Source organism: Acidovorax sp. 100, assembly GCF_003688355.1.
Lineage (GTDB): Bacteria > Pseudomonadota > Gammaproteobacteria > Burkholderiales > Burkholderiaceae_C > Acidovorax > Acidovorax delafieldii.
Genome location: NZ_REFD01000001.1, coordinates 56,091 through 112,500, shown reverse-complemented (window position 1 = coordinate 112,500; position 56,410 = coordinate 56,091). Strand labels below are relative to the sequence as shown.

Below are 56,410 nucleotides of genomic sequence, written 5' to 3'. Positions count from 1 at the left end.
TGACGACCGTACCGCAAACCGACACTGGTGCGCGAGATGAGTATTCTAAGGCGCTTGAGAGAACTCAGGAGAAGGAACTCGGCAAATTGATACCGTAACTTCGGGAGAAGGTATGCCCCAAGTAGGTGAACTCGTACAGAGGGAGCCCAACGGGGTTGCAAAAAATCGGTGGCTGCGACTGTTTAATAAAAACACAGCACTCTGCAAACACGAAAGTGGACGTATAGGGTGTGACGCCTGCCCGGTGCTGGAAGATTAAATGATGGGGTGCAAGCTCTTGATTGAAGTCCCAGTAAACGGCGGCCGTAACTATAACGGTCCTAAGGTAGCGAAATTCCTTGTCGGGTAAGTTCCGACCTGCACGAATGGCGTAACGATGGCCACACTGTCTCCTCCTGAGACTCAGCGAAGTTGAAATGTTTGTGATGATGCAATCTCCCCGCGGAAAGACGGAAAGACCCCATGAACCTTTACTGTAGCTTTGTATTGGACTTTGAACAGATCTGTGTAGGATAGGTGGGAGGCTTTGAAGTGAGGACGCTAGTTCTCATGGAGCCAACGTTGAAATACCACCCTGGTGTGTTTGAGGTTCTAACCTAGGTCCATTATCTGGATCGGGGACAGTGCATGGTAGGCAGTTTGACTGGGGCGGTCTCCTCCCAAAGCGTAACGGAGGAGTTCGAAGGTACGCTAGTTACGGTCGGACATCGTGACGATAGTGCAATGGCATAAGCGTGCTTAACTGCGAGACTGACAAGTCGAGCAGATGCGAAAGCAGGACATAGTGATCCGGTGGTTCTGTATGGAAGGGCCATCGCTCAACGGATAAAAGGTACTCTGGGGATAACAGGCTGATACCGCCCAAGAGTTCATATCGACGGCGGTGTTTGGCACCTCGATGTCGGCTCATCTCATCCTGGGGCTGTAGCCGGTCCCAAGGGTATGGCTGTTCGCCATTTAAAGAGGTACGTGAGCTGGGTTTAAAACGTCGTGAGACAGTTTGGTCCCTATCTTCCGTGGGCGCTGCAGATTTGAGGAAGCCTGCTCCTAGTACGAGAGGACCGGAGTGGACACACCTCTGGTGTATCGGTTGTCACGCCAGTGGCATTGCCGAGTAGCTAAGTGTGGAAGAGATAACCGCTGAAAGCATCTAAGCGGGAAACTCGTTTCAAGATGAGATCTGCCGGGGCCTTGAGCCCCCTAAAGAGTCGTTCAAGACCAGGACGTTGATAGGTCAGGTGTGGAAGCGCAGTAATGCGTTAAGCTAACTGATACTAATTGCTCGTGCGGCTTGACCCTATAACTTTGATAGCCAACACGCAACCAGCGTGAAGCTCAAAGTCTGTTATGCCAAGTTAGACGCAGTCAAAACACAAACATCTGATTCCAGACTCTATGAATTCGCCAGGCAGTTCACAAAAACTGCCCAGCACCAAGTTATGCCTGATGACCATAGCAAGTTGGTCCCACTCCTTCCCATCCCGAACAGGACAGTGAAACGACTTTGCGCCGATGATAGTGCGGGTTCCCGTGTGAAAGTAGGTCATCGTCAGGCTCTTACAGCCCAGAAAACCCCAGTCAGATATGACTGGGGTTTTTTGCTTTCCAGGCACACAAAAGTATCTGTACCACCCTGGCTCCTGCATCGACTCACACGCCTTACCGGCATTGACTACCATCTTTCAGCGCGGCTGAGTGTGCTATCTGATTGCTGCTCAATAAGCGCTGCTCGGCCACGCATTTAGTGCGTTTATCCACCGTTCGGTGCGCGAAATCTCTGAATCCCGACTTGGTCGAGAAAGCGCTCCAGCTTGCCATCCATCCACAGATGATGAAGATGTGCCAGCGCCTCACCCATAGCAAAAGTCATCTGGTGGGTGTCCAACTGGCGTTGAAACAGAATTGGCAAAGTATCCGCGGCGCTTAGTGCACGGGTGTGCGCGGCTTGGAGAATCTCAGTGAGCCGCTCGCGGTGATGGTTTTGTAGTTGCGCAACGCGCGTGCCCAGGCCTGTAAACGGCTTGCCATGCGATGGAAGCACCAAGGTGTCTTTTGGTAGATCCAGATACCGCAAGAGCGAAGTCAAGAACAGCTGTAGCGGGTTGGCCTCTGGCTCGCTGGCGTGGACACTGACATTGGTGGAGATGCGCGGCAACACCATGTCTCCGCTGATCAAGGTGGTCAGCTCAGCGCAAAACAATGCCATGTGCTCGGGCGCGTGGCCGTAGCCGCTGATGCAACGCCAGGCGCGGCCCCCGATGTTCAGCGTGTCTCCATCCATGATTCGTCGAAAACGGGGTGGGAGAGCAGGGACCAGGGTCGGAAAATACGAAGCGCGTCCTCGCACATGGTCCAAAAAAGACGGTTCTTGTGCACCGTGAAGCGCGTAAAAATCGGCCCCTGCTTCCCCGCCAAACCCCTGCGGGTCATAGACGGCGACACGCGCTACGTTGTAGTCCGTGGCGCTGATCCACAAGCGCACATTCCAGCGCTCGCACAGCCAATGTGCCAGCCCGATATGGTCTGGGTGCATGTGGGTCACGATGACGCGAAGAATGGGCAAGCCCTCCAGGCAGTTCGCAAATATCTGCTCCCACTGTGCGCGGCTTGCAGCGCTGTCGATGCAGCAATCCACCACGGTCCACCCGTCCACCAGCACACCGCCAGCATCCGGCTGGCGATCGCGCAGCAGCCACAGATTGATGTGATCCAGGGCAAAGGGCAGGCCCATACGGATCCAGTGCACTCCGGGCGCGACCTCCAAGGTGGTGCCCTCGACGGGCAGCGCGTCGCCGAGCGGGTAGTGGATCTGGTGTTCAAGTGGATTCATGGAGGCGGTGTGATGGGTTAGCATTGACGTTAACGTAAACGTCATGCATTCGATGCATTGTAGGGAGCTGCCGCCACCCGGCTGTCTCCTGTGCGAAACCGATACTGCTGTGTGCAGCACCCACCATGGCCAATACCTACACCATCAGCGACCTTGCCAAAGAGTTCGATCTCACCACCCGGGCGATCCGTTTTTATGAAGACATGGGCTTGTTGCAGCCCGCACGCACCGGCGCCGCTGGCCGCAACCGGGTGTACAGCGCACGCGACCGCACGCGACTTCGGCTGACGTTGCGGGCCAAGCGCCTGGGACTGTCTCTCACGGAAGCCAAGGAGATCATCGACCTCTATGACAGCCCCCGCGATACCGGCGTACAGCTCCGCAAGTTTCTGGACGTGCTGGTGGTCCATCGCAAACAACTCGAAGAGCAAATGGCCGATCTGCAGGCCAACCTGGAAGAGGTGCGCGAGCACGAAGAAGAGGCGCGTACGCTACTGGCCAAGGTAGAAAAGCAAAATTGATCCATAATTGACGTTTACGTAAACGTAAATTAGGAGACTGTAGTGAGCACGCCCCCCTTTGAGCCGCGTTGCATTGACTTTGCCGACCGCGTGCGTGACAGCTTTGCGCGGCAAGGGGCCATGAAGACGCTTGGCGCGTCGCTGGGATTGGTGGCGCCAGGTGCTGTAGACATTGAACTCCCCTGGGCAGCCGCCCTGACCCAGCAGCATGGATTTCTCCATGCGGGCATGGTGTCCACCGCGCTGGATTCAGCGTGCGGATATGCCGGTTTCACCCTCATGACGGCAGATGCCGCCGTGCTCACCATCGAATTCAAGATCAACTTGCTGGCCCCTGCCAAAGGCGAGCGATTCCGCATGGAAGGGCGGGTGCTGAAGCCCGGCCGCACCATCACCGTCTGCGAAGGCCGAGCCTTCGCTATCGACGGCAACCAAGAAAAGCTGGTCGCCACCATGGGGTGCACTCTCATGGCGGTCACCGGACGCGACAGCATCCAGGGCTGAGCCCTGCCCATTTCCCTACCTTCTACGAGGAGACAAACCCCATGAGCATTCCCGCCAACCTTCCCGGCCTCAACTTCCAGCTGGGCGAAGATATCGATGCCCTGCGCGATGCCGTGCGCGACTTCGCGCAGGCAGAGATCGCTCCCCGCGCGGCCGAGATCGACCGCAACGACCAATTCCCCATGGACCTGTGGCGGAAGATGGGTGATCTGGGCGTACTCGGCATCACAGTGCCAGAGCAATATGGCGGTGCCGCCATGGGCTACCTCGCCCACATGGTGGCGATGGAAGAAATCTCCCGCGCCAGTGCGTCGGTGGGCTTGTCCTATGGCGCTCACAGCAACCTGTGTGTGAACCAGATCAACCGCAACGGCAACGAGGCACAAAAGGCCAAGTACCTGCCCAAGCTCATCAGCGGCGAGCACGTGGGCGCGCTGGCCATGAGTGAGCCCGGCGCGGGCTCCGACGTGATCAGCATGAAGCTCAAGGCCGAGGACAAGGGCGGCTACTACCTGCTCAACGGCAGCAAGATGTGGATCACCAACGGCCCCGATGCGGACACCCTGGTGGTGTATGCCAAGACCGAGCCTGAAATGGGCGCACGCGGTGTCACGGCTTTCCTGATCGAGAAGGGCATGAAGGGCTTCTCGATTGCGCAAAAGCTCGACAAGCTGGGCATGCGCGGCAGCCACACGGGCGAGCTGGTGTTCCAGGACGTCGAGGTGCCTGCACAAAACGTGCTCGGCGGCGTGAACAACGGTGCCAAGGTACTGATGAGTGGCCTGGACTACGAACGCGCGGTGCTGACCGGCGGCCCGCTGGGCATCATGCAGTCCGTGATGGACAACGTGATCCCTTACATTCACGACCGCAAGCAGTTCGGCCAGAGCATTGGCGAGTTTCAGCTCATCCAGGGCAAGGTGGCCGACATGTACACCGTGCTGCAGGCGGGCCGCTCGTTTGCCTACACTGTGGCCAAGAACCTCGACATGCTGGGCACCGACCACGTGCGCCAGGTCCGCAAGGACTGCGCCAGCGTGATCCTGTGGTGCGCCGAAAAGGCTACCTGGATGGCCGGCGAAGGCGTGCAGATCTATGGTGGCAATGGCTACATCAACGAGTACCCGCTGGGCCGCCTGTGGCGCGATGCCAAGCTGTACGAGATTGGCGCGGGCACCAGCGAGATCCGCCGCATGCTGATTGGCCGCGAGCTGTTTGCCGAGACCTGCTGACCTGCGACAACTGATCGACCAACCCTCACACACCAAGGACCCCATGCCTTCCTCCATCGACGACCTGTTTGTTCACAACCGCGCCTGGGCGGCCCAGATGGAGCGCGAGCGGCCCGGCTTTTTCACCAGCCTGCTGGCGCAGCAGAAGCCCAAGTACATGTGGATCGGCTGCTCCGACAGCCGGGTGCCCGCCAACCAGATCACCGGGCTGGAGCCTGGTGAGGTCTTCGTTCACCGCAATGTGGCGAACGTGGTGGTGCCGACCGATCTCAACTGCCTGTCTACCATCCAATACGCGGTGGACCAGCTGCGCATCGAGCACCTGATGGTGGTGGGCCACTACGGTTGCGGCGGTGTGCTGGCCGCGCTGGAGGGTACGCGCGTGGGCTTGGCCGACAACTGGATTCGCCATGTGCAGGACGTGCGTGACCGCCACCGCGACCTGATCGCCGCCACCGCGCCTGAGTGGCGCCACGACGTGCTGTGCGAGCTCAATGCCATCGAGCAGGTGGTGAACATTGCACAGACCACCGTGATGCTGGACGCCTGGGGCCGGGGCCAGAAGGTCACGCTGCATGGCTGGTGCTACGGCCTCAAGGACGGGCTCATCAACAACTTGCACATGTCGGTGGACAGCACCGAAGGTCTGGAATCGCTGTACAAAGCAGCGATTGCTGGCGTGGCTGCTACCCGTCGGCAGTAAGCCGGGCGCCCGGCCTACGCATGCGACGGTTGCGCTGACAAGGATGCCCGCCACCATGTTCCCGCAACGCCTTGATGCGCCCCAGGCCTACGGCATTGCCAAGGCCATGATGGACGGCTTCAACCGGCATTACCGGTTGTTCCGCACCGAGTCCGCGCGCGCCAAACACCGTTTTGAAACCGCTGATTGGCACGGCCAGCAGCGGGCGCAGCGCGAGCGCATCGAGTTCTACGACCTGCGGGTGAAAGAATGCGTGCGCCGACTGGAGAAAGAGTTCGAGGCCGGCGCGCAGCCGATGGATGTGTGGCACCAGGTCAAGCTGCACTACATCGGGCTGCTGGTGAACCACCACCAGCCCGAGCTGGCCGAAACCTTCTTCAACTCGGTCACCACCAAGATCCTGCACCGCACGCATTTCCACAACGACTTCATCTTTGTGCGGCCTGCGGTCAGCACCGAATACATCGAGAACGACGAGCCTGCCGCGCGGCCCACCTACCGCGCCTACTACCCCACGCGCGACACGCTGGGCGACACCTTCCAGGCCATCGTCGAGAACTTCCAGCTGCAGCGCGAATTTGCCGACCTCCCACGTGACACCGCTTGTGTGGTGGGCGCCATGCGCAGCCGGCTCGATAAGGTGAGGCTGCGCACCAACTTCCAGATCCAGGTGCTCACCAGCCTGTTCTTTCGCAACAAGGGCGCGTATGTGGTGGGCAAGATCATCAACGGCTTCAACGAGGTGCCGGTTGCGCTGCCCATCCTGCACGACGACAGCGGCAAGCTGACCATCGACGCCGCGCTGTTCGGTGAAGACGACATGCAGATGCTGTTCAGCTTTGCCCGCGCCTACTTCATGGTGGACATGGAGATCCCCAGCGCCTACGTGCAGTTTTTGCGCAGCCTCATGCCGCGCAAGCCGCGGGCCGAGATCTACAACGCCCTGGGCCTGGCCAAGCAGGGCAAGACGCTGTTCTACCGCGACTTCCTGTACCACCTCAAGCATTCCAGCGACCAGTTCCGCATCGCGCCGGGCATCAAGGGCATGGTGATGCTGGTGTTCGACCTGCCGAGCTTCCCGTTTGTGTTCAAGCTCATCAAGGACTACTTTCCGCACCAGAAGGAAACCACGCGCGAACAGATCAAGGCCAAGTACCTGCTGGTCAAGCAGCACGACCGCGTGGGCCGCATGGCCGACACGCTGGAGTACAGCGAAGTCGCCTTCCCCCGCGACCGCTTTGACGATGCGCTGATTGCCGAGATCGAGAAGTTCGCCCCCAGCCAGCTCGAAATCAGCGACCGCGACGGCGACGGCCAGACCGAGGTGATCATCAAGCACCTCTATATCGAGCGGCGCATGATCCCGCTCAACATCTACCTGCAGGAGGCCTTCGACACCGGCCTGTCCGACCCGCGCGCGCGCCAGCAGATGGAGCACAGCGTCATCGAATACGGCAACGCCATCAAGGACCTCGTGGCCGCCAACATCTTCCCCGGCGACATGCTCTGGAAGAACTTTGGCGTCACGCGCAACGGCAAGGTCGTGTTCTACGACTACGACGAGATCGAATACCTCACCGACTGCAACTTCCGCCGCGTGCCCACGCCGCGCAACGAGGAAGAAGAGATGAGCGGCGAGGTCTGGTACAGCGTGGGCCCGCGCGATGTGTTCCCCGAAACCTTTGGCCCCTTCCTGCTGGGCAACGACGCGGTGCGCGAGGTGTTCATGCAGCACCACGCCGACCTGCTCGACGCCGCGTTCTGGCAGTCGCACAAGGAGCGCATCCAGGCGGGTCATATGTTTGATGTTTTCCCCTACGACACGGAGCGGCGCTTTGCGCAAGGCGCTGCGGCCCGCTGAGCGCCCGCCAAAACCCCGTTTTTCGCCCCCACTTTTCCTCAGCCCTTACCCAGGAGACCTTCACCATGTCCATCCAAGACCCCATCGTCATCGTTGGCGCTGCACGCACCCCCATGGGCTCGCTGCAGGGCGACTTCTCCAGCCTGGCCGCGCACGACCTGGGTGGCGCCGCCATCAAGGCCGCCATCGAGCGTGCCGGTGTCTCGCCCGACGCCGTGGGCGAAGTGCTGTTTGGCAACTGCCTGATGGCCGGCCAGGGCCAGGCACCCGCGCGCCAGGCCGCGTTCAAAGGCGGCCTGCCCAAGGGCGCGGGCGCCGTCACGCTCAGCAAGATGTGCGGCTCCGGCATGAAGGCCGCGATGATGGCGCACGACATGCTGCTGGCCGGCACGCACGACGTCATGGTGGCGGGTGGCATGGAAAGCATGACCAATGCCCCCTACCTGCTGCAAAAGGGCCGCGGCGGCTACCGCCTGGGCCATGACCGCATCTTCGACCACATGATGCTCGACGGCCTGGAAGACGCTTACGAAGCGGGCCGCAGCATGGGCACCTTTGGCGAAGACTGCGCGGCCAAGTACAGCTTTACGCGCGAGCAGCAGGACGCGTTTGCCACCGCCAGCGTGCAGCGCGCCAAGGCGGCCACCGAGTCCGGTGCGTTCGCGGCCGAGATCGTGCCCGTCACCGTCAAGACCCGTGCGGGCGAGACCGTGGTGTCGGTGGACGAAGGCCCGGGCAAGGTCAAGCTCGAGAAGATCGCCACCTTGAAGCCCGCGTTCAAGAAGGACGGCACCATCACCGCTGCGTCCAGCTCCAGCATCAACGACGGCGCGGCCGCGCTGGTGATGATGCGCGAGTCCACCGCGAAGAAGCTGGGTTGCAAGCCCGTCGCCCGCATCGTGAGCCACGCCACCCATGCGCAGGAGCCCGAGTGGTTTGCCACCGCACCCCTGGGCGCCACACAAAAGGCACTCGCCAAGGCCGGCTGGCAAGTGGGCGACGTGCAGCTGTGGGAGATCAACGAAGCCTTCGCCGTGGTGCCCATGGCGTTGATGAAGGAATTGGACCTGCCCCATGACAAGGTCAACGTGAACGGCGGCGCCTGCGCACTGGGCCACCCCATTGGCGCCAGCGGCGCGCGCATCATGGTCACGCTGATCCATGCCCTCAAGGCGCGCGGCCTGACCAAGGGTCTGGCCACGCTGTGCATCGGCGGTGGCGAGGCCACGGCCGTGGCGCTGGAACTCGTCTGAGGCCGCTGGCTGGAGATGGGATGATCCCCGACTTTGCACAAGGACCGCGATGACCACTCCCTCTCCCGCCATCGGCGCCTTCTGGCGCGCGTTTTCCGATGCCCAGGCATCGCTCCAGGCCCAGCCGCTGCGCGAGCGCGTGGGGGCGGCCAATGCGTTGATCGATCAGCACCTGGAAGGCCTGGCGCTGGAGATGTCCGGCGACGATGCCGATGCCGTGGTGGACCTCATCGTCACGGCCCACGGCAGCATCGAGCGGTTTCCGTTGCTGGCGCAGGTGGTGGCGGCCGCACCCGCGTTGCCGCACTATCGCGTGCGTGCGTTTCGCGAGCGCACCACGCAGCCGGACTTTCCCATCGGCATGGAAGGCTTTGAGCTGGCCACGTCCGAAGTGCTGGTGGCGCTGGAGCAGGACGGCGGGCAGGCGGCGCTGGAGATCCGCTTTGGCCGCGAGATCCCCAGCGACTACCAGGACCATGCGCGCAACATGGCATTCATCATGCTCGACCATGTGCTGGGCGAGTACGACTTTGCCGTGAAGGTGGGCGCGGTGGACTTTGTGGGCGAGCCCGGCGACACCCATACACCTTGGGTGCCGCTGAGCCAGCTGCCCCCGGTGTTCGACCGCTACTGGACCGACACCTTGGGCCACACCGGCCACTTCCCCACGGGCGATGCCGAATGGGACGGGCTGGAACTGCAGTTTGATTGCCCCATCGACGAGGACGGCAACGAACTGCCCCCTGACGACATCGACAGCGAAGACGCGCCCGAGACCGGCGTGGTCATGGTCAACACCAGTGCCAACGCTGTGGCCATGCGGGCCGACCTGGCCTATGCCCTCACCGTGGACTTGGCGGTGCCCGACAGCGACACACTGACCGCCGTGCAAGACCTGCACGAGCAAGCCGCCACGCTGCTCCAGGTGCCGCAGCTGGGCATTCTGGTGTTGACGCTGATGCGCGCGGGCCGCCGGCAGGCGCTGTACTACGTGAGCGACGAACAGCTGGCCAAGCAGACGCTGGCGCCCCTGCTGCTGCGCGACGAGGCGGCATCGCTGGAGCTGAAGGTGGCGTACGACCCCGCGTGGTCGGGCTATTTCGAGTACGCCGGCTACCTGTCTGCCTGAGTGGGTGTCGCTGTTTTGTTTACTCCTGAATTGATAGCTGTTGGCGAATGATTTACTAGCGCTTGCGGCATATTGGGCTTGAAAATGAACTCCATACTCGTGATGGGCGCGTCCCGGGGCATCGGCCTGGAGCTGGTGCGCCAGTACACCGACGCCGGGCGCCGCGTGATCGCCACCGTGCGCGACGACGCCGGCCGCGAGCGCGTGCTGGCGCTTGGCGCCGAGGCGCTCACCGTGGATGTGGCCAACCCCGCCAGCGTGAGCGGCCTGGCCTGGCAGCTCGACGGCGAAAAGCTGGACCTGGCGCTGTATGTGGCCGGTGTCATCCGCCGCCCCAACGCGCTCACCCCACCCACGCAGCAAGACTTTGATGCCGTCATGCACACCAACGTGCTGGGCGCCATGCAGGCCATTCCGCAGGTGGCGCCCCTGGTGGTGGAGGCGGGCGGCGTGTTTGCGTTTCTGTCCTCGTCCATGTCGCAGATCGGCAGCGTGCCGAACAGCGGCTCGTGGCTGTACCGCACCAGCAAGGCCGCGCTGAACATGGCCGTGGCCGCCGCGCAGCACGACTACCCCGGCGCCACGCTGGTCACCATCGACCCCGGCTGGGTGCAGACCGACATGGGCGGCGGCGGTGCGCCGCTGACGGTCGAAGACAGTGTGCGCGGCCTGCGCAGCACGCTGGCCAGCGTGACCGCTGCCGACAAGGGCCGCCTGCTGCACTACGACGGCCGCCGCGCTGCCCACTGGTAGTGCGCAAGCCACTAAGCCCCCGAATTTTTGAACAACGACTCTGGAGACACTCCCATGCTGCTGACCCAAGACCAGGAAATGATCCGCGACGCGGTGCGCGACTTTGCGCAAACCGAGCTGTGGCCGAATGCCGCACGCTGGGACAAGGAACATCACTTCCCCAAGGAGGCCCACCAGGGCCTGGCCGCGCTGGGCGCGTATGGCATCTGCGTGCCCGAAGAGTTTGGCGGCGCCCACCTCGACTACCTCACGCTCGCGCTGGTGCTCGAAGAGATCGCCGCCGGTGATGGCGGCACCAGCACCGCCATCAGCGTGACCAATTGCCCGGTCAACGCCATCCTCATGCGCTACGGCAACGCGCAGCAAAAGCGCGACTGGCTCACGCCGCTGGCGCGTGGCGAAATGCTGGGCGCGTTTTGCCTGACCGAGCCACATGTGGGCTCCGACGCCTCCGCCCTGCGCACCACGGCGGTGAAGCAGGGCGATGAATACGTGATCAACGGGGTCAAGCAGTTCATCACCAGCGGCAAGAACGGTCATGTGGCCATCGTCATCGCCGTCACCGACAAGGGCGCGGGCAAGAAGGGCATGAGCGCGTTCCTCGTGCCCACGAGCAGCCCCGGCTACGTCGTCGCGCGGCTCGAAGACAAGCTGGGACAGCATTCCAGCGACACCGCGCAGATCAACTTCGACAACTGCCGCATCCCTGCCGAGAACCTCATCGGTGCCGAGGGCGAGGGCTACAAGATCGCCCTTGGCGCGCTCGAAGGCGGCCGCATTGGCATCGCAGCCCAAAGCGTGGGCATGGCGCGCAGCGCGTTCGACGCGGCGCTGGCGTATTCCAAAGAGCGCGAAAGCTTCGGCACCGCCATCTTCAACCACCAGGCCGTGGGTTTCCGCCTGGCCGACTGCGCCACGCAGATCGAGGCCGCGCGCCAGCTCATCTGGCACGCCGCCGCGCTGCGCGATGCCGGAAAGCCCTGCCTGAAGGAAGCCGCCATGGCCAAGCTGTTTGCCAGCGAGATGGCCGAACGCGTGTGCAGCGCCGCCATCCAGACGCTGGGCGGCTACGGCGTGGTGAACGACTTCCCGGTGGAGCGCATCTACCGCGACGTGCGCGTGTGCCAGATCTACGAAGGCACGAGCGACGTGCAGAAGATCATCATCCAGCGCGCGCTGGCCTGAGCCTGCGAGCCACGGTGCCGGGCCCTAGGTGCGTGGGCCTTTCGGGCGCAGCTCAAAAAACGCTCAGCCCCTGAGGCGTAACTCGCGCTCCAGCAGCGCTAGACGCTCGGGCTCGGCGTGGTGCCGGGCCACCGGCTGCACGCTGGCAAACACGGTGCGCCCCATTTCGGCGCGCCCGCTCCAGGCCAAGGCCAGCGCGTAGTCGCAGGTGCACACGGCCAGTGAGGGCCAGGCGCCCGGGGCCTTGCGCACCAGCCCCAGAAATTGCTCACACGCCTTGCCCAGGTGGCTGGCGGCCTCGCCCGCCCGGGCCGGGTCGCGCAGCGCAATCATGCCCCGCACCCAGTCGATGAACGCTTGCCCGTGGGGTGGCAGCATGGCGGGCTGCAGCGTGTCCACGAGGCGCTGCGCTTCGTCGGTGTGGCCCGCGCGGGCCTCACCCAGGGCCAGGTCCAACTGCAGAGTGGGCTCTCCCGGCCGCTGCGCCATCAGCTCGCGCAGGCGGGCGGTAAAGCCCGCATGGTCGCCCGTGGCCAGGGGCAAGGTATAGATGCGGGCCAAGAATTCGCCTTCGTCCGCCGGGCGCATGGGGTGGATGCGCAAGCGCAGGATGGCGGCGTCCACCCCTTCGGCGCGCGCCTCGAACCAGGCCATGCGCACGGCGGCGTCCCAGGCGGGCTGCCGCAAGAACGCATGCCGTTCGGCCGCGCGGGCCAGCCGCTGGGCCAGCACCTCGAGGCGGGGCAGGTCGCCCGTGGCGTGCGCGTGCAGCATCTGCTGGTACGTGCGCTGAAACTGGTGCATGTAGGCAAAGACCCCCAGCGGCGCCAGCATGGCCAGTACCAGAATCCCTTGCACCCATGGGCTCCACTGGCGCCACACGGCCAGCGCCACCAGGGCCGCGCACACCAGCAGCCAGGTACGGTTGTTGCGCAGCAGCTGGCGCAGCGTGGTCCACAGGCCGGGGTTCTGCAGCGCTTCGATCTGGTCGCGCGCCAGCTGGCGCAGTGCCTTCACGTCCAGGGTGCCCAGTGCGTCGTCCGCCATCTCGGTCATCGCACGGGCATACAGCCCCGAGGTGTGCAGCTGCACCTGGGTGAGCGGGGGCTGCTGCAGCGCCGCAATGGCCTGCATGGCTTCTTCGGCCGTCTGGGCATGCACGAAGCCCTCGGTGGGGCGGCCTTGCGCATCCTGCGCCTGGTACAGCCAGCGGGGCTGGCCGGGCGGTGGGGTGGTCCCGGTGGTGGTCATGGTGTGGCTCCCTCCTCATATGACTTGCCAGCGTGTCGGTGTCGCCGGTCGTTGGCTGCGGATGGTAGGGGGCTGCGTGATCGCCGCGTGCAGCGGGCAGACGGGCGGTGCACCGCTGGCAGACGACCGGTGCCGTGATACCTGCCTTTGCCTGAGCAGGCCGCAGGCAACAACCGCACGTTCTGCGGCGGCTGGGGCTTCGAAAGACACCGGTAGGTGTACTGCCGCGCTATTGGAAAGGTAGCTGCCTGTGCTTATGGGAAAGGCACCGCGCTCTGGTCCTGCCGCCTGTTGCTGGGGGCCAGCCACTGCGCCAGCACAGCGTGCAGCTCTGCAGGGTTCACGGGCTTGCGCAGCACCAGGTAGCCCTCGTCTTCGGCGTCCCGCAAGGCGGGGGCGTCAAACTCGCCGCTGACCATCGCACCCCGGGCGGCTGGGCAGCGGGCCAGCAGCGTGCGCAGGATGTCGAAGCCGCTCTCGCCCGAGCGCAGTCGCTGGTCGCAGAAGATGGCATCTGGCACCAGGCCTTCGTCGAGCCGGCCATGGGCTTCGGCCCCGGTGGTGGCATAGGCTGCCGTCACGCCCCAGGCTTCGAGCATGGCGCGCCAGGCCTTGAGCACCTGGGGGTCATCGTCCAGCACCAGGCACTGGCCCTGCAGCGGGCGGTCCAGGATGGACTGGCGGTGTGCCGCCGTAGGGGCGGTGGTCGCGCCTGCATCGGGTGCCACATGGGCTGGCAGCCGCAGCCAGAAGCGCGACCCCTGTCCCGCGAGCGAACGTACGCCGTACGCCGCCCCCAACTGCTCGGCGCAGCGCGCCACCACAGCCAAGCCTAGGCCGTGCCCCGCTTCGTCCATCTGGTCGGCCCGCGCTCCCCGATAGTAGGGGCTGAACACCCGGGCCTGATCGGCGGGGGCAATGCCAATGCCCGTGTCCCGCACCTCCACCAGCCAGTCACCGCCGCGTGCGCGTGCGCTCACCAGCACCTTGCCCTGCGGTGTGTAGCGGATGGCGTTCTGCACTAGGTTCGCCAGCGCCTGGCGCAGCAGCACCGGCTCGGCCCACACGGTGGCGCCACGGCGCGGCAGCCGCAGCCGCAGCGTCAGGCCGCCGAGGCTGGCCTGCTCGCGGAAGAGGCGCACAACGTCCGCCAGCAGCGCGCCAAGGTCCACGGCGGCTTTGTGGCCCAGCGGCTGCCCCGACTCCAGGCGCGACAGGTCCAGCAGCGCATTGAACAGCTGGCTCATGGCCTGCATGCTGGTGCGTAGGTCGGCCACCAGCGGGCGCAAGACCGGGTCGGTATTGCGCAGGTTGATCGCCTCCACCATCAAGGACATGGCGTGCACGGGTTGGCGCAGGTCGTGGCTGGCGGTGGCGAGGAACAGGTTTTTTTCGATCAGGGCGCCTTCCGCCTGGCGCCGGGCTTCGGCCAGGGCCTCATTGGCAGTGCGCGTGCGGCGGTACAGCCAGAAGCTGGCGCCCGCTGCAAGCAGTGCCAGTGCCACCGCAGCCGCCAGTCCGATCTGCTGCATGCGGCGCACGCGCAGCTCGGCATCCTGCACCCGGTTGGCCTGCGCCAGCTGCTCGATCTGGCGCTGCCGTTCAGCGCTGTCAAAGCGCTCCTGCAAGGCCGCCACGGCCTGGTCGCGCTCGGTATGGAACAGCTCCTTGGCCAGCGCCTGCTGCTTGCGGGTGGTGGCCATGGCCTCGCGGTACAGGCCGGCTTGCTCGTACATGCGCGACAGCTCGCCCAGCAACTGCTCTTCCATGGGCAGAGAGCCCGCTTCGTGCACAAACCGGATGCCTGCCTCCACCTCATGCACGCCGGCCGCAATGCGGCCCTGGCCCATGAGTGCAAAGCCCAGATTGGCCTGCGCCATTGCGGCCCCGTTCAGCTCGTGTGCATTGCGGTACGCGGCCAGGGCCTCGCGCATCACGGGCTCGGCCGCGGCATACGCCTTGCGCTGCAGCAGGACGTCGCCCAGGTTGTTCAGCGCCGTGGCCTGGAGCCCGGTGAGCCCTCCAGCGCGGGCGATCTGCAAGGACTGCCGGTAGGCGGCCACGGCGGTGTCGAGGTTGCCCTGCACGTTTTCCACATTCCCACGGTGCAGGTGCAGCCAGCCCTGCGCCTGCCGGGCGTCCAGCTTTTCGGCCAGGGGCAACGCCTCGCGGATGGTTTGCAGCGCCCGCTCCGGGTTCTTCATGTCGAAGTGCAGCAGCTCCAGGTGGGTGCGCGACCGCAGCTCAGACGTGGCCGCCTGGCGTGGCAGCGTGCGCGAGAGTTCCAGGCTGCGCAGCAGGTGGGTCATCGCCGTTTCGAACTGGCCGTTGCCGCTGTGCAGGGCGCCCAGCGTCAGGTGATAGAGCCAGCGCACCCAGGGGTCGGGTGCGCGCTCGGCGGCGGCCGCTTCGCGCGCCAGTGCGTCCAGTCCGGCGCGTGTTTTTCCCGCCACGGCCAGTTGCCGGGCCTCGAAGCAGACAGCCAGCACCTGCGACGACGGATCTTTCTGCCCAGCGGCGAGCGCCTTCAGCTGCGCAATGCCCTCGGTCACCACCGTCGCCTGCCCCGTCTCAAAGGCCGCGTCTGTCAGCGCCGCCAAGTAAGTGCGCCGGGTCGCGACATCGGCCGCGTTGGCAAAGCGCGCAGCGGCGGCTTGCAGCGCATGCACGGCCTCGGCGCTGTTGCGTTGCGACAGGTTTTGCAGCCGGTCCAGCTCGGCCAGGTCCGGGTTCAGTGCCTGCGCCCTTGCGGGCAATGCCGTCTGCAGGCACAAGGCCGCGACCAGCACCACAGCCCGGACGAGGCGCATCAGGGCAGCTCCAGCCGCCGCCCGCGCAGCAGGGTGATGGCCTCGACCCGTGTGCGCACCCGCAGCCGCTCCAGGATGCCCGTCACGTGCTCCTTCACGGTGCTCTCTGCAATATCCAGCTGCGATGCAATGCGTTTGTTGGGCAGTCCCTGCAGCACCAGCGCAAGGATCTGGCCCTGCCGGACAGACAGCCCCAGCTCGGCCGGTGTCACCGGCAGGTCGCGGCTGCGCAGCGGCTGGCTGCCCGGATGGCCCGGTTCAAACCAGACCAGCCCGCTCAGCAAGGCTTCCACCGCCAGCCCGAAGGTTTCAGGCGCTGCTTGTTTGTGGATGAAGCCCTGCGCGCCTGCCTGCCGGGCCTGGTCCATCACGGCGGGGTCATCGTCGCCACTGATCACCGCGATGGGCATTCCGGGGCAGTGGTTGCGCACCTGGGCGATCAGGCCCACGGCGGCGCCTTCTGCCAGCCAGAAGTCGATGAGCGCGATGGCCGGCGTGCCCCGCGTGTCCACCCAGCGCAGAAGGTCGTTTGCCCCAGCGGCCACCACCACGTCCATCTGCGGCAGTCGGGCGCGCAGGAATTCGGCCATGCCGTGTGCCACCAGCGGATGGTCGTCGAGGATGAGCGCGTAAGGAGAGGAAGGGGACATGCGGGGAGGGCGGGGAGGCAGCCCGGCGGGCGGCCCATACCGAAAGGTATGCCTGCGGGCAAATTCTGCCAAGTGTTCAGCAGGATGGACGGCGCGCAAACCCTACCAGCGTAGGGTTTCGCATGGGAGGGGGGGGCGCACAGAATCCGCGCTCCATTCACCATCACGAGGTTTCTGTTCATGACACGACAAGCCAGCGCAACGGGTGCCGGGCGCACCTGGCACCCCGCACGACCTATCTTCCGCTGGGCCGCCCTGGGCCTGGCTGCCGCCTTGCTGGTGGGCTGTGGTGGCGGTGATGACGACAACGGCACGCCTCCGCCCAGCGCTGGCGCATTCAGTATCGGCGGCGCGGTCAGCGGCCTGGGGGCTGGCAAAACGGTGACGCTGCAGAACGCCGGCAAGGACGACCTGACCGTGAATGCCAATGGCAACTTCGTGTTCGTCACGCGTCTGGACAGCGGCATTGCCTATGCCGTCACCGTGAAGACCCAGCCCAGCGGGCAGCGCTGCACGGTGACGGAAGGCACCGGCACAGCCACTGCCAATGTGAGCAACGTGCAGGTGCGCTGCGAAAACCTGGCGGCTGCCACCTACACGGTGGGCGGCTCGGTCAGCGGCCTGACGGGTGGCGCCGTGGTGCTGCAGAACAACGGGCGCGACGATCTGTCGGTCTCCAGCAACGGCGGCTTCACGTTCGGCACGGCACTGGCGGGTGGCACGGCCTACGCCATCACGGTGCGCACGCAGCCTTCGGGCCAGAGCTGCATGGTGCGCAACGGAACGGGCACGGTAGGGTCGGCCAATGTGAGTTCGGTGGACGTGAGCTGCGCGACGGCAGCGCTGGGGCTGCCGGAGGGCGACTGGAAGCAGGAGCTGTGCGTGGTGGTGCGGCCAGGAACCTGGGGACGCTCGCTGTGGCGCATCACCCGCCAGAGCGACACCCGCGTGACGGGGCAGATTGGCGTGGTGACCTATGCCGACGCCAACTGTTCCGGCACGGGCACCGTTGCAGGTCCGCTGACCGATGTGGGCAATGTGGCGTTCGACCGCAACGGCAGCACGGCCACGCTGACCGCTTTCTGGGGGCTGTGGACCCAGCCGTCGGGCCTGACATCACGCGCTGTCTGGGCACGCAAGGGGCCCCGCCTGTGCATCTTTGGCGATCAGATACCCACCGCGTTCCCGACAGCGGCCAGCGTGGAGAGCTACGTGGACACCGTCTTGCCCGCCAAGACCTGCTACACGCAAAACTGAGTGCTGGGGGCTGTACGGCCCCTCAACCAACCCAAAGCCCCCGCAGCGAAGTTGCTGCGGGGGCTTTTCTTTGATCGGATGTGATCCGCTTTGTGTTGGAGCGCGCCCATTGCTGCAGGGCCACCCGCCCCGGTGTCCCCGGGGCATCCCTCAGGCTTTAGCGGGCGAGTTCCGCCGCCGTGGCCGCATCCAGCCGCCCGGATGTGGGCAGCCCTTTGTCCTTCTGAAAGGCGCGCAGCGCCGCCGTAGTCTTGCCGCCCATGGCGCCATCGGGCGTGCCCGCGTTGTAGCCCAGCTCATTCAGGCGGGCCTGCGCATCGCGCAGCGAAAGTCCTGTGGTGGCTCCATTGTTTTGCGCGGCAGCACGCGCGGCCGATGTCTGAGAGGGCGGTGCGGCGCCGTCCACACTCAGTCGCCCGCCACCCCCCAGGCCCTGGCCCTTCACCGTCTGGGCGCGGTAGTTGCGCAGCGACTGCACCATCTGGTTGAACGCATCCATGAAAGCGGCCGCAATCACCTTGCCTTCGGCCGTGTTGGAGTAGCCGCCCATGCGCGCGCCGCCCGATCCGCCCAGCAGTTGCCCCATGGCGCCAAAGTCGGTCTTGGCGGCACTGCCTTCTGACGCCGCCACCTGCACACCGGATCGGTTGTCGATGAGCGTGAGCAGCGCGCTGGCCTCCTTGGTGTTCATATTGCCGCCGATGGCTGCCAGCAGGCCCCCGGCACGGCCACCGACCAAGCCGCCCAGCGATGCGGAGGCACCGCCAGCGTTGTTGTTCTGGAACACGATTTCGGGCGACAGGCCATAGTCCGAAGCCACCATCTGCCCCTGGCCAAACTGGCTGCCCTGCCGCATTTCGCCCGACTGCATCAGCGCGCGCTCGCGCGTCATTGCGTTCATGCCGGCGGCGCCGCGCTCCACCACCACAAAGCAGTTGGACTGCTGCACCAGCAGACGCAGCAGGTTGGCCGTGGGCGGCAGGCGGTATTGGTCACGCAGGATGGTGTACCAGCCAGCCTGCTGGTTCTCGATCAGCGAGACGGTGCCCAGCGGGCTTTCGCAACGCTCCAGCGAGTCGCTGGCGCCGGTAGAGGCTCCGCCCGCAGCGCTGCCGGTGGCCACGGTCTTGGCATCGGCGCTGCCCATGCGCATGCTGGTGGTCTCGCAGCCGCTCAGCAGCACGGCAGCGGCCACGGCCGCGCTGACTGCGCACAGTCGCAGCGGGGTGGAAGATGTGGGCGGGGATGCAGCGGCACGCGCGCGCCGTTGCTGGGCAGGAAGGGTGATGGTCATGGTGACGGATGTGGCCGCATGTGCAGCGAAAGGGAGGAACACAAAGTCCTGATCTTTCGCCGTGCAGCCAATCACCGGCAACCCGACAGAGGTAGGGGGCAAGGGGCGGAACACCCGGCCCGGGCTGCGCCCCGCGCTTGTCAGAACGGTCAGCTGCTGGACAGCGCCGCGCTCTGCAACTGCGCCAGCGTCACAAACTCCAGCGCGCGGGCATGGGTGCATTCCAGGATCACCGGCGGTGCCACACCCGCCTCGTAGGCTTCCTTCCAGCGCAGGGCGCACAGGCACCAGCGGTTGTTGGCCTTGAGTCCTGCAAACCGGTATTCGGGCCGGGGGGTGATGAGGTCATTGCCCCGCGACAGCGAGAAGTCCAGAAACGCCTGTGTCATGCGTGCGCAGATCACGTGGGTGCCGTGGTCGTGCTCGTCGGTGTTGCAGCAGCCATCGCGGTAGTAGCCGGTCAGTGGGTCGTAGGAGCAGGGCATCAGCATGGTGCCCAGAACGTTCAGTGCAGTCATATCGGGTCGCGTGTGTTGTGAGGGCCTATGGGGGCGCAGATTGTTGGAGTGGGCGCGGGGCGGCTTAGCCCTCTTCGCCACGGCGGCGCAGCACCACGGTGATCTGCCCGTTGGTCTCGATGGTGGCGCGTTCCACTTCGTGCGCGTGCAGGCAGCCACCGGCGCGCAGTGCGGCCTCCACGTCGTCGCGGGTCAGCAGCTCCTTGCGCATCAGCGCCTGGTTCAGCTCGCCCTGGTGGATCAGCACCTGGGCTTTGCCGTCCACCCAGCGCCCGATGCGCGGGAAGTGGAACGCCAGCCGCGCCAGCGCCACATGCAGCAGCATCAGCGTGCTGGCAGAGATCAGCCCGCCCACGAGCGAGTTGTCGCCCGCGTTCATCGAGTTCTGCACCGCGTTCGACAGGATCAGCAGCAGGATCAGGTCAAACGGCTCGTACTGCCCTGTCTGCCGCTTGCCCGACAGGCGCATGAACACCAGCAAGAACAGATACACCACCACGCCGCGCAGCACAAACTCCCACCACGGCACACTCATTTGCCACATTGCAAGGTTCCTTGTTGGATGCTTGGGTGGGGCCAGTCTACGGCCTGCGGCTTGCCCCTCATTCGCTGAGCGAAAATCCCGGGCAATCCCCCGCACGGCTCCGGCACAGTGCGCCCTCATTGCAGTGGCGGCCGAGTGGGCCTCCTCTGCTGCCCCCATCGAAAGTACCGCCCCATGCAACGCCGCCAATTCCACCAAACCAGCCTCATGGGGGCGCTGCTGTGCGCCACTGCGCAGCACGCCTGGGCGCTGTCGCTGGGCGACCTCACCAATGCCGACGCCTCCAGCGGCCTCAAGGCCGCGCTGACCCAGGGGGCGCAGGCGGCGGTGTCGCTGCTCGGCCGCAACGACGGGTTTCTGGGCAACCCCAAGGTGCGCATCGGCCTGCCGGGCTACCTGGACGATGCGGCCAAGGTGATGAAGTCGCTGGGCCAGGGCAAGCGCATCGATGAGCTGGTGGTGTCCATCAACCGCGCTGCCGAAGCGGCCGTGCCCATGGGCAAGGACCTGCTGGTGGGCGCGGTGCAGAACATGACGGTGACCGATGCCAAGAACATCCTCACCGGCGGCGACAACTCGGTGACCGCCTTTTTTGCCGACAAGACGCGCACGCCACTGGGCCAGCGCTTTCTGCCGGTGGTGAACCAGGCCACCGAGAAAGTCGGCCTCACGCAGAAATACAACGCCTTCGCTGGCAAGGCCGCGAGTTTTGGCCTGCTGAAGGCCGAAGACGCCAACCTGGCGCAATACGTCACCGGCAAGACGCTGGACGGCCTGTACCTCATGATTGGCGAAGAAGAGCGCAAGATCCGTCAGGACCCGGCCGCCGCCGGCAGCGCCATTGCCCGCAAGGTGTTCGGCGCCTTGCGCTGAGGGGCGTCACGATGTCTTTGCCACGGCCTACCGACCCTTGCCCCTGCGGGCGCCTGGCGCCTGCGGGCCCGGGTAGCAGCAAGGTCAAAAGCGCAGCCCCCTTGCCATTCGCCAGCTGTTGCGGCCGTTACCTGGCCGCCCCCGGGCTGGATGCCATGGCCGCCCCCGATGCCGAAAGCCTCATGCGGTCGCGCTATACCGCCTTTGCGTGCGAGCGGGCCGACTACCTGCAGGCCACCTGGCACGCCAGCACGCGCCCGGCCACGCTCGACTTTGATGCGGGGGCCAAATGGCTCGGGCTGGACGTGCGCCGATACGTCGCCACCGACGCCGACCACGCCGTGGTCGAGTTTGTGGCCCGCTACCGTGTCGCTGGGCGCGCCGTGCGCCTGCACGAGACCAGCCGTTTTGTGCGCGAGGAGGGGCGCTGGTTCTATGTCGATGGAGACCTCCATGGCTGAAATTCAAGCCAAAACCACCTCGAGCGCTAGTGCAATATGTCTTGATAGCTATGAAATTTGAAGCAATCCTGTTTGACTGTGACGGCGTGCTGGTGGACAGCGAGCCCATCACCAACGGCGTGCTGCGCGACATGCTGGCCGAGGCCGGGTGGGTGATGACGCCGGAAGAGTGCATGCGCCTCTTCATCGGCAAGATGGTGCGCAGCGAGGCCGCGCGCATTGAGCACCACACGGGCCGTCCGCTGACCGACGAATGGATGTCGGCCTTCTACGCGCGCCGCAATGCTGCGCTGGAGGCGCAGCTCACCGCCATCGAGCACATCCACGGCGCTGTCGAGCGTGTGCACGCCCACCACGGCGGGCGCATTGCCTGTGCCTCGGGGGCCGACCGTTTCAAGGTCGAGATGCAGCTGGCCAAGGTGGGCCTGGCGCCTTACTTTGAAGGCCGCATCTTCAGCGGCCACGAGATGCCCGCCACCAAGCCAGCGCCCGATGTGTACCTTGCCGCCGCTGCAGCGCTGCAGGCAGCGCCCACGCGCTGTGCGGTGGTCGAAGACACGGTGACCGGCGTCACCGCCGGTGCGGCTGCCGGGGCCACCGTGTTTGCCTACGCCCCGCTGGACGATGGGGCCGCGCTGCGGGCTGCAGGGGCGCAGCACGTGTTTCGCAGCATGGCCGAGCTGCCCGGCTTGCTCGGCTGCTGACACGGGTGCACAGAAAAAAGGGACATGGCGATGAACACCTTTGCGCGGACCATGAAGCACACGGTACTGGCCGCCGCCCTGGCGCTGCTGGCGGGCTGTTCGTCGGTCAAACCCTGGATCAACGAACCGCTGCCTGCGGGCGATCAGAACATCCCAGTGCGCAAGTCCGAGCGCGACCCGACCATTCTCGTGGCCGTCACGCTGTCAGGCGGCGGGGCGCGGGCCGCCGCGTTTGGCTATGGCGTGCTGACCGAGCTGCAGCAGACGCGGTTTGTGTGGAACGGCCACCCCACCACCTTGCTGGACGCCACTGACGTTGTCAGCGGTGTGTCGGGCGGCAGCATTGTGGCGGCCTACTTTGCGGCGCATGGCATCGAGGGGCTGCCACGCTTTGAACAGGACTTTCTGCGCCAGAACTTCCAGAACAGCCTCATCACCCAGGCGCTGCGCCCGGGCAATCTGATCGACCTGACCTCCCCCTGGCTGGGCCGCACGCACCTGCTGGCACGGCGGCTGGACGAGCTGTATGGCGGCCTGACCTTTGGCGACGTGGAGCGGCGCCCGCGCCACCCGCAGTTGTTCATCACCGCCACCGACATGTCGCTGGGCACCGGCTTTGAGTTCACCTGGGAGCAGTTTTCGCTGATCTGCTCCGACCTGCGCAAGGTGCCGCTGTCGTTCGCCGTGGCGGCCTCGTCAGCGGTGCCGCTGCTGCTGAGCCCGATGACGCTCAAGAACTACGCCGACCAGTGCCCCGATCGTCCCTCCCCATCGGTCGCCGCGGCGGCGGCGGGCGACTACCGCGTGCGGCTCAACCGTGCCCATGAACTGAGCTATGTGGATGCGCAGCGCAAGCCCTACATCCATCTGGTCGATGGCGGCCTGGCCGACAACCTGGGGGTGCAGCGCCTGCTGGACCGCGCCCTGGCCAATGGCGGCCTGCGCCAGACCTTCAGCGAGGTCGGCATACCGCCTGCCACCATCCGCAAGCTGGTGCTGATCACGGTAAACGCCGAGCGCGATCCCTCGGTCAACATCGACATGAGCGACAAGGTGCCCAACATGGCGCAGGTGGTGGACGCCCTGCTGTTCGGCACCGGCGCCCGCGCCACGCGCGAGACGCAAGAGTTCTTGCGCGACATCACACGCCAATGGCAGCGCTCGCTGGCGTCAGGCCCCACCGGCGCCAACGACGTGTTCGCGCCCGACGCAGAGATCCACGTCATCCCCGTCAACCTGCGCGACGCCCCCGACGACATCGCACGCCGCCGCTTGCTGCAGGTGCCCACGGCGTTCTCGATCACGTCGGAAGAAGTCACCGACCTCATCGAGGCGGGCGGTAGCGTGCTGCGCCACTCGCCCGAGTTCCGGGCGCTGGTGCAATCGCTGCTCAGCCCCGATCCCCATGCGCCACATGCACCGCCAGCGGGGCTGCAGGCCAAGGACTGAGGGCGCGCGCTCAGGGGCTCTGGAGAGCGCTCAGGGCCGCGTATCCGGCGCTGGGGTTGTGGGCACGCCCTGCTCCTCGGCAGCCCGCACCTGCGCCGCCATGGCACGCTGGTAGCCGGGCCGCTGCTGCAGCCGCTGCCAATAGGCCTGCGTGGCCGGGCCGAACTGCACATCCAGCCCCAGGTGCTGCGCCAGCAGCAGCGCGTACCCCACCGCCACATCCGCCGCCGTGAAGCGGCCCGCGCACAGATGGTCGCTGCGGCTGTGGGTCAGGGCCGTCTCTACGGCGCGCAGCCGGGCCAGGAACCAGCGGCTGTAGTCCTCCACCACTTGCGGCTGCTGCCGCTCCGCAGGCTCAAAGCGGCCATAGCGCAGCACCAGCGTCTGCGGAAAGGTCAGCGTGGCATCGCTCATGTGCAGCCAGTTCAGGTAGGCGCCATACGCCGGGTGCGTGGGCGCCACGTCCAGCCCCGCATCCGGGTGTGTGGCCGCGAGGTACTGGCACATCGCGGCGGATTCGGTCATGCGGACATCGCCCTGCACCAGCAGCGGCACCGTGCCCAGCGGGTTCTCGTCCAGAAACCACCGCGCCTTGGCGCGCGGCGGGAAGGGCAGCATGTGGAGCTGGTAGGGCAGTTGCAGCTCTTCGAGCATCCACAGGGGGCGGAAGGAGCGGGCGCTGACGCAGTGGTGGAGATGGAGCATGGGGGCACCGGAGGGACGTCGTTGTCTAGTTTCAGCGTGATCAATAGGCAAGCAACTTCTTGTTCTAGCTGGCGTCGATCAATCTGCCTGACTAGCTTCCGAGATGTCTGCGATTCCGTGACTGGCTTTGAATTGTGCTATCTCTTCCGCACTTGGGGGAGTTGTGAATCTGTTGATTATTTGGTCATCGAATCTAAGGCGAAATAGTGGGTCGTGGTAGAGCACTGTGCGGCATGAAGAAATAGCCAGCCCGTAAGAGTGCTGAATCATTTGGTTGTTCATCACCCCTATGAACGGCTGATTTGCTGGGTTGACTGTCGCCTCATTCCCAGTCCAACGACCTATCAGGAGCGCGCGACTTGTCAGTGGAAAATAGATTTCAGTGTTTTTGAGGCCAAAGCCTGGGCTGTGTCGCAGGAGCAATGGCACGTTTTCGGGATTGATGTAAGCGATAACGACAGGTCGATTCGTAGTGATGAATTCGCCATAGTCTCCGGACACGATGTACAAGGTCCACTTCCGCTGGCCAAGCAATTGCAACACTGTGTGATGCAGACCGATCTCAGTTTGAATATGGCGTTCGCGTGCGACCTCGATTTTGTATTCGCCTCGCATGTGGAAGTTTTTTGCTTCCTCGTACGTCACTAGAGATGACTTGCCAGATTTTTCTTTCATCTCCTCCATTTGAGACTCCCAGTGCTCTTTCTTCGCGAGCACCAAGTCCATCATGCGCTGCGCCACGCGCGCTTGAAATTCCCGCATATTTTCCCGTTGCTCGGGCGAGCGCACTGCAAGCAGTGCCATCAGGTTGAGTATGTAGTCCTTGTTTTCGCCGTCAAATATCCCTGAAGACACCACTTCGCGTATTGCCGTCACTGACCTCGATTCGAGTTTTCCAAATTCGGTCTCGAGCCAGTCAGGCGCGCGATCGTTGAATTCGAATCGCATGAAATCGCGCTGAGCGCAGACGTTGCGTGTGTTGGTTTCGTAAGTTTTTTTGTCATTGAAATCGTGGACTATCACCATGTGGTGCTTGCCGCGCTTCCAGCCGAAGCCGCGTAAGTAGCCTTGGGGTATGTAGTGATGATTGCGAGAATCAGTCATCTAGGAATTGTCTCCTGGTCCCTCCGAAATTCCGCTGGCGACTTCCCTGTCCACCCCCGGAACGCCCGGATAAAACTCTTCTCGTTCTCAAACCCCGCCGCCTCCGCCACCTGCTTGATCGGCCGCTGCGTGCGGTGCAGCAGCTCCACCGCGCGGCTACGGCGCACCTCGTCTTTCAGGCCCTGCAGCGTGGCGCCTTCTTCCTTCAATTGCCGGTGCAGTGTGCGTGGCGATACATGCAGCAGCGCGGCGAGTGATTCAGCGCTGTGCTGGGGTAGCGCATGGGCGGGCTGGCCGGGCAGGGGGGCGCCCAGCAGCTGGCGCACGCGCTGCACCAGCAGGCGGTCGCGGCGGTAGTGCAGCACCGTCAGGGGCAGGGCGTGCTGCAGCATCTGGCGCAGGGCCTGTTCGTCGCGGCGCAGGGGCAGGTGCAGGTAGCGGGCGTCGAAGTGGATGGCGGTGCGTGGCGCGTGGAAGGTGACGGGGCCGCGGAACAGCACGGCATACGCATCGGCGTGCGGGGGCGCATCAAAGGCAAATTCTGCGGCAATGAGCGGAATGCGCGAGTCCACCATCCAGCAGGCCAGGCCGTGCGCGTTGCGCAATACGGAGACCAGGCAGAACTCGCGCAGCGCGCCCAGGTCGCGGGCCTCGGTGATGGCCAGGGTGGCGGTGTCGCCCTGGGTGGTGAGGTGCAGCGCAATGTCGTCTGCCAGCAGGCCGTGGTGGCGGCACCAGCGGGCCAGGGCCACCTGCAGCGTAGGCGAGCTGATGCTGGCGCGCGCCAGCATGCCGTAGCTACCCCAGGGCAGGCGGCGGCTGAACCAGCCCAGGGCTTCGTCGTCCAGCTCCTGCATGGCGGCGTCGGAGATCTGCTCCATCTGCCAGGCGGTGATGCGGGCGCTGTCGTCCTGCAGCAGTTGCGGCGCAATCTGTGCCTGGGCCAGGGCGTGGTCGGGGCTCTTGCCGCGCGCTTCGTAGGCCAGGACAATGGACCGCACGAACGCTACAGGCGTGGCCGCAGGTGCGATGGGCGTGGAGGAGGGGGCTGTAGCGGGTGCGGGCAGGCGGGGAGCGGGTGGGGCGAGCAGTTTCACGCCACAGAGTGTGCCAGCCGTGGCACGATTTGCAACCATTGTGGCAACCCGGCCGGTGCGTGGGCTTCTATGCTTGCCCAAGCTTGCTAATTGCCCGCCCGCCGTGCGCGTACTGCCTGCGCTGGCCGGATGACCGAGGAGACAAACCCGTGACGACTGCAGCCACAACACAATCCGCACCGCTGGTGGAGAGCTACGCCCGTGGCGCCACCGATGTTCCCCTGATCGAGCAGACCATCGGCGCCTTCTTTGCCGACATGGTGGCCCGCCAGCCCGAGCGCGAGGCGCTGGTTAGCGTGCACCAGGGCCGCCGCTACACCTACGCTCAGTTGCAGGCTGAAGCCCACTGCTTGGCCAGCGCGCTGCTGGGCATGGGGCTCACCCCCGGAGACCGCGTGGGCATCTGGTCGCACAACAATGCCGAATGGGTGCTGATGCAGCTGGCCACCGCCCAGGTGGGCCTGGTGCTGGTCAACATCAACCCGGCCTACCGCACGTCTGAGGTGGAATACGCGCTCAACAAGGTGGGCTGCAAGCTGCTGGTGACCATGGCCCGATTCAAGACCAGCGACTACCTGGGCATGCTGCGCGAGCTGGCGCCCGAGTGGCACCACCAGCAGCCAGGCCAGCTGGGCTCCGTGAAGCTGCCCCACCTGAACACGGTGGTGTGGATCGATGAGGCGGGGCAGGGCGCCGACGAGCCCGGGCTGCTGCGTTTTACCGACCTGCTGGCGCGCGGCAATGCGGCCGACCCGCGCCTGGCGCAGATCGCAGCCACGTTGAGTGCCACCGACCCCATCAACATCCAGTTCACCAGCGGCACCACGGGCTTCCCCAAGGGGGCCACGCTCACGCACCGCAACATCCTGAACAACGGCTTCTTCATCGGCGAATGCATGAAGCTCACGCCCGAAGACCGGCTGTGTATCCCCGTGCCGCTGTACCACTGCTTTGGCATGGTCCTGGGCAACCTGGCCTGCCTCACGCATGGCTCTGCCATCGTGTACCCCAATGACGGATTCGACCCGATCACCGTGCTGCAGACGGTGCAGGACGAGCGCTGCACCGGCCTGCACGGCGTGCCCACCATGTTCATTGCCGAGCTGGATCACCCGCGTTTTGCCGAGTTCGACCTGAGCACGCTGCGCACCGGCATCATGGCGGGCTCGCCCTGTCCCACCGAGGTGATGAAGCGTGTGGTGGAGCAGATGAACCTGCGCGAAATCACCATTGCCTACGGCATGACCGAGACCAGCCCTGTGAGCTGCCAAAGCAGCACCGACACGCCGCTGGATAAGCGCGTATCGACCGTGGGCCAGGTGCAGCCGCACCTGGAGGTGAAGATCGTGGACCCTGACACGGGCGCCATCGTTCCCATCGGCCAGCGCGGCGAGTTCTGCACCAAAGGCTATTCCGTCATGCACGGCTACTGGGGCGATGAGGCCAAGACCCGCGAGGCCATCGACGACGGCGGCTGGATGCACACCGGCGACCTGGCCACCATGGATGCCGAGGGCTATGTGAACATCGTCGGCCGCATCAAGGACATGGTGATCCGGGGCGGCGAAAACATTTACCCGCGCGAGATCGAAGAATTTTTGTACCGCCACCCGCAGGTGCAGGACGTGCAGGTGGTGGGTGTGCCCGACCAGAAGTACGGCGAAGAACTCTGTGTCTGGATCATCGCCAAGCCCGGCACGCAGCCCACCGAGGACGACATCCGCGCCTTCTGCAAGGGCCAGATTGCGCACTACAAGGTGCCGCGCTACATCCGCTTTGTCACCAGCTTTCCGATGACGGTGACGGGCAAGATCCAGAAGTTCAAGATCCGCGACGAGATGAAGGACCAGCTGGGCCTGGAAGAACAGAAAACCGCTTGAAAGAGCCACAACGTATGACCATTCTCGACACCCAACTCAATGCCCGCTCGGCGGACTTTCTGGCCAATGCAGCCGCCATGCGCACACTGGTGGATGACCTGCGCGCGCAGCTCGACAAGGTCGCCCAGGGCGGCGGTGAGGCGGCCCGCGCCAAGCACACGGCGCGGGGCAAGCTGCTGCCGCGTGAGCGCGTGCAGATGCTGCTGGACCCGGGAACGCCGTTCCTCGAACTGGCGCCGCTGGCCGCGCTCAACATGTACAACAACGACGCGCCCAGCGCGGGGCTCATTGCGGGCGTTGGCCGCGTGAGCGGCGTGGACTGCATGATCGTGTGCAACGACGCCACGGTGAAGGGCGGCACCTACTACCCGCTCACCGTCAAGAAGCATTTGCGCGCGCAGGAAGTGGCGCAGCAGAACCACCTGCCTTGCATCTACCTGGTGGACTCGGGCGGTGCTAACCTGCCCAACCAGGACGAAGTCTTTCCTGACCGCGACCATTTCGGCCGCATCTTCTTCAACCAGGCCAACATGAGCGCCATGGGCATCTCGCAGATCGCGGTGGTCATGGGATCGTGCACGGCGGGTGGTGCCTACGTGCCGGCCATGAGTGACGAGTCCATCATCGTCAAGAACCAGGGCACCATCTTTTTGGGTGGCCCGCCGCTGGTCAAGGCCGCGACGGGCGAGGTCGTGACGGCCGAAGACCTGGGCGGCGGTGACGTGCACACCCGCCTGTCGGGCGTGGCCGACCACCTGGCGCAGAACGACATGCACGCGCTGCAACTGGCACGCAATGCAGTGCGCAATTTGAATAAAAACAAGCCGCAGGCGACCGCAGATCATGCGCCGGTAGCTCCTAAATTCGCAGCAGACGAGCTGTACGGCGTGATCCCCGTGGACACGCGCAAGCCGTTTGACGTGCGCGAGATCATTGCGCGCATCGTGGACGGCAGCGAGTTCGACGAGTTCAAGGCACGCTACGGCACCACGCTGGTCACGGGCTTTGCGCGCATCGAGGGAATGATGGTCGGCATCATCGCCAACAACGGCATCCTGTTCAGCGAGTCGGCGCTCAAGGGCGCGCACTTCATCGAGCTGTGCTGCCAGCGCAAGATCCCGCTGGTGTTCCTGCAGAACATCACCGGCTTCATGGTGGGCCGCAAGTACGAGAACGAAGGCATCGCCCGCAACGGCGCCAAGATGGTGACGGCCGTGGCCACGGCCAGCGTGCCAAAGTTCACCATCATCATCGGCGGCAGCTTTGGCGCGGGCAACTACGGCATGTGCGGCCGCGCGTACTCGCCCCGCTTCCTGTGGATGTGGCCCAACGCGCGCATCAGCGTGATGGGCGGCGAGCAGGCCGCAGGCGTGCTGGCCACGGTGAAGCGCGACGGCATCGAAGGCAAGGGCGGCCAGTGGAGCATGGAGGAGGAGGAAGCCTTCAAGGCCCCCATCCGCCGTCAATACGAAGACCAGGGCCACCCCTACTACGCCACTGCGCGCTTGTGGGACGACGGCGTGATCGACCCGGCCAACACCCGCCGTGTGCTGGCGCTGGGGCTGGCCGCCACGCGCAATGCGCCCATCGAAGACACCAAGTTCGGCCTCTTCCGTATGTAACCCGCCGGGAGCCGCCATGGACGCTGTTGCGCATTTCACCCAGCTGGCACGCTACAACGTGTGGGCCACGGCGCGCCTGCTTGATGCCGTGCGGGCGCTGCCGGAAGAGGACTACCGGCGCGATTTGGGGTTGTTCTTCCACAGCATCCACGGCACGCTCAACCACCTGCTGGTGGGCGAGCACCATCTGTGGTTCGTGCGCTTTGCCGAAGGCATCTCGCCCCAGGTGGCGTTGGATGCCGAACTGGAGCGCGACCGCGCGCAGCTGGATGCCCGCCTGCGCGAAGGCGCTGCCCGCTGGGCACCGTTGATTGCTTCGTTCTCGCCTGATCGCTGGAGCGGCACGCTCGACTACACCACCATGCGTGGCACGGCGGCATCGCTGCCGTTTGCGGCCACGCTGGCGCACGTGTTCAACCACGGAACGCACCACCGGGGTCAGATCACTGCGGCATTGACCGCGCTGGGCCAGCCCTGTCCCGAGCTGGACCTTGTCTACTTTCTGCAAAACCCGTCCAAGCCATGAGCAGCCAGAACCTTTCCATCACCCAAACCGGCGCCGTGGCGCGCATCACGCTCACGCAGCCTGAGATTCGCAACGCCTTCAGCGATGAGGTCATTGCCGAGATCACCGCCGCCTTCAAAGATGTGGGTGGGCGTGCCGATGTGCGCGCCGTGGTGCTCGCCGCAGAAGGCCCTGCCTTTTGCGCCGGTGCCAACCTCAACTGGATGCGCCGCATGGCCGACTACACGCGCGACGAAAACATCGCCGATGCAGGCAAGCTGGCCGAGATGCTGCGCGTGATCTACGAATGCCCCAAGCCCACGATTGCCCGCGTGCAGGGCGATGTATATGCAGGCGGCATGGGCTTGGTGGCCGCGTGCGACATGGCCGTGGCCGTGGACACGGCAGGCTTTTGCCTCAGCGAGGTGAAGCTGGGGCTCATCCCCGCCACCATCAGCCCCTATGTGATCCGTGCCATGGGTGCACGTGCTGCGCACCGCTACTTCCTCACGGCAGAGCGTTTTGGCGCGGCCGAAGCCTTGCGCATTGGGTTTGTGCACGAGGTCGTGGTGGCTGACCAGCTCGACGCCAAAGTGGACGAACTGCTCAAGGCCCTGACCAGCGCCAGCCCCAACGCTGTGCGCGTGTGCAAGAAGCTGGTGATGGATGTGGCAGAGCGGGAGATCAACGCGGGCCTCATCGCCGCCACGGTGCAGGGCATTGCCGACATCCGCGCCAGCGATGAGGGCAAGGAAGGCGTGCAGTCCTTCCTCAACAAGCGCAAACCCGCCTGGTTGGGCTGATCAGTACAAGCAGGCTATGGACACCCTCTGGTTCAACATCGTGCAGTGGCTCCACACGCTGGGGCTGCATGTGGATGGCGGCACCGCGCGCGCCGTGGGCGACGCGGCAGCCACAGCAACTGCGAAGCTCGACATGCCCAGCCTGCTGGCGCTGGCCGCCGCACTGGGCTGGGCCAGCGGGTTCCGGCTGTATGCCGTGGTGTTCCTGGTCGGCATGATGGGCGTGCTGGGCTGGATGCCCCTGCCGCCAGGCCTGGCGATGCTGCAGCACCCGCTGGTGCTGATGGTCAGCGGCTTCATGCTGATGGTGGAGTTTTTTGCCGACAAGGTGCCCTGGGTGGACAGCGCCTGGGATGCCATCCATGCCTTCATCCGCGTACCTGCGGGCGCTGCGTTGGCCTACGGCGTGTTCGGTGCCGACAACGCGACCATGGCCGTGGTGGCGGGACTGCTGGGCGGCTCGCTCTCTGCCACGGCCTTGGCCACCAAGATGACCACCCGCGCTGCCGTGAACACCTCGCCCGAGCCGTTTTCCAACTGGGGGCTGTCGTTCTTTGAAGACGGCCTGGTCGTGGCCGTGGTCTGGCTGGCCACGCAGCACCCAGTGGCGTTTGGCATCGCGCTGGTGGTGATGGTGGTCGTGTCGGTGCTGCTGCTGGTGGTGCTGTTCAAGTTTCTGTGCGCCGTCGTGCGGCGCTTGTCCTCTTTCTTTTCTGGTTCTGCCAAGGTGGCTTAAACATGTTCAACAAGATCCTTATTGCAAACCGTGGCGAGATCGCTTGCCGTGTCGCAGCGACTGCCAAGCGCCTGGGTGTGAAAACCGTCGCCGTGTACTCCGACGCCGACGCTAACGCCAAACACGTGGCCGTGTGCGACGAGGCCGTGCACATTGGCGGCAGCGCACCCAAGGACAGCTACCTGCGCTGGGAGCGCATCATCGAGGCCGCCAAGGCCACGGGCGCGCAGGCCATCCACCCTGGCTACGGTTTTCTAAGCGAGAACGAAGACTTCGCCAAGGCCTGTGCCGACGCGGGCCTGGTTTTCATTGGCCCCCCCGCCAGCGCCATCAATGCCATGGGGCTGAAGGCCGAGTCCAAGCGCCTCATGGAGCAGGCACAGGTGCCCCTGGTGCCCGGCTACCACGGCGCCGACCAGGACCCGGCCCTGCTGCAGCGTGAGGCCGACCGCATTGGCTACCCCGTGCTCATCAAGGCCAGCGCCGGCGGTGGCGGCAAGGGCATGCGCGCCGTGGACAAAGCCGAGGACTTTGCGGCGGCGCTCGACTCCTGCAAGCGCGAGGCCATCAACAGCTTTGGTGACGACGCGGTGCTGGTCGAAAAGTACGTGCAGCGCCCGCGCCACATCGAGATCCAGGTGTTTGGCGACACGCACGGCAACTGTGTGTACCTGTTTGAGCGCGATTGCTCCGTGCAGCGCCGCCACCAGAAGGTGCTGGAAGAAGCGCCTGCCCCCGGCATGACGCCGGAGCTGCGCGCCCGCATGGGCGAGGCCGCTGTGGCCGCTGCCAAGGCTGTGAACTACGTGGGCGCGGGCACCGTGGAGTTCATCGTCGAGCAGCCCGGCGGCTACGACGCGCCCGAGCAGATGAAGTTCTACTTCATGGAGATGAACACCCGCCTGCAGGTGGAGCACCCTGTGACCGAGGCGATCACCGGCCTCGACCTGGTGGAGTGGCAGCTGCGTGTAGCGTCGGGCGAGCCCTTGCCGCTCCAGCAGCAAGACCTGCGCATCACAGGCCACGCCATCGAGGCCCGCATCTGTGCCGAGAACCCGGACAACAACTTCCTGCCCGCGACCGGTGCGCTCAATGTGTATGCGCTGCCCGATTGCGTGACGTTTGAACGCGGCGCGGTGCGCGTGGATTCCGGCGTGCGACAGGGCGATGCGATCAGCCCGTTCTACGACTCCATGGTGGCCAAGCTCATCGTGCACGGCGACACGCGCGAACAGGCGCTGGCGCGGCTGGACGAGGCGCTGGCCCAGACCCACATCGTGGGCCTGGCAACCAACGTGCAGTTTTTGCGCCGCGTGGCACGCACCGATGCGTTTGCCAGCGCCAAGCTGGACACGGCGCTGATCCCGCGCGAGCAGGCCGTGCTGTTCCACCAGGAGCCCGTGGGCTTGCCCCTGGCCGCTGCGGCGGCCGTGGCGCAGGCCTTGCTGAATGAGCGCACGAACGAGGGCGTGGACCCGTTCAGCCGCCGCGACGGCTTTCACACGCATGGCGTGGTGCAGCGCCGGTTTGAATTTGAATTTGGCGGTGAACACGCCAAGGCGCTGCTGACTTACGAGCGCGGTGGCGGCTTGCACTTGAAGGTGGGCGAGGGCGATGCGGCGGTGGCCGGGCCGCTGGTCTTTGGCGCAGCGCCCCAGGGCGCCATCGAGTTGCAGTTCGCTGGCCAGCGCACGCGCGCTGCCGTGTATGCGCAGGGCGAGGTGGACCATGTGTTCACCCCGCTGGGCGCCACGCAGATCACCGCCATCGACCTGCTGGCCCACGCGGGCGAGGCAGCGGCTGAAGGCGGACGCCTCACGGCCCCCATGCCCGGCAAGGTGGTGTCGTTTGCCGTGAAGGCGGGCGACAAGGTTGCCAAGGGGCAGCCACTGGCGGTGATGGAGGCCATGAAGATGGAGCACACCATTGCCGCCCCAGCCGACGGCGTGGTGCAGGAGCTGCTGTACGCGCCCGGCGACCAGGTGACCGAGGGGGCAGAGCTGCTCAAGCTGGTAACCGCCGACAAGGCCTGAGCCAAGTAGTGTCCCGAGTCGTCTGCAGGTGACAGCGCAGGGGGCCCAATGCGGCTACGCTTGGGCCCCATGAAAATCACCTTTTGCTGTACCGATGCCAAGCCCGAGCCCTGGCTCCAGGGCTTTTCCGCCGCGCTGCCCGGCGTTGAGATTTCTGTTTGGCAGCCCGGCGCCCCGCAGGCCGACTACGCCGTGGTCTGGGCACCACCCCAGCAGTTCATGGACGAACAGCCTGGCCTCAAGGCGCTCTTCAATATCGGCGCAGGGGTGGATGCCCTGCTCAAGCTGCGCCTGCCGCCCCAGGCCTTGGTGGTGCGGCTGGATGATGCGGGCATGGCCGTGCAGATGGCCGAATATGTGTGCCACGCGGTCATCCGCCACTTCCGCGAGTTTGATGGCTATGAGGCCGACACCCAGGCGGGCCGCTGGGGCTACCGCAAGCCACGCCTGCGCAGCGACTATCCCGTCGGTGTGATGGGCCTGGGCGTGCTGGGCGAGCGGGTTGCCAAGGCGCTGGCGTTGTTTGACTTTCCCATCAACGGCTGGAGCCGCAGCCCCAAGGCCATCGACGGCGTGCGCGGCTTTGCGGGCGCAGATCAATTCAATGACTTTCTGGCCGCGAGCCGTGTGCTGGTCAACCTGCTGCCCCTCACGCCTGATACGGCCAACGTGATCAACAAGGACACCCTGGGCCGCTTGTTGCCCGGCAGTTATGTGATCAATGTGGCGCGTGGCGCGCACCTGGTGGACGAAGACCTGGTGGCCGCCATCGACAGCGGCCATGTGGCTGGAGCCACGCTCGATGTGTTCCGCACCGAGCCGTTGCCCGCGGGCCATGCGTTCTGGACGCACCCACGCATCACCGTTACGCCCCACACTTCGGCGCGCACGCTGCGCGACGAGAGCATTGCCCAGATCGCACGCAAGATGGTGGCGCTGGAGCACGGCGAGGCGGTGGCGGGCATCGTGAACCCCGCGCGAGGCTACTGAAGCCGCCGGTCCACGCGCTCGCGAGCGTAGAGAATGGAGGGCATGAGCACCTCCACGTTCCGTCGTTTCTTTGGTCTTTTGGGCTGGATCCTGCTGGTGCCCAGCGCCTTGACCGCGCTGGGTGCGGCGTGGTTATTGGCCTCTGGCATGAACATGCTGGGCGACACGCACACCGCCAAGGGCCGGGTGGTGGCGCATGAAGAAATCATGACAGGCCCATCCCACCGCCGGGGGCTTGCCAAGAAAAGCATTGTGGAGTTTGTGGCGGGCGATGGGCGAACCTACAGCTTCACGGATTCGGTCGCACGCCAGCAGCAGGCCATCCACAAAGTGGGTGAGACTGTTTCGGTGCGCTACTCCGCCAAGGACCCGGCGCAGGCGGAAATCCGCAGTTCCACCACCGTGAAGATCGTGATCGGTGCAGTGATGCTGCTCTCCAGCGCCATTGGCATGGCGCTGGGCTGGCTGTTGCTGCGCTTGCGCCCCAGGTCTGTCGCATAGCCCTCTGTGTGCGGGCACAGAGGGGGTGCCTTTTCAATCCACCGTCACGCCGGCATCGCGCACCAGCTTGCCCAGTCGCTGCGCGTCGGCCTTGATGAGCGCCCCAAAGTCTGCCGCCGTGCCCCCCACCACGGGCGTGCCGATGGCTTCCCATTTGGTGCGGAACGCGGGTTCCTTGAAGATCGCATTCACCGTGGCGTTGAGCTTGTCGACGGTGGCTTGCGGGGTGCCCGCGCGCACCGCAATGCCATGCCAGCCGGTGATCTGGTAGCCCGCAATGCCGGCCTCCGCCATGGTGGGCACATTGGGCAGCACCTTGGCGCGTTCGCTGGATGTAACGGCCAGCGGGATGAGCTTGCCCGCCTGGATGTGGGGCAGGGAGCTACCGACGATGTCGAACATCACGTTCACCTGTCCGCCGATCAGGTCGTTGAGCGCGGGGCCAGCGCCACGGTAGGGGATGTGCCCCATCTTCACGCCCGCGGTGGTGTTGAACAGCTCGCCCGCCAGGTGCTGCGGTGTGCCGTTGCCGGCAGACGCGTAGCTCAGCACCGGCTTTCCGGCCTTGGCCATGGCCAGGAACTCGGCCAGTGTCTTGACGCCCAGGGAGGGATGCACCTCCAGCACCAGCGGAAATGCCGACAGCTGGATCACCGGCACCAGATCGGACAGCGGGTTGAACGGCATGCTGGCGTACAGCGAGGGGTTGACCGCCATCGGGCCGCTGGCGGCCAGCAGCAGCGTGTGGCCGTCCGCTGGCGCCTGTTTGGCCACCTCGGCGCTGCCGGTGTTGCCGCCGGCGCCGCCCTTGTTGTCCACCACCACAGGTACACCCAGGCGGCTTTGCAGCTCGGGCTGCAGCATGCGGGCCATCAGGTCGGTGGGTCCACCGGGCGGGTAGGGCACCACAAAACGGATGGTCTTGCTGGGGAAGGCTGTGGCGGCCGTCTGCGCCGCAGCGTGACCTGCGATGCCCAGCGCCAGGGGCACGGCAAGGGCCGCGTGCAGCACGGCGCGCCGGGCGCCGCGATGCGTGGACGAGTGAAGGTGGTGGTGGTGCATGTCTGTCTCCTGTGGGGATGGATAAAGCCCGTCTGCTGCGGGTTGATGTCAATGGATGGGGAGCGCGATGGAGCGGTGCCGCTCAGCCTGCGCCAAAGCGCTGCCGGATGTCGGCGGCGGTGGCCAGCGGGCGGCCCAGCGCGGCGGCCGCTTCGACGGCCTGGCGCACCAGTGCGGTGTTGTCGGGGGCCACGCTGCCGTCCTTGCACAGCAGGTTGTTTTCAAACCCCACGCGGGCGTGGCCGCCAAACACGGCGGCGGCGGCCACGCAGGCGTTTTCTGCCGCTCCGAAGGCGCACACGGCCCAGGGCTCGTTGCCGTCATGGGCGTTCAGAAAAGGCAGCAGGTCGCGCGGGCTGGAGGTCTGGCCCGCGCTGTAGCGGCCCAGCACAAACAGCAGGAACCAAGGCGCATCCGGCACCACGCCACTGGCGCGCAGTGCCTGCCAGCGGCGCAGGTCGGCCACGTCATACAGGATGACCTGCACCATGGTGCGGCGCTGGGCGAGGCCAGTGAAGAAGCGCTGCAGTCCGGCTTCGCCGATCTCGGGCTTGTCTACTTCGCGCAGTCCGATGGACACGGCCTCGGGTTGCAGGGCCTCCACCATGGCGATCTGCGCGGGGGCCTGGTACACGCCTGCGGCTTCGCTGGTGATCTGGATGACCATCGCGTCGCCCACGGCCTGGCGCACCACGCGCTGCGCCTCGCGGTAGCCTTCGACATCGAGGCTGTGGCGGCCTTGCGCGTCGCGGATGTGCATGTGCAGCATGGCCGCGCCGGCATGAAGGCAGGCCTTGGCCGTGGTGGCCAGCGTGGCCGGTGTAATGGGCACGGCCAGATGGTCGGCGGGCTGCTTGTAGGCGCCGTTGGGCGCCACGGTCACGATCAGTGGGTCAACCCACTGGCTGGCAATGGTGGGTGATGCGGGCGATGCACTCATGCGCGGGCTCCAGTGGTCGTTGGGGTGTCCGTCTGTGACGTGTCGGCAGGGGGCTCGATGGCGGGCAGCTCGCTCGCCAGCAGGGCCAGGCCTTGGCGCAGCAGCGTGTCGTAGCGCGCGCGCTCGGCCTGCTTGCGGTCTTCGGGCCAGTCAAAAAAGCCCTTGCCCGTCTTCATGCCGAGCTGGCCCTGGGCCACCTTGTCGCGCAGCGCCTGGGCAGGCACGTCGGTGTTGGACAGCGTGGGGTACATGGTGGCGGCGGCGGCGGTGTGCACCTCAATGCCCGCGTGGTCGCGCTGCAGCACCGGCCCGGCCGCCAGAAAGCGGAAGCCAAAACCAAAGCGCACGGCGGCGTCCACGTCTTCGGGCGAGGCAATGCCTTCGTCGATGAGCGCAAACGCCTCGCGCGAGAGCGCATGCTGCATGCGGTTGGCCAGAAAGCCGGGCTTGTCCTTCTTGACCAGCACCGGCACGCTGCCGCAGCCACGCATGAAGGCGTGCAGCCAGGTGCCCAGGGCCGGGTCGCTGCGCCCGCCCAGCACTACCTCCACCAGCGGCACCAGGTGGGCGGGCATGAAAAAGTGCAGGCCCAGCATGCGCTGCGCCGTGGCCAGCCCCTGGGCGATGGCACTGATGGGAAAGCCCGAGCTGTTGCTGGCCAGCACGGCGTTGGGGGGCGCCACGGTTTCCAGCTCGGCAAACAGCTTTTGTTTGGCTGCCAGTTGCTCTGTGATGCATTCCACCACCAGCACCACGCCCCTCCAGTCCACATCCTGCAGGCTGGCGCACACCTGCACCGGGCCGGCGTGGGTAGCTTGGCCTGCGGCGGCCAGCTCCTGCGCAATGTGCGGCCGCAAGTGTTCGCGGCGGGCGGCGTGGGGGTCCACCACCGTGACCTGTGCGCCACCACGGGCCAGGACCACGGCCACATCGGCCCCCATGGTGCCTCCGCCTACCACCACGGTGCGCGCGCTGCGCGGCGAACTGTTCTCCATCGTGTCTCCTTGTTGCTCTCAATCTGTTCAAGCGGTGTGCTTGCGTCGAATTCAGTCTAGGGGGCTCGCATTGCGCGGTCCAGACGTCTTTTTCGATAGACTGATCGGCTATGAAGATCAATTGGTCCGCCCGCGAGGTGGATGTGTTCCTGTCGTTGGCCGAGACGCTGAGTTTTCGGCGCACGGCCTTGCAGATGCACCTGTCGCAGTCGGCGGTGTCGGGCACGGTGGCTCGGCTGGAGGAGATGCTGGACGTGCGCCTGTTCGAGCGCACCACGCGCACCGTGCAGCTCACGCTGGCGGGCGAGGTGTTTGCCGAGCAGGCGCGGTTTCTGCGCCACCAGATCGAGGAGACCGTGCGCCGCGTGCAGGAGGTGGCGCAGCTGCAGGTGGGTCGCATTGCGCTGGCGGCGCTGCCGTCGCTGGCAGCCGGGGCCGTGCCGCGCGCGTTTGCCCGGTTCGCCACACAGCACCCGGGCGTGCAGATGGAGCTGATCGACAGCCTGGCGGGCCCAGCGTTTGACATGGTGCGTGCCGGGCGCGTGGACTTTGCCCTCACCGCCGCCAACCCCGCCTATGCGGACCTGGACTACACCCCGCTGGTGTCCGATCGCTTTGTGTTGCTGATGCCGCGCACGCACCCCCTGGCCCGTGGGCGAGGCGCCGTTGCTTGGGCCGATGTGGCCGAGCTGCCCCACATCTCCATGCCCGCAGGCACCAGCGTGCGGCAATACGCGCAAGAGGCCCTGCTGACACACCGCATCCGCTTTGAACCCCGCTACGAGGTGGAGCACCTGGCCACCATTGCGGCCATGGTGGCAGCGGGGCTGGGTGTGAGCGCGCTACCCGAGCTGGCCGCCCAGGTGGTGCGCCGGCCCGAGGTGGTCACACGCCCGCTCAAGGCGCCGGTGCTGCACCGGCCCATCGGGCTGATCACGTTGCGAGGGCGGCCGCTGTCGCTGGCGGCGCAGGCCATGGTGGCCTTGCTGCGGCAAGAGGTTGAGGGTGATCACACCCGGGCTGGCTGATGGCGCGTCCGGCGAATGGTCTGGCACGATATGGGGTGGTCCTGTGAAGGCGGTGGCGAGACAATGGCGGCATTCCTTGATCCACCCTTGGTAGCCCCATGAGCATTCCCTCCCGCGTCCGCCTCATCGACGTCGGCCCCCGTGACGGCCTGCAGAACGAAAAGACCCCGGTGCCCGCCGCCGTCAAGATCGAGCTGGTGCACCGCCTGCAGCAGGCCGGTCTGAAAGAGATCGAAGTCACCAGCTACGTCAGCCCCAAGTGGGTGCCGCAGATGGCCGACAACCACGAGGTGATGGCGGGCATCACCCGCCAGCCAGGCGTGGCGTATTCGGTGCTCACGCCCAACCTCAAGGGCTTTGAGGCGGCATTGCTGGACAAACCCGACGAGATCGTCGTCTTCGGTTCCGCCAGCGAGGCCTTCAGCCAGCGCAACATCAACTGCAGCATTGCCGAGAGCATCGAGCGTTTTGCCCCTGCGGTAGAGTCTGCTTTGGCCGCCGGCATCCGTGTGCGCGGCGCCATGAGCTGCACCGTGGGCTGCCCGTACGAAGGCGACATTGCGCCCGAGCGCGTGGCGTATCTCGCAGGCCTGCTCCAGGGCATTGGCGTGCAGCGTGTGGACGTGGCCGACACCATCGGCGTGGGCACGCCGCGCAAGGTGCAGAAGGCGCTGGAGGCCACGTTGCAGCACTTTGGCATCGACGAGGTGTCGGGCCACTTTCATGACACCTACGGGCAGGCGCTGTCCAACACGCTGGCCGCGCTGGAGCTGGGCGTGTGGAACTTCCAGTCGTCCGTGGCCGGGCTGGGCGGCTGTCCCTATGCCAAGGGCGCCACCGGCAACGTGGCCACCGAAGACGTGGTGTACATGCTGCAGGGCATGGGCATTGAGACCGGCATCGACCTGGACCAGCTCATCGATGCTGGGGCCTACATCAGCGGCTTTCTGGATCGCAAGCCCAACTCACGCGCGGCCAATGCCTTGCTGACCAAGCGCGCGGGCTGACTATTGATCCATCTGCACCCGGCCGCCGTCAACCGGCGTCCGGGGTGCCGCCCAGCACCTTCCACAGCGTCACACGGTTGACCTGCTCGGCCTGGCGCAGACCGATGAGGGTCTGCTGCGCTGCATACAGGCTGCGCTGCGCATCCAGCACCGTGAGGTAGTTGTCCACCCCGGCCTTGAAACGTGCCTCCGACAGGTCGAACGCCTTCTGGGTGGAGGCCACCAGCCGCGTCTGTGCGGCAATGCGCTCGTCCCACTGCGCGCGGTCGGCCAGCACATCGGCGGTCTCGCGGAACGCGGTCTGCACGGCCTTTTCGTACTGGGCCACCGCGATGCGCTGGTTGGCCTCGGCCACCTGCACGTTGGCGCGGTTGCGGCCGGCGTCGAAGATGGGCAGGCGGACCAGCGGCACAAAGCTCCAGGTGCCGCTGCCTGCACCAAACAGGCCGTCCAGCTCGCGGCTGCCGGTGCCTACATTGGCCGTGAGGCTGATGGTGGGGAGCAGGGCCGCCCGCGCAGCGCCGATGTTCGCTTCGCTGGCGCGCAGGGCGTTTTCGGCGGCCTGTACATCGGGGCGGGCGAGCAGCACGCTGGACGCCAGTGGCACCGGCACGGGCTGCAAGGCCGCCGGGGCCTGCGCGTCAGCACGCAGCGTGCTGGCGGTGGGCCAGAGGGCGGCAGGCACCGGGCCTCCCACCAGCAGTTGCAGGGCGTTGCGGTCGCGCTCCACCTGCGCCAGGTAGGTCGCCACATCGCCGCGTGCGGCGTCCACCGTGGTCTGCGCCTGGGCCAGCACCAGTCCCGATGTGGAGCCGATGGCGTGGATGCGTTCGGTCAGCGCATAGGCCTTTTCGCGGCTGGCCAGGGTGTCGCGCGCCAGTTGCAGCCGGGCTTCATCGGCGGCCAGGGTGAGCCAGGCGTTGGCCACATCGGCAATCAGGCCCGTCTGGATGTTGCGCTGGTTCTGCTGGCTCTGCAGAAACTGCTGCAGCGCTGCCTCGTTGAGGTTGCGCACGCGGCCCCAGAAGTCGATCTCGTAACTGGCAAACCCCAGTTGTGCCGTGTACTGCGTGGCCACCTGCGCAGGGGCTGTGGCGCTGCTCATGCCGGCGGCGGTGCGCGCGCGGCTGGCCTGAGCCTGCGCGGTGACGCTGGGCAACAGGTCGGCGCGGGTGATACCGTACTGGGCGCGGGCCCGTTCGATGGTCTCGACGGCCACGCGCAGGTCGCGGTTGTTCGACAGCGCGAGGGCAATGACATCGCGCAGCGGCTGGGCCTGCACCCAGCCCAGCGCCGCTGCCGTCTGCAGACTGGCGTCGCTGGCCACGGCCGGCTGTACGCTGGTGGTGCCCACGGTGTCAGGCACCGGCAGGGCGGGGGTCTGGTGCATGGGAGCCAGGTTGCAGCCCGCGAGCAGTGCGGCGGTGGCCAGGGCTGCAGCGATGGCGGCAGGCCGGCGCTGGCGGCGTGGAGAAAAGGGTGGGCGCGTCATGCTGCGCTCTCCTGAGTGGGGTTCGGTACGGTGGTGGCAGGCGGTGGCGGTGCGTTGTCCTCGCTGCGCGACCGGCTCTTGAACCAGCGGCGGATCAGCAGGAAGAACACCGGCACCAGGAAGATGCCCAGCACCGTGGAAGCCAGCATGCCGCCCAGCACGGCGGTACCGATGGCCACCCGCCCGCCTGCACCCGCGCCGGTGCCGATGGCCAGCGGGATCACCCCGAAGCCGAACGCCAGCGAGGTCATCAGGATGGGCCGCAGGCGCAGGCGCACGGCCGCGACGATGGCGTCAAACAGGTTCTTCCCCTGCTCCTGCAGCTGCACCGCAAACTCCACGATCAGGATCGCGTTTTTGGACGCCAGCCCCACGGTGGTCAGCAGCCCCACCTGAAAGTACACGTCGTTGGTCAGGCCTCGGGTGTAGGTGGCGGCGAGTGCGCCCACCACGCCCAGCGGCACGGCCAGGATCACCGACAGCGGCACGGTCCAGCTCTCATACAGGGCCGCCAGGCACAGGAACACGAACAGGATCGAGATCGCGTACAGCATGGGAGCCTGGGCGCCCGACTGGCGTTCCTGTAGCGAGGCGCCCGTCCACTCGTAGCCAATGCCGGGAGGCAGCGTGCGCAGGATGTCTTCCACGATCTTCATAGCGGCGCCCGAGCTCACGCCTGGTGCCGCACGGCCTTCCAGCTCGTACGCAGGGTTGCCGTTGTAGCGCAGCAGCTGCGGCGAGCCGTAGGCCCAGTAGCTGGTGGAGAACGCGCCAAACGGCACCATCTCGCCCTTGCTGTTGCGCACGCTCCAGCGGGCCACGTCCTGCGGCAGCATGCGCGCCGGGGCGTCGCCCTGGATGTACACGCGCTTGACCCGTTCGTTGTTCAGGAAGTCGTTCACGTAGGTGCCGCCAATGGCGCTGGAGAGCACGCTGTTGATGTCGTTGTACGAAAGCCCAAGCGCGGCGGCCTTGCGGTCGTCGATCTCCAGGCGCAGCTCGCTGGCATCTTCCAGGTTGGTCATGCGCAGGTTGGTCAGTTCGGGCCGCTTGCGCGCTTCGGTCAGGAAGGTGTTGGTGGCCGCCAGCAACGCCTGGTGGCCCAGGCCGTTCATGTCCTTGATCACAAAGTTGAAGCCCGAGCTGGAGCCCAGGCCCCGCACGGCCGGCGGCATGACGACCAGCACCCGCGCGTCACGAATGGAGGCCAGGTCGCGCGTGGCCTTGTAGGCAATCTGCGCGGCGGCCTGGTTGGGCAGCGTGCGGTCTTCCCAGGGCTTGAGGCGCACAAAGCCACGTGCCGAGGCCTGGTCTCCGTTGATGCCCGAGACCTGGTAGAAGCTCAGCACATCGGGCTGCTGCGCAAAGTAGTCGCGCACCTGGTCCAGCACGCTCTGCAGCCGCGCATCGGCGGCGCCCGAGGGCAGGTTCACGTTCACGTACAGGAAGCCCTGGTCTTCGTCGGGCAGGAAGGATGTGGGCAGGCGCGCCATGAGCAGCCACACCACGCCACACACCGCCAGAAAGATCAGCACCATGCGTTTGGTGCGGCGCAGGGTGTAGGCCACTGTGCCCTGGTAGCGTGCCGAAGTGGCGTCGAAATGGTGGTTGAACCAGCGGAAGAACCGGTCGTTCAGGCCCAGCAGGCCGCGCCGGATGGGCCGGTCATGCCCGGCAGACGCGGCTGCGGGCTTGAGCAGCGTGGCGCACAGCGCCGGGGTGAGGGTGAGCGCCACAAACACCGACAGCGCCATGGCCGCCACGATGGTGATGGAGAACTGCCGGTAGATCACGCCGGTAGAGCCGCCAAAGAACGCCATGGGCACGAACACCGCCGACAGCGTGACCCCGATGCCCACCAGGGCGGGCGTGATTTCGCGCATGGATTGGCGGGTGGCCTCCTTGGCCGACTGGCCGGTCTCGTGCATCACCCGCTCGACGTTTTCGACCACCACGATCGCATCGTCCACCAGCAGGCCGATGGCCAGCACCATGGCAAACATGGTCAGCGTGTTGATCGAATACCCCGCCAGCGACAGCACCCCGAAGGTGCCCAGCAGCACCACCGGCACGGCAATGGCGGGGATCAGCGTGGCGCGGAAGTTCTGCAAAAACACGAACATCACGATCACCACCAGGATCATGGCTTCGCCCAGTGCGCTGACCACTTCCTTGATGGATGCGCGCACGAAGGGCGTGGAGTCCGAGCTCACGAAGTAGTCGATCTGGTTGGGAAAGTAGGGCTTGAGCTCGGCCAGCTTGGCGGCGATGGCGTCGGCCACCTGCATGGCGTTGGCGCCGTCGGCCAGCACGATGCCCATGCCTGCGCCGGGCATGCCGTTGAGCTTGGCCTTCACGGTCAGGTTCTCGGCGCCCAGCTCCACGCGGGCCACGTCCTTGACGGTGACCACTGACCCATCGAGCGCCGACTTGAGCACGATGGCCTCGAACTGCTCCACCGTCTTGAGCTTGGTGCGGGCGGTGATGGTGGCGTTGAGCTGCTGGTCGGACACTGCGGGCAGGGCGCCCAGCTGGCCGGCAGATACCTGGGCGTTCTGGGCGTTGAGCGCATTGACCAGGTCCGACGGCATCAGCGCGTACTTCTCCATCTTGGCCGGGTCCATCCAGATGCGCATGGCGTAGTTGGTGCCGAACACCGTCACGTCACCAACCCCGTCGATGCGGCCGATCACGTCCACCAGGCTGCTGGTCAGGAAGTCGCCGATGTCCACGGCGCTCATGGAGGGGTCTTTGGAGAAGAAGCTGTAAGTGACCAGGAAGTCCTGCCCGCCCTTGTTCACGAAAACGCCCCGGCTCTTGACGGCGTCGGGCAGGCGGTTGGTGGCGGCCTGCAGCTTGTTTTGCACCTGCACCTGCGCCACGTCGATGTTGGTGCCGGGCGCGAAGGTGAGCGTGGTGCGCGAGCGGCCCGAGGCATCCGAGGTCGAGCTCATGTAGAGCATGTTGTCGATGCCCTTGAGCTGCTGCTCGATGATCTGCGTGACCGAGTTTTCGACCGTCTCGGCCGAGGCGCCGGTGTATTGCGAGCCGATGGTCACGCGTGGCGGAGCGATGTCGGGGTACTGCTCCAGCGGCAGCGTGACGATGGACAGCGCACCGCCCAGCATGATGATGATGGCGATGACCCAGGCAAAAATGGGCCGGTTGATGAAGAACTGAGCCATGTGCTGCGTCCTTCGTGCTCAGCGGGAGGCCGCTGGGGCAGGGGCCGAGGCGGGCGCGGCACCTGCAGCGGGCGGCGCGTCGGCGCCTGTGGCTCCCTTGCGGCCCTTGGCGGGGGCTTTGGGATCCACCTCCACCGCGCGCACCTTGTCGCCCGGTTTGACGCGCTGGAACCCTTCGGTCACCACGCGCTCGCCGGCAGCCAGTCCGCCTTGCAGCAGCCACTGGTTGCCCACCGCCCGGTCGATGCTGATCGGGCGTTTTTCCACTACATCGCCTTCCTTGACCACCAGCACGCTGGGCTTGCCGGTGAGGTCGCGGGTCACGGCCTGCTGGGGCACCAGCAGGGCTTCGGGCGCGAGCCCGGTGGGCAGCAGCGCCTGTACGTACATGCCGGGCATCAGCGTGCCTTTGGGGTTGGGCACCACGGCGCGCAGCGTGACGGTGCCGGTGGTGGCGTTCACGATCACGCCGGCAAACTGCAGCTGGCCGCGTTGCGCGTACTCGGTGCCGTCGTCCAGGCGGATGCGCACGGGGATCTTGTCGCCCTCGACCTTCTGGAAGCGGCCTGCGTCCCAGTCCCGCTGCAACTGCATCAGCTCGGTGGTGGACTGGGTGAAATCCACGTACATCGGGTCAAGCTGGACGATGGAGGTCAGCGCATCGGCCTGGTTGGCCGTGACCAGTGCCCCCGGCGTCACGTTGGACAGGCTGATGCGTCCACTGATAGGTGCCTCGATGCGGCTGTACTTGAGGTTGATGCGGGCGGTGGCCAGGTTGGCCTGGGCCACGGCCACGTCGGAGCGCGACTGGGCGGCCGCAGCCTGGCTTTCTTCAAACGCCTGCTGGCTGATGGCGTCGATCTTCACCAGCTCCGCATTGCGCTTGGCCGTGGCCTCCTGGGTGCGCGCGGTGGCCTCGGCCTTGGCCAGGGCTGCCTGCGCGCTGGCTTCGGTGGCCCGCAGCGAGGCGTCATCGATCTGGTACAGCGGCTGGCCCTGGCGCACCAGCATCCCTTCGGTGAACAGGCGCTTTTGCAGAATGCCCGACACCTGGGGTCTCACCTCGGCCGTGAGCGAGGCGCGGGTGCGGCCGGGCAGGGCGGCTTCGAGCTGCTGGCTTTGCTGCTTGAGCGTGACCACGCCCACTTCAGGGGCGGCCTTGGCCGGTGCGGGGGCCTCGTTGGGTTTGCTGCAGCCGGACAAGATGCCCGCGATCAGCAGCAGCCCCAGCAACGCTCCCCGGCATGGCAATGCCCCGAGGGCGGGGCGGCCCGGCACAGTGTTGGCAGGGGAGGTCGCGGGCAGGCTCGGGCACAGCGGGGACAACGCAGCATCGTTCATGGGCGTGGGAGCGGTTGGGTTGGGAAGGTTCGGCGCATTGTGGGGCGCACACATTTCCTGTTTGTAAAGTGGCCTGATTTGGCCCGGGTGCCGGAGCGCCGTGCAGGGACATGCGGGCCGGGGTGCGAGGGAGGCCATGGCGCGCGGCAAAATAGAGGGAGACCCGACCGAATCACGCCCCCCCCCTGTGGACCTGCTGGAGACAACGCGAATGTGTGGAGCCGAACTGAAGAACCTGCCCGAGGGCGTACAGCGTGTGGCTGCCGAACTGCAGCGGCGCGGCCACCCGCACCTGCCGCAGATGCTGGACGATGCCGCGCGCACCGCGCAGCAGGCCGCCGATGCGCTGGGCATCCTGGTGGGGCAGGTGGCCAAGAGCATCATCTTTCGGCGCAAGAGCGACGATGCTGCGGTGCTGGTGGTCACATCGGGCGACCGACGCGTGGACGAGAAAAAAGTGGAAGCCCATGTGGGCGGCAAGATCGGTCGGGCCGATGCCGAGTTTGTGAAATCGCGCACCGGCTTCTCGATTGGCGGCGTGTCGCCCGTGGCGCATGCCACGCCGCCCGTCACGCTCATTGACCAGGACCTGCTGCGTTTTGACGTGGTGTGGGCCGCAGCAGGCCACCCCCATGGCGTGTTCCCCTTGCACCCCAGCGACCTGCAGCGCCTGACGGGCGCACCCGTGGTGGACGTGGTGCAAGCACCGGTGGCAGACGCGTCTGCGCCCCAGGCGGCCGCATGAATGCTATTGATTTGCTAGCTGTCAAGGCAAAAGAGACTAGCGCTACCGGCCAATTTGACCCCAAAAGTGCCGAGCCAGTGCCTTCGCCCTGCATTTCGGTGTGCCGCATGACGCCCGACCGCAGCCACTGCGAAGGCTGCTTTCGCACGCTGGATGAAATCCGCGCCTGGTCGCGTGCCGACGCTCCGCAGCGGCGCGCCATCTGGGCGCAGTTGTTGCAACGCGCCGGCATTGCCTGGCCCGTGCCGGAGACCGAGGCATGAAGCGCATCACGTTCTACCTGGACTTCATTTCCCCCTATGCCTGGCTGGCGTTTGAGCGCTTGCCCGAGGTGCTGGAAGGGCTGACCTACAGCGTGACCTACCAGCCCGTGCTGCTGGGTGCCCTGCTGCAGCAGCACGGCAACCCCGGCCCTGCGGGCATTGCCCCCAAGCGCGACTGGACCTACCGCCATGTGACCTGGCTGGGCCATGCGCAAGGCACGCCACTGCAGATGCCTGCGCGCCACCCGTTCAACCCGCTGCCCCTGCTGCGCCAGGCCCTGGCCTGCAGCGACGACGGCAGCATCAACCGCTACGTGGTGGGCACGGTGCTGCGGCACGTGTGGCAAGGCGGCGCCGACGCGCTGGACCCTGCGCGCCTGGCCACGCTGGCCGAGGCGCTGGCGGAGCAGGTGCGCCCCGGGCAGGACGTGAACAGCGATGGCCCCAAGGCCTTGCTGCGCGCCAACACCGAAGCCGCGCAAGCAGCCGGTGTGTTTGGCGTGCCCGCGTTTGGGGTGGACGGCAAGCTGTTCTGGGGGCTCGACGGCCTGCCCATGCTGCGTGCCTACCTCGACGGCGACGCCTGGTTCGACGGCCCCGCCTGGGACGCTGTCAGCCAGCTCCCATCGGGTTTACCCGGCAAGCCCTGAGCAATTTCCGGATGCTGAAAGGGGTGCTGCGGGTTTCACCCTAAGTTGTCAGAGAGCGGTCAGTTTGATGAAAGCTCTTGTTGGTTTCGCGTCAGAGGGTGGTCAGTGCCATCTCCAAGAATGCGTGCAGCCCGCCGCAGTGCGGTCTGTAACACCAATAGGAGACACACACCATGGCAACTGTTCATCCCGCACCGCGGCCGATGTCGCCCGAAGAGAGGAAGGTCATCTTCGCCTCGTCGCTCGGCACCGTTTTCGAGTGGTACGACTTTTACCTGTACGGCTCGCTCGCAGCCATTATCGCCAAGCAGTTCTTCAGCGGTCTGGATGCCGGTTCGGCGTTCATCTTCGCGCTGCTGGCGTTTGCGGCGGGCTTCATTGTTCGTCCCTTCGGCGCCATCTTCTTCGGCCGCCTGGGCGACATGATCGGCCGCAAGTACACGTTCCTGGTCACCATCCTGATCATGGGCCTGTCCACCTTCATCGTGGGCATCTTGCCGACTTACGCGTCCATCGGTGTGGCCGCTCCCGTCATCCTGATTGCCCTGCGCCTGCTGCAAGGCCTGGCACTGGGCGGTGAATACGGCGGTGCTGCCACGTATGTGGCCGAACACGCACCGCACGGCAAGCGCGGCGCCTACACCGCCTGGATCCAGACCACCGCCACGCTGGGCCTGTTCCTGTCGCTGATGGTGATCCTGGGCACCCGCACCGTGCTGGGCGAAGAAGCCTTTGGTGATTGGGGCTGGCGTGTTCCGTTCATCGTGTCGATCCTGCTGCTGGCCATTTCGGTCTGGATCCGCCTGTCGATGAACGAATCGCCTGCCTTCCAGAAGATGAAGGCCGAGGGCAAGACCTCCAAGGCACCGTTGACCGAATCCTTCGGCCAGTGGAAGAACCTGAAGATCGTGATCCTGGCACTGGTGGGCCTGACCGCCGGCCAGGCCGTGGTGTGGTATTCGGGCCAGTTCTATGCGCTGTTCTTCCTGACGCAAGCGCTGAAGGTCGATGGCGCCACCGCCAATATCTTCGTGGCCGTGTCGCTGCTGATTGGTACGCCGTTCTTCATCGTGTTCGGTTCGCTGTCGGACAAGATTGGCCGCAAGCCCATCATCCTGGCAGGCTGCCTGCTGGCCGCGCTGACGTACTTCCCTGTGTTCGGTGCACTGACCAAGGCGGCCAATCCTACCCTGGCTGAAGCCCAGGCCAAGAACAAGGTGGTGATCACCGCTGACCCTGCCGAGTGCTCGTTCCAGTTCAACCCCACCGGCACCACCAAGTTCACCAGCTCGTGCGATATCGCCAAGCAGGTGCTGGCTGGCGCTTCGGTGAGCTATGAAAACGCTGTGGCTCCCGCCGGTACGGTGGCGAGCATCAAGATTGGCGAAACCGCAATCCCCTCGTACACCAGCAAGGGCTTGAGCGCTGACGAAGCCAAGAAGAAGGACGCCGAGTTCAAGAAGCTCGTGGCCGACGACCTGAAGGCCGCTGGCTACCCCACCAAGGCCGACCCTGCACGCATCGACAAGGTGATGGTCACCATCATCCTGACCTACCTGGTGCTGCTGGTGACCATGGTGTACGGCCCCATCGCCGCCATGCTGGTGGAAATGTTCCCCACCCGCATCCGCTACACGTCCATGTCCCTGCCGTACCACATCGGTAACGGCTGGTTCGGCGGCCTGCTGCCCACCACGGCGTTTGCCATCGTGGCCCAGACCGGCAACATGTACAACGGCCTGTGGTACCCCATCATCATCGCCGGTGCCACGGTGGTGATCGGTGGCCTGTTCATCAAGGAAACCAAGGACGTGGACATTTACGCCAACGACTGATCGTTACTGACCGGTGTACAGGGCCCGCCCCGCAAGGGTCGGGCCCTGTGTTCCATCAAGGGGCTTGTGTCGCGCACCAGTACAACCCACAACCCTGCGCGTCAGCCAGGCCCCTTGATTGAACAAACCCATCCCAGGAGATATTGATATGTGGAAGATTGTTGTTGGCTTCGTCTTGTTTGCCGCCTTGTCGATGTACGTGATCATCACGGCGGGCGACAAGGCCGACATGGGTGGAGAAAAGCACGGTGCCGATGCGGTTCACGCCCCCGAGGCACCCGCCAGCGCAGCTGCACCCGCAGCCGCCGCCGCGCCGGCACCCGCTGCAGCCCCTGCATCGGCTGCCAGCGCGCAATAAGCACATTGCCCGGCATGACAAAGGCCCTTCCAGCAATCGCTGGCAGGGCCTTTTTTTGTCGTGTCGTCACGCGCGGGCGCTTGCGCCGCGTCAGCGCTTGAAGCGGCCGTCCGTGCCGATGATGGACAGGTCGGAGAAGTCCAGCCCGCTGTGGTCGGTGGGGCTGTAGCTCAGCTCCAGCCCACCCAGGTCCCACTTGTGGATGCTCTCCAGCCCCGCATGCAGCTTGGCGCGGTCGGGCTTGGCACCCGCGCGCTTGAGGCCTTCCACCAGCACCTTGGCGCTCACGAAGCCCTCCAGCATGGCGGGCGTCAGGTCGCCGATGTTCTTGGCCTTGGCCAGGTCGATGGCCTCCTTGATCACCGGGTAGTTGAGCGAGCGCTCGGACGGGAACACCTGCGTCACCACCACGCCCCGGGCCTGGTCGCCCAGGGCCTTCACAAACCCGCCCGACGCGTTGTTGGACAGGGTGACGATCTGTCCGGCAACGCCCGCGGCGCGCAAGGCCTTGATGCCGTCGACCACCGCAGCGCCAGTGCCGATGAAGATCACGGCCTGGGGCTGCTTGCCGGCCACGCGCGGGGCGATGGCGCTGTAGTCGGGCTTGGCACGGTCAAACTTTTCGATGAACAGCGCCTCGATGTTGTTGGCCTTGAATCCGGCCTGTGCGCCCGCCAGCCCGTCAGCGCCAAACGTGTCGTCCACATGCACCACGCCAATGCGCTGGATGCCCAGCGTGTGCAGGTGCGAAATGGCTTTGGTCACCTCGCGCTGGTAGGGCGCCCGCACGTTGAACACATATTTGCTCACCGGCTGGTGCAACGCAATCGCCCCGGTGGACGGACCCACCAGCGGCACGCCATGCTGCTCCAGCACCGGGATGATGCCCTGCGTGTGGGGCGTGCCACGGGTCATGAACAGGCCGATCACGCCCTTTTGTTCAATCAGGGTGCGGGTGTTGTCCAGGGTCAGCTTGGGGTCGAACTTGTCGTCCAGCGACAGCACCTCCACCTTCTGCCCGCCCACGCCACCCTTGGCATTGACATGGTCGATGTAGAGGGCAGCGCCCTGCATGGATTCGGCCACCGTGGCGGCGGCCGAGCCGGTGATGCCCACCGTCTGGCCAATGAGGATCTGTGCATGGGCCGAACCGATGCCCAGGGCGGCAGCCAGGGCGCAGAGCGCGCCGGCCAGGCCAGTTTTCTTCATGGGGTTGTCTCCTGCGTGTGGAGCGCCCGAGTGTAGGGACGCCCCCGCGCGGGACAACTGTAAAAACGCGTAGGCGGGCGCTCAGCGGCGGAAGCGCCCGTCCGTGCCGATGATGGCCAGGTCGGCAAAGTCCAGCCCGGTGTGGTCCTCGGGGCTGAAGTTCACCTCCAGACCGCCCAGGTCCAGCTTCTTGATGCTCTCCAGCGCGACCTGGATCTTCTCGCGGGTGGGCTTGGGGCCCGCGCGCTTGAGACCTTCCACCAGCACCTTGGCGGCGGCAAAGCCTTCCAGCATGGCGGGGCTGATTTCGGTGAGCCCCTTGGTCTTGGCCAGCTCCTGGGCTTCCTTCACCATCGGGTAGGTCACGGCCCGTTCGTTGGGGAACACCTGGGTCACGATCACGCCCCGCGCGTTGGCCCCCAGGCTTTTGATGAAGCCGCTGGAGGCATTGTTGGACAGCGTCACGATCTGCGCGGCCGAGCCCGCCGTGCGCAGTGCGGTGGTGGCATCCACCACCGCAGAGCCCGAGGCCACCATCAGCACCGCCTGCGCATCGGCCTTGGCCACCTTGGCGGCAATGGGGGCGAAGTCGGGCTTGGCGCGGTCGAATTTTTCAGACACCACCGCCGTCAGTTTGGCGGCCGCCAGCCCCTTTTGCGCGCCCTGGATGCCGTCGGCGCCAAAGCTGTCGTCCGCGTACACCAGTGCCACGCGGGTGATGCCCATGGAGGCCAGGTGGGTGATTGCCTTTTCGGCCTCGCGCTGGTAGGTGGCGCGCACATTGAAGATGTATTTGCGCACCGGCTGGTGCAGCACCATGGCGCCGGTGGACGGTGCCACCAGCACCACGCCGTGTTTATCCAGCAGTGGCAGGATGGCCTCGGTGTGGGGTGTGCCCCGGTTGAGGAACAGGGCCGACACGTTCTTGTCCTCGATCAGCGTGCGGGCGTTTTCGGCCGCCAGCTTGGGGTCGAACTTGTCGTCCAGGGAGATCAGCTCGATCTTCTGGCCATTGACACCGCCCTTGGCGTTGATGGCGTCGATGAACAGCAGCGCGCCATCGGTGGTCTCTTTCACGCCCGCAGCCACCTGGCCGCTGAAACCTGCGGTCTGGCCGATCAGGATCTGGGCATGGCTGGCTGCACTGGCCGCAAGCGCCAGGACCAGGCCAGCCGCTCGCCGTTGCCATTGTTTTGTCATGGCGGTCTCCTCTTGTTTTGTGTGGAGGCCGCAGTCTAAACCGATGTTTCGGGCCCGGACACCCGCTTTTCGCCCGCCGCTGCTCCATTGCTTGTGCTTTGTCCACGGTCAAAGCACCGCAGCGCGCCTCGGGGGTAATCGGCGCGCGCAGGCGCAAACGCCGGGTGCGTCCCTAGAATGTCCCGCCTCACACCCGAAAGACCGCTTCCATGACCCAGGGACTGATCCGTATCCGCGGCGCACGCCAGCACAACCTCAAGAACCTGGATCTGGACATCCGTACCGGAGAACTCACGGTGGTCACGGGCCCCAGTGGCTCGGGCAAGTCCAGCCTGGTGTTCGACACGCTCTATGCCGAGGGCCAGCGCCGGTATGTGGAGACTTTCAGCGCCTATGCGCGCCAGTTCCTCGACCGCATGGACAAGCCCGCCGTGGACAAGGTCGAGGGCGTGCCCCCGGCCATTGCCATCGACCAGACCAACCCGGTCCGCTCCAGCCGATCCACCGTGGGCACGATGACGGAGCTGAACGACCACCTGAAGCTGTTGTTCGCGCGTGCCGGCCAGTTGTTCGACAAGCAGACGGCGCAGCCCGTGCGGCACGACTCGCCCGAAACCATCTATGCCGAGCTGGCCGCGCGTTGCGCTGCGGCCGGTGACCCGCGCATCGTTCTGACCTTCCCCGTGGAGTTGCCTGCGAACACCAGCGCAGAGCAGGTCGAGCAATGGCTGTCTGCCAGTGGCTTCACCAAGGTGCAGGCCGAGCGCGAAGTGGCCACGCCCACCGGCCCGCGCAAGGTGCTGGATGTGGTGGCCGACCGCTTCCGCCTGGGCAACGCCGAGAAGGCGCGCGTGATCGAAGCCATCGAGGTTGCGCTCAAGCGCGGCACGGGGCGGCTGAATGTCTATCGTCTCGTTGACGAAGGTGACGCCGAACTCTGGCGCTTCTCCACCGGCCTGCACTGCCCTGACAGCGACCTGCGCTACAGCGACCCCATCCCCTCGGCCTTCTCGTTCAACTCCGCCGTGGGCGCGTGCGACAGTTGCCGGGGCTTTGGCCGCGTGATCGGCGTGGACTACGGCCTGGTCATCCCCAACGACAAGCTCACCCTGCGCGCCGGTGCCATCAAGACCATCCAGACGCCGGCATGGAAAGAAGCGCAGGACGACCTCATGCGCCACGCAGAGGCGGCAGGCATCCCGCGCGACACGCCCTGGAACAAGCTCACGGACGACCAGAAGAAATGGGTCATCGGCGGCGCGCCCGGCTACAAGGACGGCCAGTGGAGCAAGCAGTGGTACGGCATCAAGCGCTTTTTTGAATACCTGGAGAGCAAGGCCTACAAGATGCACATCCGCGTGCTCTTGTCCAAGTACCGCAGCTACACGCCATGCCCCACCTGCGCCGGTGCACGCCTCAAGACCGAAAGCCTGCTCTGGCGCATCGGCCGCAAGGAAGACGCCGGTGCGGTGCTGGAGCCTGGCAAACGGTTCATGCCCGAGGGGGTGCAATGGTCGCGCGAGCAACTCGAAGCGCTGCCCGGCCTGTGCCTGCACGACCTGATGCTGCTGCCCATCGACCGCCTGCGCCAGTTCTTTGCGCGCATGCAGTTGCCGGTGGGTGACGACGCCAAGGGCGGCGATGCCCAGGCGCTGAAGCTGCTGCACGAAGAAATCACTACGCGCCTGCAGTACCTGTGCGACGTGGGCATTGGCTACCTCACGCTCGACCGCCAAAGCCGCACGCTCAGCGGCGGCGAGGTGCAGCGCATCAACCTGACCACGGCGCTGGGCACCAGCCTGGTCAACACGCTGTTTGTGCTGGACGAGCCCAGCATCGGCCTGCACCCGCGCGACATGCACCGCATCACCGAGGCCATGCTGCGCCTGCGCGACGCGGGCAACACCCTGGTGGTGGTGGAGCACGACCCCGCCGTGATGCTCGCGGCCGACCGCATGATCGACATGGGCCCCGGGCCGGGACGTTTGGGTGGGCAGATCGTGTTCGATGGCACCACGGCGGATTTGCGCAAGGCCGACACGCTCACCGGCGCTTACCTGGGCGGGCGCAAGCATGTGGGCTTTGGCTTCAAGCGCATGGTGACGGAATCGACCCCGCGCCTCATCCTGGAAGGCGCGCGCGAGCACAACCTGCAGGATGTGACGGTCGAATTTCCGCTGCAGCGCCTGGTCACCGTGACGGGCGTGAGCGGCTCGGGCAAGTCGAGCCTGATCCAGGATGTACTGGCCCCCGCGCTGTTGCGCCACTTCGGCAAGGCCACGGATGCACCGGGCGCGCACGACCGCATGCTGGGCGCCGACCACCTGTCGGACGTGGTGTTCGTGGACCAGTCGCCCATCGGCAAGACCGCACGTTCCAACCCCGTGAGCTACGTGGGCGCGTGGGACAGCATCCGCGAACTCTTCGCCGTGGCGCCGCTGTCCAAGCAGCGCAGTTACACCGCCGCCAAGTTCAGCTTCAACAGCGGCGACGGGCGTTGCCCCACCTGCGGCGGCTCGGGCTTTGAGCATGTGGAGATGCAGTTTCTGAGCGACGTGTACCTGCGCTGCCCCGACTGCGACGGCAAGCGCTACCGGCCCGAGATTCTGGAGATCACCATTGAGCGCTGCGGCAAATCGCTGAATGTGGCCGATGTGCTGGCGCTGACCGTGGCCGAAGCTGCGGCCGTCTTTGCGAACGACCGCGACGTGATCCGCGCGCTGCAGCCCATCGTGGACGTGGGGCTCGAATACGTGGCGCTGGGCCAGCCCGTGCCCACCCTGTCGGGCGGCGAGGCGCAGCGCCTCAAGCTCGCAGGCTTTCTGGCCGAGGCTGCACGCGTACAAAGCAAATCGCGCCAGACGGTGGCGCGCAAGGGCACCCTGTTTCTGTTCGACGAACCCACCACAGGCCTGCACTTTGACGACATCGCCAAGCTGATGCGCGCACTGCGCAAGCTCATCGACGCGGGGCACTCGCTCATCGTCATCGAGCACAACCTGGACGTGATCCGCGCGAGCGACTGGCTGATCGACCTGGGGCCGGAAGGCGGCTACGCAGGTGGCCTCATCGTGGCCGAGGGCACGCCCGAGGACGTGCGAGCCCACGCTACATCCCACACCGGGCAGGCACTGCGCGACTACGAACTGGCGCTGGGCGTGGGCGGCCACTCGGTGCACGAAAAGGCTGCGGCGCTACGAAAATCAGAGCGCCTTGCGCATATGGATCTAGCGCCTGCGGCCAAAAACGCCATAGAAATCGTCAATGCGAAGGAACACAACCTCAAGAACCTGAGCGTGGACATCCCGCGTGGCAAGTTCAATGTGGTGACGGGCGTGAGCG

48 protein-coding genes and 2 rRNA genes (2 of these 50 only partly in view) are annotated in these 56,410 nt (G+C 65.7%); 32 read left to right on the top strand and 18 right to left on the bottom strand.

Annotation, left to right across the window (positions count from 1 at the left end; translation table 11 throughout):
• Together C8C96_RS00510 and rrf are read left to right on the top strand one after the other, a co-directional pair.
• Window positions 1-1,299: ribosomal RNA gene (locus tag C8C96_RS00510) — 23S ribosomal RNA — on the top strand (it extends 1,580 nt beyond the left edge of the window).
• A gap of 143 nt (window positions 1,300-1,442) precedes the next feature.
• Window positions 1,443-1,555: ribosomal RNA gene (gene rrf / locus C8C96_RS00505) — 5S ribosomal RNA — on the top strand.
• 195 nt (window positions 1,556-1,750) lie between these two features.
• Here the strand turns inward: rrf and C8C96_RS00500 are convergent.
• Window positions 1,751-2,830 (bottom strand): MBL fold metallo-hydrolase, encoded by a 1,080-nt coding sequence (locus C8C96_RS00500; protein WP_121943806.1) that lies wholly within the window; start codon window positions 2,828-2,830, stop codon window positions 1,751-1,753.
• Window positions 2,831-2,955: 125 nt separating this feature from the next.
• Between C8C96_RS00500 and C8C96_RS00495 the strand changes: the two genes are divergently transcribed.
• From C8C96_RS00495 to C8C96_RS00455, 9 genes are all read left to right on the top strand, one after another.
• Window positions 2,956-3,351 carry a MerR family DNA-binding transcriptional regulator gene (locus C8C96_RS00495; protein ID WP_121941097.1) on the top strand — a complete coding sequence of 132 codons (396 nt, stop codon included), beginning with the start codon at window positions 2,956-2,958 and terminating at the stop codon, window positions 3,349-3,351.
• A gap of 42 nt (window positions 3,352-3,393) precedes the next feature.
• A complete protein-coding gene (locus C8C96_RS00490) occupies window positions 3,394-3,855 on the top strand; it encodes a PaaI family thioesterase (protein ID WP_121941096.1) in 462 nt (153 codons plus the stop codon).
• A 41-nt stretch (window positions 3,856-3,896) separates the two neighbouring features.
• Complete coding sequence (locus tag C8C96_RS00485) at window positions 3,897-5,087, top strand: isovaleryl-CoA dehydrogenase (protein WP_056057780.1); 1,191 nt, start codon at window positions 3,897-3,899, stop codon at window positions 5,085-5,087.
• A 43-nt stretch (window positions 5,088-5,130) separates the two neighbouring features.
• Window positions 5,131-5,790: a carbonate dehydratase gene (can, locus tag C8C96_RS00480; RefSeq protein WP_056057784.1), complete on the top strand. Its 660-nt coding sequence runs from the start codon at window positions 5,131-5,133 to the stop codon at window positions 5,788-5,790.
• A 55-nt stretch (window positions 5,791-5,845) separates the two neighbouring features.
• Window positions 5,846-7,651, top strand: coding sequence for a bifunctional isocitrate dehydrogenase kinase/phosphatase (gene aceK, locus C8C96_RS00475; RefSeq protein ID WP_121943805.1), 1,806 nt, complete (start codon window positions 5,846-5,848; stop codon window positions 7,649-7,651).
• 65 nt (window positions 7,652-7,716) lie between these two features.
• Complete coding sequence (locus C8C96_RS00470; protein WP_116748048.1) at window positions 7,717-8,904, top strand: acetyl-CoA C-acyltransferase; 1,188 nt, start codon at window positions 7,717-7,719, stop codon at window positions 8,902-8,904.
• Between the two features lie 49 nt (window positions 8,905-8,953).
• On the top strand, window positions 8,954-10,033 hold the full coding sequence (locus C8C96_RS00465) for a DUF695 domain-containing protein (protein WP_121941095.1): 1,080 nt from the start codon (window positions 8,954-8,956) through the stop codon (window positions 10,031-10,033).
• A gap of 84 nt (window positions 10,034-10,117) precedes the next feature.
• Window positions 10,118-10,786, top strand: a complete 669-nt coding sequence (locus tag C8C96_RS00460; RefSeq protein WP_056743746.1) for an SDR family oxidoreductase — start codon at window positions 10,118-10,120, stop codon at window positions 10,784-10,786.
• Window positions 10,787-10,840: 54 nt separating this feature from the next.
• On the top strand, window positions 10,841-11,971 hold the full coding sequence (locus tag C8C96_RS00455; RefSeq protein WP_121941094.1) for an acyl-CoA dehydrogenase family protein: 1,131 nt from the start codon (window positions 10,841-10,843) through the stop codon (window positions 11,969-11,971).
• Between the two features lie 63 nt (window positions 11,972-12,034).
• Here C8C96_RS00455 and C8C96_RS00450 read toward each other — a convergent pair whose 3' ends face one another.
• From C8C96_RS00450 to C8C96_RS00440, 3 genes are all read right to left on the bottom strand, one after another.
• On the bottom strand, window positions 12,035-13,222 hold the full coding sequence (locus C8C96_RS00450) for a hypothetical protein (RefSeq protein ID WP_121941093.1): 1,188 nt from the start codon (window positions 13,220-13,222) through the stop codon (window positions 12,035-12,037).
• 254 nt (window positions 13,223-13,476) lie between these two features.
• Complete coding sequence (locus C8C96_RS00445; RefSeq protein ID WP_121941092.1) at window positions 13,477-16,032, bottom strand: ATP-binding protein; 2,556 nt, start codon at window positions 16,030-16,032, stop codon at window positions 13,477-13,479.
• Window positions 16,032-16,682: a response regulator transcription factor gene (locus tag C8C96_RS00440; protein ID WP_099729204.1), complete on the bottom strand. Its 651-nt coding sequence runs from the start codon at window positions 16,680-16,682 to the stop codon at window positions 16,032-16,034. Before C8C96_RS00440 ends, C8C96_RS00445 begins: the two co-directional genes overlap by 1 nt.
• A gap of 180 nt (window positions 16,683-16,862) precedes the next feature.
• Between C8C96_RS00440 and C8C96_RS00435 the strand changes: the two genes are divergently transcribed.
• Entirely contained in the window at window positions 16,863-17,939 is a 1,077-nt protein-coding gene (locus C8C96_RS00435; protein WP_121941091.1) for a hypothetical protein, read from the top strand.
• A 157-nt stretch (window positions 17,940-18,096) separates the two neighbouring features.
• Here C8C96_RS00435 and C8C96_RS00430 read toward each other — a convergent pair whose 3' ends face one another.
• The 3 genes from C8C96_RS00430 to C8C96_RS00420 form a co-directional block, all read right to left on the bottom strand.
• Window positions 18,097-19,233 carry a peptidoglycan-binding domain-containing protein gene (locus C8C96_RS00430; protein WP_233584123.1) on the bottom strand — a complete coding sequence of 379 codons (1,137 nt, stop codon included), beginning with the start codon at window positions 19,231-19,233 and terminating at the stop codon, window positions 18,097-18,099.
• 149 nt (window positions 19,234-19,382) lie between these two features.
• On the bottom strand, window positions 19,383-19,751 hold the full coding sequence (locus C8C96_RS00425; protein WP_056057809.1) for a DUF2237 family protein: 369 nt from the start codon (window positions 19,749-19,751) through the stop codon (window positions 19,383-19,385).
• Between the two features lie 64 nt (window positions 19,752-19,815).
• On the bottom strand, window positions 19,816-20,295 hold the full coding sequence (locus C8C96_RS00420; RefSeq protein ID WP_056057813.1) for a DUF421 domain-containing protein: 480 nt from the start codon (window positions 20,293-20,295) through the stop codon (window positions 19,816-19,818).
• Window positions 20,296-20,469: 174 nt separating this feature from the next.
• Between C8C96_RS00420 and C8C96_RS00415 the strand changes: the two genes are divergently transcribed.
• From C8C96_RS00415 to C8C96_RS00400, 4 genes are read left to right on the top strand one after another with little or no spacing between them, the layout of a single operon-like run.
• A complete protein-coding gene (locus C8C96_RS00415) occupies window positions 20,470-21,168 on the top strand; it encodes a DUF4197 domain-containing protein (RefSeq protein WP_099729207.1) in 699 nt (232 codons plus the stop codon).
• 11 nt (window positions 21,169-21,179) lie between these two features.
• Window positions 21,180-21,629 carry a YchJ family protein gene (locus tag C8C96_RS00410; RefSeq protein WP_121941090.1) on the top strand — a complete coding sequence of 150 codons (450 nt, stop codon included), beginning with the start codon at window positions 21,180-21,182 and terminating at the stop codon, window positions 21,627-21,629.
• Between the two features lie 50 nt (window positions 21,630-21,679).
• Window positions 21,680-22,333 carry an HAD family phosphatase gene (locus C8C96_RS00405; protein WP_121941089.1) on the top strand — a complete coding sequence of 218 codons (654 nt, stop codon included), beginning with the start codon at window positions 21,680-21,682 and terminating at the stop codon, window positions 22,331-22,333.
• Between the two features lie 24 nt (window positions 22,334-22,357).
• Window positions 22,358-23,782, top strand: coding sequence for a patatin-like phospholipase family protein (locus C8C96_RS00400; protein ID WP_233584122.1), 1,425 nt, complete (start codon window positions 22,358-22,360; stop codon window positions 23,780-23,782).
• 30 nt (window positions 23,783-23,812) lie between these two features.
• On the opposite strand, the gene C8C96_RS00395 is transcribed toward C8C96_RS00400, so the two are convergent.
• From C8C96_RS00395 to C8C96_RS00385, 3 genes are all read right to left on the bottom strand, one after another.
• Entirely contained in the window at window positions 23,813-24,487 is a 675-nt protein-coding gene (locus tag C8C96_RS00395; RefSeq protein WP_121941087.1) for a glutathione S-transferase family protein, read from the bottom strand.
• 78 nt (window positions 24,488-24,565) lie between these two features.
• Window positions 24,566-25,591, bottom strand: a complete 1,026-nt coding sequence (locus C8C96_RS00390) for a DUF4238 domain-containing protein (protein WP_121941086.1) — start codon at window positions 25,589-25,591, stop codon at window positions 24,566-24,568.
• Window positions 25,588-26,727: an AraC family transcriptional regulator gene (locus C8C96_RS00385; RefSeq protein WP_233584121.1), complete on the bottom strand. Its 1,140-nt coding sequence runs from the start codon at window positions 26,725-26,727 to the stop codon at window positions 25,588-25,590. The genes C8C96_RS00390 and C8C96_RS00385 overlap by 4 nt, the downstream gene beginning before the upstream one ends.
• A 110-nt stretch (window positions 26,728-26,837) precedes the next feature.
• On the opposite strand from C8C96_RS00385, the gene C8C96_RS00380 reads away from it, so the two are divergent.
• The 8 genes from C8C96_RS00380 (at window position 26,838) to C8C96_RS00345 (ending at window position 35,758) form a co-directional block, all read left to right on the top strand.
• Window positions 26,838-28,568, top strand: a complete 1,731-nt coding sequence (locus tag C8C96_RS00380) for an AMP-binding protein (protein ID WP_121941085.1) — start codon at window positions 26,838-26,840, stop codon at window positions 28,566-28,568.
• Window positions 28,569-28,582: 14 nt separating this feature from the next.
• Window positions 28,583-30,190 (top strand): carboxyl transferase domain-containing protein, encoded by a 1,608-nt coding sequence (locus C8C96_RS00375; protein ID WP_121941084.1) that lies wholly within the window; start codon window positions 28,583-28,585, stop codon window positions 30,188-30,190.
• Window positions 30,191-30,206: 16 nt separating this feature from the next.
• On the top strand, window positions 30,207-30,716 hold the full coding sequence (locus C8C96_RS00370; protein ID WP_121941083.1) for a DinB family protein: 510 nt from the start codon (window positions 30,207-30,209) through the stop codon (window positions 30,714-30,716).
• Window positions 30,713-31,498 (top strand): enoyl-CoA hydratase/isomerase family protein, encoded by a 786-nt coding sequence (locus C8C96_RS00365; RefSeq protein WP_056057841.1) that lies wholly within the window; start codon window positions 30,713-30,715, stop codon window positions 31,496-31,498. The genes C8C96_RS00370 and C8C96_RS00365 overlap by 4 nt, the downstream gene beginning before the upstream one ends.
• Window positions 31,499-31,514: 16 nt before the next feature.
• Window positions 31,515-32,234, top strand: a complete 720-nt coding sequence (locus tag C8C96_RS00360; protein WP_121941082.1) for a DUF4126 domain-containing protein — start codon at window positions 31,515-31,517, stop codon at window positions 32,232-32,234.
• Between the two features lie 2 nt (window positions 32,235-32,236).
• Window positions 32,237-34,267 carry an acetyl/propionyl/methylcrotonyl-CoA carboxylase subunit alpha gene (locus C8C96_RS00355; RefSeq protein ID WP_121941081.1) on the top strand — a complete coding sequence of 677 codons (2,031 nt, stop codon included), beginning with the start codon at window positions 32,237-32,239 and terminating at the stop codon, window positions 34,265-34,267.
• A 69-nt stretch (window positions 34,268-34,336) separates the two neighbouring features.
• On the top strand, window positions 34,337-35,257 hold the full coding sequence (locus tag C8C96_RS00350) for a glyoxylate/hydroxypyruvate reductase A (protein ID WP_121941080.1): 921 nt from the start codon (window positions 34,337-34,339) through the stop codon (window positions 35,255-35,257).
• Between the two features lie 42 nt (window positions 35,258-35,299).
• Window positions 35,300-35,758, top strand: coding sequence for a DUF3592 domain-containing protein (locus C8C96_RS00345; RefSeq protein ID WP_121943802.1), 459 nt, complete (start codon window positions 35,300-35,302; stop codon window positions 35,756-35,758).
• Window positions 35,759-35,791: 33 nt separating this feature from the next.
• Here the strand turns inward: C8C96_RS00345 and C8C96_RS00340 are convergent, their stop codons facing one another.
• From C8C96_RS00340 to C8C96_RS00330, 3 genes are all read right to left on the bottom strand, one after another.
• Entirely contained in the window at window positions 35,792-36,820 is a 1,029-nt protein-coding gene (locus tag C8C96_RS00340) for a tripartite tricarboxylate transporter substrate binding protein (protein WP_121941079.1), read from the bottom strand.
• Window positions 36,821-36,902: 82 nt separating this feature from the next.
• Window positions 36,903-37,760 carry a 3-keto-5-aminohexanoate cleavage protein gene (locus C8C96_RS00335; protein WP_121941078.1) on the bottom strand — a complete coding sequence of 286 codons (858 nt, stop codon included), beginning with the start codon at window positions 37,758-37,760 and terminating at the stop codon, window positions 36,903-36,905.
• Window positions 37,757-38,755, bottom strand: a complete 999-nt coding sequence (locus tag C8C96_RS00330; RefSeq protein ID WP_121941077.1) for a 3-hydroxyacyl-CoA dehydrogenase family protein — start codon at window positions 38,753-38,755, stop codon at window positions 37,757-37,759. Before C8C96_RS00330 ends, C8C96_RS00335 begins: the two co-directional genes overlap by 4 nt.
• A gap of 110 nt (window positions 38,756-38,865) precedes the next feature.
• Between C8C96_RS00330 and C8C96_RS00325 the strand changes: the two genes are divergently transcribed.
• Both C8C96_RS00325 and C8C96_RS00320 read left to right on the top strand, forming a co-directional pair.
• Window positions 38,866-39,783 carry a LysR family transcriptional regulator gene (locus C8C96_RS00325; protein WP_121941076.1) on the top strand — a complete coding sequence of 306 codons (918 nt, stop codon included), beginning with the start codon at window positions 38,866-38,868 and terminating at the stop codon, window positions 39,781-39,783.
• Window positions 39,784-39,881: 98 nt separating this feature from the next.
• Window positions 39,882-40,790, top strand: coding sequence for a hydroxymethylglutaryl-CoA lyase (locus C8C96_RS00320; RefSeq protein WP_121941075.1), 909 nt, complete (start codon window positions 39,882-39,884; stop codon window positions 40,788-40,790).
• 28 nt (window positions 40,791-40,818) lie between these two features.
• Here the strand turns inward: C8C96_RS00320 and C8C96_RS00315 are convergent, their stop codons facing one another.
• From C8C96_RS00315 to C8C96_RS00305, 3 genes are read right to left on the bottom strand one after another with little or no spacing between them, the layout of a single operon-like run.
• Window positions 40,819-42,282, bottom strand: a complete 1,464-nt coding sequence (locus C8C96_RS00315) for an efflux transporter outer membrane subunit (RefSeq protein WP_121941074.1) — start codon at window positions 42,280-42,282, stop codon at window positions 40,819-40,821.
• The gene (locus tag C8C96_RS00310; RefSeq protein ID WP_121941073.1) at window positions 42,279-45,467 is read right to left on the bottom strand and encodes an efflux RND transporter permease subunit; all 3,189 of its coding nucleotides are present in this window, start codon (window positions 45,465-45,467) and stop codon (window positions 42,279-42,281) included. The genes C8C96_RS00315 and C8C96_RS00310 overlap by 4 nt, the downstream gene beginning before the upstream one ends.
• Before the next feature lie 18 nt (window positions 45,468-45,485).
• Window positions 45,486-46,808 carry an efflux RND transporter periplasmic adaptor subunit gene (locus tag C8C96_RS00305; RefSeq protein WP_233584120.1) on the bottom strand — a complete coding sequence of 441 codons (1,323 nt, stop codon included), beginning with the start codon at window positions 46,806-46,808 and terminating at the stop codon, window positions 45,486-45,488.
• A gap of 211 nt (window positions 46,809-47,019) precedes the next feature.
• Here C8C96_RS00305 and C8C96_RS00300 point away from each other — a divergent pair, with 211 nt between their 5' ends.
• The 5 genes from C8C96_RS00300 to C8C96_RS00280 all read left to right on the top strand — a co-directional run bounded on the left by C8C96_RS00300 (window position 47,020) and on the right by C8C96_RS00280 (window position 50,659).
• Window positions 47,020-47,553 carry a YbaK/EbsC family protein gene (locus C8C96_RS00300; RefSeq protein WP_121941072.1) on the top strand — a complete coding sequence of 178 codons (534 nt, stop codon included), beginning with the start codon at window positions 47,020-47,022 and terminating at the stop codon, window positions 47,551-47,553.
• A complete protein-coding gene (locus C8C96_RS00295) occupies window positions 47,550-47,816 on the top strand; it encodes a DUF1289 domain-containing protein (RefSeq protein ID WP_121941071.1) in 267 nt (88 codons plus the stop codon). The genes C8C96_RS00300 and C8C96_RS00295 overlap by 4 nt, the downstream gene beginning before the upstream one ends.
• A complete protein-coding gene (locus C8C96_RS00290; RefSeq protein ID WP_121941070.1) occupies window positions 47,813-48,466 on the top strand; it encodes a 2-hydroxychromene-2-carboxylate isomerase in 654 nt (217 codons plus the stop codon). The genes C8C96_RS00295 and C8C96_RS00290 overlap by 4 nt, the downstream gene beginning before the upstream one ends.
• Window positions 48,467-48,639: 173 nt before the next feature.
• Complete coding sequence (locus C8C96_RS00285) at window positions 48,640-50,301, top strand: MFS transporter (RefSeq protein WP_121941069.1); 1,662 nt, start codon at window positions 48,640-48,642, stop codon at window positions 50,299-50,301.
• A 148-nt stretch (window positions 50,302-50,449) separates the two neighbouring features.
• Entirely contained in the window at window positions 50,450-50,659 is a 210-nt protein-coding gene (locus tag C8C96_RS00280; protein WP_056057887.1) for a hypothetical protein, read from the top strand.
• A gap of 90 nt (window positions 50,660-50,749) precedes the next feature.
• Here the strand turns inward: C8C96_RS00280 and C8C96_RS00275 are convergent, their stop codons facing one another.
• Both C8C96_RS00275 and C8C96_RS00270 read right to left on the bottom strand, forming a co-directional pair.
• Window positions 50,750-51,868: an ABC transporter substrate-binding protein gene (locus tag C8C96_RS00275; protein WP_056743805.1), complete on the bottom strand. Its 1,119-nt coding sequence runs from the start codon at window positions 51,866-51,868 to the stop codon at window positions 50,750-50,752.
• An 81-nt stretch (window positions 51,869-51,949) separates the two neighbouring features.
• Window positions 51,950-53,068, bottom strand: coding sequence for an ABC transporter substrate-binding protein (locus tag C8C96_RS00270; RefSeq protein WP_199737419.1), 1,119 nt, complete (start codon window positions 53,066-53,068; stop codon window positions 51,950-51,952).
• Window positions 53,069-53,277: 209 nt separating this feature from the next.
• On the opposite strand from C8C96_RS00270, the gene uvrA reads away from it, so the two are divergent.
• Window positions 53,278-56,410: the 5' portion of an excinuclease ABC subunit UvrA gene (gene uvrA, locus C8C96_RS00265; protein WP_121941068.1), read on the top strand. It continues 2,741 nt past the right edge of the window; only the first 3,133 of its 5,874 coding nucleotides appear in the window; the start codon lies at window positions 53,278-53,280; its stop codon lies beyond the right edge, outside the window.

Coding starts and splice junctions, on each gene's coding strand:
- C8C96_RS00500 (WP_121943806.1), bottom strand. CDS start 2,830: ATGAATCCACTTGAACACCAGATCCACTACCCGCTCGGCGACGCGCTG.
- C8C96_RS00495 (WP_121941097.1), top strand. CDS start 2,956: ATGGCCAATACCTACACCATCAGCGACCTTGCCAAAGAGTTCGATCTC.
- C8C96_RS00485 (WP_056057780.1), top strand. CDS start 3,897: ATGAGCATTCCCGCCAACCTTCCCGGCCTCAACTTCCAGCTGGGCGAA.
- can (WP_056057784.1), top strand. CDS start 5,131: ATGCCTTCCTCCATCGACGACCTGTTTGTTCACAACCGCGCCTGGGCG.
- aceK (WP_121943805.1), top strand. CDS start 5,846: ATGTTCCCGCAACGCCTTGATGCGCCCCAGGCCTACGGCATTGCCAAG.
- C8C96_RS00470 (WP_116748048.1), top strand. CDS start 7,717: ATGTCCATCCAAGACCCCATCGTCATCGTTGGCGCTGCACGCACCCCC.
- C8C96_RS00465 (WP_121941095.1), top strand. CDS start 8,954: ATGACCACTCCCTCTCCCGCCATCGGCGCCTTCTGGCGCGCGTTTTCC.
- C8C96_RS00460 (WP_056743746.1), top strand. CDS start 10,118: ATGAACTCCATACTCGTGATGGGCGCGTCCCGGGGCATCGGCCTGGAG.
- C8C96_RS00455 (WP_121941094.1), top strand. CDS start 10,841: ATGCTGCTGACCCAAGACCAGGAAATGATCCGCGACGCGGTGCGCGAC.
- C8C96_RS00450 (WP_121941093.1), bottom strand. CDS start 13,222: ATGACCACCACCGGGACCACCCCACCGCCCGGCCAGCCCCGCTGGCTG.
- C8C96_RS00445 (WP_121941092.1), bottom strand. CDS start 16,032: ATGCGCCTCGTCCGGGCTGTGGTGCTGGTCGCGGCCTTGTGCCTGCAG.
- C8C96_RS00440 (WP_099729204.1), bottom strand. CDS start 16,682: ATGTCCCCTTCCTCTCCTTACGCGCTCATCCTCGACGACCATCCGCTG.
- C8C96_RS00435 (WP_121941091.1), top strand. CDS start 16,863: ATGACACGACAAGCCAGCGCAACGGGTGCCGGGCGCACCTGGCACCCC.
- C8C96_RS00430 (WP_233584123.1), bottom strand. CDS start 19,233: ATGACCATCACCCTTCCTGCCCAGCAACGGCGCGCGCGTGCCGCTGCA.
- C8C96_RS00425 (WP_056057809.1), bottom strand. CDS start 19,751: ATGACTGCACTGAACGTTCTGGGCACCATGCTGATGCCCTGCTCCTAC.
- C8C96_RS00420 (WP_056057813.1), bottom strand. CDS start 20,295: ATGTGGCAAATGAGTGTGCCGTGGTGGGAGTTTGTGCTGCGCGGCGTG.
- C8C96_RS00415 (WP_099729207.1), top strand. CDS start 20,470: ATGCAACGCCGCCAATTCCACCAAACCAGCCTCATGGGGGCGCTGCTG.
- C8C96_RS00410 (WP_121941090.1), top strand. CDS start 21,180: ATGTCTTTGCCACGGCCTACCGACCCTTGCCCCTGCGGGCGCCTGGCG.
- C8C96_RS00405 (WP_121941089.1), top strand. CDS start 21,680: ATGAAATTTGAAGCAATCCTGTTTGACTGTGACGGCGTGCTGGTGGAC.
- C8C96_RS00400 (WP_233584122.1), top strand. CDS start 22,358: ATGGCGATGAACACCTTTGCGCGGACCATGAAGCACACGGTACTGGCC.
- C8C96_RS00395 (WP_121941087.1), bottom strand. CDS start 24,487: ATGCTCCATCTCCACCACTGCGTCAGCGCCCGCTCCTTCCGCCCCCTG.
- C8C96_RS00390 (WP_121941086.1), bottom strand. CDS start 25,591: ATGACTGATTCTCGCAATCATCACTACATACCCCAAGGCTACTTACGC.
- C8C96_RS00385 (WP_233584121.1), bottom strand. CDS start 26,727: ATGGTTGCAAATCGTGCCACGGCTGGCACACTCTGTGGCGTGAAACTG.
- C8C96_RS00375 (WP_121941084.1), top strand. CDS start 28,583: ATGACCATTCTCGACACCCAACTCAATGCCCGCTCGGCGGACTTTCTG.
- C8C96_RS00370 (WP_121941083.1), top strand. CDS start 30,207: ATGGACGCTGTTGCGCATTTCACCCAGCTGGCACGCTACAACGTGTGG.
- C8C96_RS00365 (WP_056057841.1), top strand. CDS start 30,713: ATGAGCAGCCAGAACCTTTCCATCACCCAAACCGGCGCCGTGGCGCGC.
- C8C96_RS00360 (WP_121941082.1), top strand. CDS start 31,515: ATGGACACCCTCTGGTTCAACATCGTGCAGTGGCTCCACACGCTGGGG.
- C8C96_RS00355 (WP_121941081.1), top strand. CDS start 32,237: ATGTTCAACAAGATCCTTATTGCAAACCGTGGCGAGATCGCTTGCCGT.
- C8C96_RS00350 (WP_121941080.1), top strand. CDS start 34,337: ATGAAAATCACCTTTTGCTGTACCGATGCCAAGCCCGAGCCCTGGCTC.
- C8C96_RS00345 (WP_121943802.1), top strand. CDS start 35,300: ATGAGCACCTCCACGTTCCGTCGTTTCTTTGGTCTTTTGGGCTGGATC.
- C8C96_RS00340 (WP_121941079.1), bottom strand. CDS start 36,820: ATGCACCACCACCACCTTCACTCGTCCACGCATCGCGGCGCCCGGCGC.
- C8C96_RS00335 (WP_121941078.1), bottom strand. CDS start 37,760: ATGAGTGCATCGCCCGCATCACCCACCATTGCCAGCCAGTGGGTTGAC.
- C8C96_RS00330 (WP_121941077.1), bottom strand. CDS start 38,755: ATGGAGAACAGTTCGCCGCGCAGCGCGCGCACCGTGGTGGTAGGCGGA.
- C8C96_RS00325 (WP_121941076.1), top strand. CDS start 38,866: ATGAAGATCAATTGGTCCGCCCGCGAGGTGGATGTGTTCCTGTCGTTG.
- C8C96_RS00320 (WP_121941075.1), top strand. CDS start 39,882: ATGAGCATTCCCTCCCGCGTCCGCCTCATCGACGTCGGCCCCCGTGAC.
- C8C96_RS00315 (WP_121941074.1), bottom strand. CDS start 42,282: ATGACGCGCCCACCCTTTTCTCCACGCCGCCAGCGCCGGCCTGCCGCC.
- C8C96_RS00310 (WP_121941073.1), bottom strand. CDS start 45,467: ATGGCTCAGTTCTTCATCAACCGGCCCATTTTTGCCTGGGTCATCGCC.
- C8C96_RS00305 (WP_233584120.1), bottom strand. CDS start 46,808: ATGAACGATGCTGCGTTGTCCCCGCTGTGCCCGAGCCTGCCCGCGACC.
- C8C96_RS00300 (WP_121941072.1), top strand. CDS start 47,020: ATGTGTGGAGCCGAACTGAAGAACCTGCCCGAGGGCGTACAGCGTGTG.
- C8C96_RS00295 (WP_121941071.1), top strand. CDS start 47,550: ATGAATGCTATTGATTTGCTAGCTGTCAAGGCAAAAGAGACTAGCGCT.
- C8C96_RS00290 (WP_121941070.1), top strand. CDS start 47,813: ATGAAGCGCATCACGTTCTACCTGGACTTCATTTCCCCCTATGCCTGG.
- C8C96_RS00285 (WP_121941069.1), top strand. CDS start 48,640: ATGGCAACTGTTCATCCCGCACCGCGGCCGATGTCGCCCGAAGAGAGG.
- C8C96_RS00280 (WP_056057887.1), top strand. CDS start 50,450: ATGTGGAAGATTGTTGTTGGCTTCGTCTTGTTTGCCGCCTTGTCGATG.
- C8C96_RS00275 (WP_056743805.1), bottom strand. CDS start 51,868: ATGAAGAAAACTGGCCTGGCCGGCGCGCTCTGCGCCCTGGCTGCCGCC.
- C8C96_RS00270 (WP_199737419.1), bottom strand. CDS start 53,068: ATGACAAAACAATGGCAACGGCGAGCGGCTGGCCTGGTCCTGGCGCTT.